Source organism: Patescibacteria group bacterium (assembly GCA_035529375.1).
Taxonomy (GTDB): domain Bacteria; phylum Patescibacteriota; class Microgenomatia; order PFEM01; family JAHIFH01; genus DATKWU01.
Window position 1 is genome coordinate 1 of sequence record DATKWU010000017.1, and the last position, 55,889, is coordinate 55,889.

Annotated in this window: 62 protein-coding genes, 2 tRNA genes and 1 pseudogene (1 of these 65 running past the window's edge); 41 read left to right on the forward strand and 24 right to left on the reverse strand. The window is 40.4% G+C overall.

The window, feature by feature from the left end; all coding sequences use genetic code 11:
• Positions 1 to 17: 17 nt before the first annotated feature.
• The 19 genes and pseudogenes from gatA to VMY36_03655 all read left to right on the forward strand — a co-directional run bounded on the left by gatA (position 18) and on the right by VMY36_03655 (position 19,862).
• A complete protein-coding gene (gene gatA, locus VMY36_03565; protein HUV42948.1) occupies positions 18 to 1,400 on the forward strand; it encodes an Asp-tRNA(Asn)/Glu-tRNA(Gln) amidotransferase subunit GatA in 1,383 nt (460 codons plus the stop codon).
• Positions 1,397 to 2,656: an MFS transporter gene (locus VMY36_03570; GenBank protein HUV42949.1), complete on the forward strand. Its 1,260-nt coding sequence runs from the start codon at positions 1,397 to 1,399 to the stop codon at positions 2,654 to 2,656. Before gatA ends, VMY36_03570 begins: the two co-directional genes overlap by 4 nt.
• Entirely contained in the window at positions 2,640 to 3,944 is a 1,305-nt protein-coding gene (gene gatB / locus VMY36_03575) for an Asp-tRNA(Asn)/Glu-tRNA(Gln) amidotransferase subunit GatB (protein ID HUV42950.1), read from the forward strand. Before VMY36_03570 ends, gatB begins: the two co-directional genes overlap by 17 nt.
• Positions 3,945 to 3,961: 17 nt before the next feature.
• Positions 3,962 to 4,609, forward strand: coding sequence for a diguanylate cyclase (locus VMY36_03580; GenBank protein HUV42951.1), 648 nt, complete (start codon positions 3,962 to 3,964; stop codon positions 4,607 to 4,609).
• On the forward strand, positions 4,602 to 8,078 hold the full coding sequence (locus tag VMY36_03585; protein ID HUV42952.1) for a DNA polymerase III subunit alpha: 3,477 nt from the start codon (positions 4,602 to 4,604) through the stop codon (positions 8,076 to 8,078). Before VMY36_03580 ends, VMY36_03585 begins: the two co-directional genes overlap by 8 nt.
• A 228-nt stretch (positions 8,079 to 8,306) precedes the next feature.
• On the forward strand, positions 8,307 to 9,977 hold the full coding sequence (locus tag VMY36_03590) for a CTP synthase (protein HUV42953.1): 1,671 nt from the start codon (positions 8,307 to 8,309) through the stop codon (positions 9,975 to 9,977).
• Complete coding sequence (locus tag VMY36_03595) at positions 9,958 to 10,587, forward strand: phosphoribosyltransferase family protein (protein ID HUV42954.1); 630 nt, start codon at positions 9,958 to 9,960, stop codon at positions 10,585 to 10,587. The genes VMY36_03590 and VMY36_03595 overlap by 20 nt, the downstream gene beginning before the upstream one ends.
• A 23-nt stretch (positions 10,588 to 10,610) precedes the next feature.
• Positions 10,611 to 11,141 carry a phosphoribosyltransferase family protein gene (locus VMY36_03600; GenBank protein ID HUV42955.1) on the forward strand — a complete coding sequence of 177 codons (531 nt, stop codon included), beginning with the start codon at positions 10,611 to 10,613 and terminating at the stop codon, positions 11,139 to 11,141.
• Between the two features lie 271 nt (positions 11,142 to 11,412).
• Positions 11,413 to 12,156, forward strand: coding sequence for a 5-formyltetrahydrofolate cyclo-ligase (locus tag VMY36_03605; GenBank protein ID HUV42956.1), 744 nt, complete (start codon positions 11,413 to 11,415; stop codon positions 12,154 to 12,156).
• 152 nt (positions 12,157 to 12,308) lie between these two features.
• Entirely contained in the window at positions 12,309 to 13,103 is a 795-nt protein-coding gene (locus VMY36_03610) for a hypothetical protein (protein ID HUV42957.1), read from the forward strand.
• Between the two features lie 70 nt (positions 13,104 to 13,173).
• Positions 13,174 to 15,531 carry an ATP-binding cassette domain-containing protein gene (locus VMY36_03615; protein HUV42958.1) on the forward strand — a complete coding sequence of 786 codons (2,358 nt, stop codon included), beginning with the start codon at positions 13,174 to 13,176 and terminating at the stop codon, positions 15,529 to 15,531.
• A gap of 64 nt (positions 15,532 to 15,595) precedes the next feature.
• Positions 15,596 to 15,916 (forward strand): annotated as a pseudogene (rplS, locus tag VMY36_03620) (50S ribosomal protein L19).
• 132 nt (positions 15,917 to 16,048) lie between these two features.
• Positions 16,049 to 17,218 carry a polymer-forming cytoskeletal protein gene (locus VMY36_03625; protein ID HUV42959.1) on the forward strand — a complete coding sequence of 390 codons (1,170 nt, stop codon included), beginning with the start codon at positions 16,049 to 16,051 and terminating at the stop codon, positions 17,216 to 17,218.
• Positions 17,219 to 17,263: 45 nt separating this feature from the next.
• Positions 17,264 to 17,431: a hypothetical protein gene (locus VMY36_03630; protein ID HUV42960.1), complete on the forward strand. Its 168-nt coding sequence runs from the start codon at positions 17,264 to 17,266 to the stop codon at positions 17,429 to 17,431.
• Between the two features lie 60 nt (positions 17,432 to 17,491).
• Positions 17,492 to 18,118, forward strand: coding sequence for a hypothetical protein (locus VMY36_03635; GenBank protein ID HUV42961.1), 627 nt, complete (start codon positions 17,492 to 17,494; stop codon positions 18,116 to 18,118).
• A gap of 1 nt (position 18,119) precedes the next feature.
• Positions 18,120 to 18,494, forward strand: a complete 375-nt coding sequence (locus VMY36_03640) for a hypothetical protein (protein HUV42962.1) — start codon at positions 18,120 to 18,122, stop codon at positions 18,492 to 18,494.
• 28 nt (positions 18,495 to 18,522) lie between these two features.
• Entirely contained in the window at positions 18,523 to 18,891 is a 369-nt protein-coding gene (locus VMY36_03645; GenBank protein ID HUV42963.1) for a diacylglycerol kinase family protein, read from the forward strand.
• The gene (locus VMY36_03650; protein HUV42964.1) at positions 18,888 to 19,523 is read left to right on the forward strand and encodes an MBL fold metallo-hydrolase; all 636 of its coding nucleotides are present in this window, start codon (positions 18,888 to 18,890) and stop codon (positions 19,521 to 19,523) included. The genes VMY36_03645 and VMY36_03650 overlap by 4 nt, the downstream gene beginning before the upstream one ends.
• A 57-nt stretch (positions 19,524 to 19,580) precedes the next feature.
• On the forward strand, positions 19,581 to 19,862 hold the full coding sequence (locus VMY36_03655) for a CxxC-x17-CxxC domain-containing protein (GenBank protein HUV42965.1): 282 nt from the start codon (positions 19,581 to 19,583) through the stop codon (positions 19,860 to 19,862).
• 211 nt (positions 19,863 to 20,073) lie between these two features.
• On the opposite strand, the gene VMY36_03660 is transcribed toward VMY36_03655, so the two are convergent.
• Positions 20,074 to 20,451, reverse strand: a complete 378-nt coding sequence (locus VMY36_03660) for a Rid family detoxifying hydrolase (GenBank protein ID HUV42966.1) — start codon at positions 20,449 to 20,451, stop codon at positions 20,074 to 20,076.
• 186 nt (positions 20,452 to 20,637) lie between these two features.
• Between VMY36_03660 and VMY36_03665 the strand changes: the two genes are divergently transcribed.
• Positions 20,638 to 20,970: a MazG nucleotide pyrophosphohydrolase domain-containing protein gene (locus VMY36_03665; protein ID HUV42967.1), complete on the forward strand. Its 333-nt coding sequence runs from the start codon at positions 20,638 to 20,640 to the stop codon at positions 20,968 to 20,970.
• Positions 20,971 to 21,178: 208 nt separating this feature from the next.
• Positions 21,179 to 21,565 (forward strand): HIT domain-containing protein, encoded by a 387-nt coding sequence (locus VMY36_03670; GenBank protein ID HUV42968.1) that lies wholly within the window; start codon positions 21,179 to 21,181, stop codon positions 21,563 to 21,565.
• A 145-nt stretch (positions 21,566 to 21,710) separates the two neighbouring features.
• Here the strand turns inward: VMY36_03670 and VMY36_03675 are convergent, their stop codons facing one another.
• Both VMY36_03675 and VMY36_03680 read right to left on the reverse strand, forming a co-directional pair.
• A complete protein-coding gene (locus VMY36_03675; GenBank protein ID HUV42969.1) occupies positions 21,711 to 22,247 on the reverse strand; it encodes a hypothetical protein in 537 nt (178 codons plus the stop codon).
• Positions 22,240 to 22,476 (reverse strand): hypothetical protein, encoded by a 237-nt coding sequence (locus VMY36_03680; GenBank protein ID HUV42970.1) that lies wholly within the window; start codon positions 22,474 to 22,476, stop codon positions 22,240 to 22,242. Before VMY36_03680 ends, VMY36_03675 begins: the two co-directional genes overlap by 8 nt.
• Positions 22,477 to 22,511: 35 nt before the next feature.
• Here VMY36_03680 and VMY36_03685 point away from each other — a divergent pair, with 35 nt between their 5' ends.
• Complete coding sequence (locus tag VMY36_03685) at positions 22,512 to 22,658, forward strand: terminase small subunit (protein HUV42971.1); 147 nt, start codon at positions 22,512 to 22,514, stop codon at positions 22,656 to 22,658.
• Here the strand turns inward: VMY36_03685 and VMY36_03690 are convergent.
• The 5 genes from VMY36_03690 to VMY36_03710 all read right to left on the reverse strand — a co-directional run bounded on the left by VMY36_03690 (position 22,648) and on the right by VMY36_03710 (position 26,104).
• On the reverse strand, positions 22,648 to 22,920 hold the full coding sequence (locus VMY36_03690) for a hypothetical protein (GenBank protein HUV42972.1): 273 nt from the start codon (positions 22,918 to 22,920) through the stop codon (positions 22,648 to 22,650). The genes VMY36_03685 and VMY36_03690 overlap by 11 nt on opposite strands.
• A 361-nt stretch (positions 22,921 to 23,281) precedes the next feature.
• Positions 23,282 to 23,704, reverse strand: a complete 423-nt coding sequence (locus tag VMY36_03695; GenBank protein ID HUV42973.1) for a hypothetical protein — start codon at positions 23,702 to 23,704, stop codon at positions 23,282 to 23,284.
• A gap of 102 nt (positions 23,705 to 23,806) precedes the next feature.
• Positions 23,807 to 24,313: a hypothetical protein gene (locus tag VMY36_03700; protein HUV42974.1), complete on the reverse strand. Its 507-nt coding sequence runs from the start codon at positions 24,311 to 24,313 to the stop codon at positions 23,807 to 23,809.
• Positions 24,314 to 24,442: 129 nt separating this feature from the next.
• Complete coding sequence (locus VMY36_03705) at positions 24,443 to 25,336, reverse strand: hypothetical protein (protein HUV42975.1); 894 nt, start codon at positions 25,334 to 25,336, stop codon at positions 24,443 to 24,445.
• 246 nt (positions 25,337 to 25,582) lie between these two features.
• Positions 25,583 to 26,104: a hypothetical protein gene (locus VMY36_03710; protein HUV42976.1), complete on the reverse strand. Its 522-nt coding sequence runs from the start codon at positions 26,102 to 26,104 to the stop codon at positions 25,583 to 25,585.
• A 641-nt stretch (positions 26,105 to 26,745) separates the two neighbouring features.
• On the opposite strand from VMY36_03710, the gene VMY36_03715 reads away from it, so the two are divergent.
• Both VMY36_03715 and VMY36_03720 read left to right on the forward strand, forming a co-directional pair.
• On the forward strand, positions 26,746 to 27,690 hold the full coding sequence (locus VMY36_03715; protein ID HUV42977.1) for a 2-hydroxyacid dehydrogenase: 945 nt from the start codon (positions 26,746 to 26,748) through the stop codon (positions 27,688 to 27,690).
• 196 nt (positions 27,691 to 27,886) lie between these two features.
• On the forward strand, positions 27,887 to 28,690 hold the full coding sequence (locus VMY36_03720; protein ID HUV42978.1) for an MBL fold metallo-hydrolase: 804 nt from the start codon (positions 27,887 to 27,889) through the stop codon (positions 28,688 to 28,690).
• Positions 28,691 to 28,723: 33 nt separating this feature from the next.
• Here the strand turns inward: VMY36_03720 and VMY36_03725 are convergent.
• A tRNA-Glu gene (locus VMY36_03725) sits at positions 28,724 to 28,796 on the reverse strand.
• Positions 28,797 to 29,063: 267 nt separating this feature from the next.
• On the opposite strand from VMY36_03725, the gene VMY36_03730 reads away from it, so the two are divergent.
• A complete protein-coding gene (locus VMY36_03730; protein HUV42979.1) occupies positions 29,064 to 29,699 on the forward strand; it encodes an NYN domain-containing protein in 636 nt (211 codons plus the stop codon).
• Between the two features lie 186 nt (positions 29,700 to 29,885).
• A complete protein-coding gene (locus tag VMY36_03735; GenBank protein ID HUV42980.1) occupies positions 29,886 to 30,434 on the forward strand; it encodes a tyrosine-type recombinase/integrase in 549 nt (182 codons plus the stop codon).
• A 237-nt stretch (positions 30,435 to 30,671) separates the two neighbouring features.
• On the opposite strand, the gene VMY36_03740 is transcribed toward VMY36_03735, so the two are convergent.
• Positions 30,672 to 30,902 carry a hypothetical protein gene (locus VMY36_03740; protein ID HUV42981.1) on the reverse strand — a complete coding sequence of 77 codons (231 nt, stop codon included), beginning with the start codon at positions 30,900 to 30,902 and terminating at the stop codon, positions 30,672 to 30,674.
• A gap of 178 nt (positions 30,903 to 31,080) precedes the next feature.
• Here VMY36_03740 and VMY36_03745 point away from each other — a divergent pair, with 178 nt between their 5' ends.
• Together VMY36_03745 and VMY36_03750 are read left to right on the forward strand one after the other, a co-directional pair.
• A complete protein-coding gene (locus VMY36_03745) occupies positions 31,081 to 31,533 on the forward strand; it encodes a phospholipase D-like domain-containing protein (protein HUV42982.1) in 453 nt (150 codons plus the stop codon).
• Between the two features lie 10 nt (positions 31,534 to 31,543).
• The gene (locus VMY36_03750) at positions 31,544 to 31,750 is read left to right on the forward strand and encodes a hypothetical protein (GenBank protein HUV42983.1); all 207 of its coding nucleotides are present in this window, start codon (positions 31,544 to 31,546) and stop codon (positions 31,748 to 31,750) included.
• Between the two features lie 3 nt (positions 31,751 to 31,753).
• Here the strand turns inward: VMY36_03750 and VMY36_03755 are convergent, their stop codons facing one another.
• The 8 genes from VMY36_03755 to VMY36_03790 all read right to left on the reverse strand — a co-directional run bounded on the left by VMY36_03755 (position 31,754) and on the right by VMY36_03790 (position 37,509).
• Positions 31,754 to 31,966 carry a helix-turn-helix transcriptional regulator gene (locus VMY36_03755; protein ID HUV42984.1) on the reverse strand — a complete coding sequence of 71 codons (213 nt, stop codon included), beginning with the start codon at positions 31,964 to 31,966 and terminating at the stop codon, positions 31,754 to 31,756.
• 79 nt (positions 31,967 to 32,045) lie between these two features.
• A complete protein-coding gene (locus VMY36_03760; GenBank protein ID HUV42985.1) occupies positions 32,046 to 32,318 on the reverse strand; it encodes a hypothetical protein in 273 nt (90 codons plus the stop codon).
• A gap of 103 nt (positions 32,319 to 32,421) precedes the next feature.
• Positions 32,422 to 33,033: a M23 family metallopeptidase gene (locus VMY36_03765; GenBank protein ID HUV42986.1), complete on the reverse strand. Its 612-nt coding sequence runs from the start codon at positions 33,031 to 33,033 to the stop codon at positions 32,422 to 32,424.
• A complete protein-coding gene (locus VMY36_03770) occupies positions 33,030 to 34,790 on the reverse strand; it encodes an ATP-binding protein (GenBank protein ID HUV42987.1) in 1,761 nt (586 codons plus the stop codon). Before VMY36_03770 ends, VMY36_03765 begins: the two co-directional genes overlap by 4 nt.
• Complete coding sequence (locus tag VMY36_03775; GenBank protein ID HUV42988.1) at positions 34,765 to 35,325, reverse strand: TraC family protein; 561 nt, start codon at positions 35,323 to 35,325, stop codon at positions 34,765 to 34,767. The genes VMY36_03770 and VMY36_03775 overlap by 26 nt, the downstream gene beginning before the upstream one ends.
• A gap of 56 nt (positions 35,326 to 35,381) precedes the next feature.
• The gene (locus tag VMY36_03780) at positions 35,382 to 35,882 is read right to left on the reverse strand and encodes a hypothetical protein (protein HUV42989.1); all 501 of its coding nucleotides are present in this window, start codon (positions 35,880 to 35,882) and stop codon (positions 35,382 to 35,384) included.
• Positions 35,879 to 37,144, reverse strand: a complete 1,266-nt coding sequence (locus VMY36_03785) for a hypothetical protein (protein ID HUV42990.1) — start codon at positions 37,142 to 37,144, stop codon at positions 35,879 to 35,881. Before VMY36_03785 ends, VMY36_03780 begins: the two co-directional genes overlap by 4 nt.
• Before the next feature lie 38 nt (positions 37,145 to 37,182).
• A complete protein-coding gene (locus tag VMY36_03790) occupies positions 37,183 to 37,509 on the reverse strand; it encodes a pilin (protein ID HUV42991.1) in 327 nt (108 codons plus the stop codon).
• A gap of 174 nt (positions 37,510 to 37,683) precedes the next feature.
• On the opposite strand from VMY36_03790, the gene VMY36_03795 reads away from it, so the two are divergent.
• On the forward strand, positions 37,684 to 38,514 hold the full coding sequence (locus VMY36_03795; protein HUV42992.1) for a hypothetical protein: 831 nt from the start codon (positions 37,684 to 37,686) through the stop codon (positions 38,512 to 38,514).
• On the opposite strand, the gene lexA is transcribed toward VMY36_03795, so the two are convergent.
• Positions 38,511 to 40,328, reverse strand: a complete 1,818-nt coding sequence (gene lexA, locus VMY36_03800; GenBank protein HUV42993.1) for a transcriptional repressor LexA — start codon at positions 40,326 to 40,328, stop codon at positions 38,511 to 38,513. The genes VMY36_03795 and lexA overlap by 4 nt on opposite strands.
• Positions 40,329 to 40,376: 48 nt before the next feature.
• On the opposite strand from lexA, the gene VMY36_03805 reads away from it, so the two are divergent.
• The 6 genes from VMY36_03805 to VMY36_03830 all read left to right on the forward strand — a co-directional run bounded on the left by VMY36_03805 (position 40,377) and on the right by VMY36_03830 (position 46,355).
• Positions 40,377 to 42,182, forward strand: coding sequence for a DUF4209 domain-containing protein (locus VMY36_03805; protein ID HUV42994.1), 1,806 nt, complete (start codon positions 40,377 to 40,379; stop codon positions 42,180 to 42,182).
• On the forward strand, positions 42,172 to 42,951 hold the full coding sequence (locus VMY36_03810) for a HEPN domain-containing protein (protein ID HUV42995.1): 780 nt from the start codon (positions 42,172 to 42,174) through the stop codon (positions 42,949 to 42,951). The genes VMY36_03805 and VMY36_03810 overlap by 11 nt, the downstream gene beginning before the upstream one ends.
• Before the next feature lie 150 nt (positions 42,952 to 43,101).
• The gene (locus VMY36_03815) at positions 43,102 to 43,929 is read left to right on the forward strand and encodes a thermonuclease family protein (protein ID HUV42996.1); all 828 of its coding nucleotides are present in this window, start codon (positions 43,102 to 43,104) and stop codon (positions 43,927 to 43,929) included.
• Between the two features lie 199 nt (positions 43,930 to 44,128).
• Positions 44,129 to 45,250 carry an ATP-binding protein gene (locus VMY36_03820; GenBank protein HUV42997.1) on the forward strand — a complete coding sequence of 374 codons (1,122 nt, stop codon included), beginning with the start codon at positions 44,129 to 44,131 and terminating at the stop codon, positions 45,248 to 45,250.
• Between the two features lie 28 nt (positions 45,251 to 45,278).
• Positions 45,279 to 45,848 (forward strand): hypothetical protein, encoded by a 570-nt coding sequence (locus tag VMY36_03825; GenBank protein ID HUV42998.1) that lies wholly within the window; start codon positions 45,279 to 45,281, stop codon positions 45,846 to 45,848.
• Between the two features lie 24 nt (positions 45,849 to 45,872).
• Positions 45,873 to 46,355 carry a hypothetical protein gene (locus tag VMY36_03830; protein HUV42999.1) on the forward strand — a complete coding sequence of 161 codons (483 nt, stop codon included), beginning with the start codon at positions 45,873 to 45,875 and terminating at the stop codon, positions 46,353 to 46,355.
• Between the two features lie 76 nt (positions 46,356 to 46,431).
• Here VMY36_03830 and VMY36_03835 read toward each other — a convergent pair whose 3' ends face one another.
• Complete coding sequence (locus VMY36_03835; GenBank protein ID HUV43000.1) at positions 46,432 to 47,031, reverse strand: hypothetical protein; 600 nt, start codon at positions 47,029 to 47,031, stop codon at positions 46,432 to 46,434.
• A gap of 271 nt (positions 47,032 to 47,302) precedes the next feature.
• On the opposite strand from VMY36_03835, the gene VMY36_03840 reads away from it, so the two are divergent.
• The 3 genes from VMY36_03840 to VMY36_03850 all read left to right on the forward strand — a co-directional run bounded on the left by VMY36_03840 (position 47,303) and on the right by VMY36_03850 (position 48,499).
• Positions 47,303 to 47,509 (forward strand): hypothetical protein, encoded by a 207-nt coding sequence (locus VMY36_03840; protein HUV43001.1) that lies wholly within the window; start codon positions 47,303 to 47,305, stop codon positions 47,507 to 47,509.
• 6 nt (positions 47,510 to 47,515) lie between these two features.
• Entirely contained in the window at positions 47,516 to 47,848 is a 333-nt protein-coding gene (locus tag VMY36_03845) for a DUF2958 domain-containing protein (protein ID HUV43002.1), read from the forward strand.
• Between the two features lie 162 nt (positions 47,849 to 48,010).
• Complete coding sequence (locus VMY36_03850) at positions 48,011 to 48,499, forward strand: hypothetical protein (protein HUV43003.1); 489 nt, start codon at positions 48,011 to 48,013, stop codon at positions 48,497 to 48,499.
• 138 nt (positions 48,500 to 48,637) lie between these two features.
• Here VMY36_03850 and VMY36_03855 read toward each other — a convergent pair whose 3' ends face one another.
• The 3 genes from VMY36_03855 to VMY36_03865 all read right to left on the reverse strand — a co-directional run bounded on the left by VMY36_03855 (position 48,638) and on the right by VMY36_03865 (position 53,021).
• Entirely contained in the window at positions 48,638 to 49,384 is a 747-nt protein-coding gene (locus tag VMY36_03855; GenBank protein ID HUV43004.1) for a hypothetical protein, read from the reverse strand.
• A 61-nt stretch (positions 49,385 to 49,445) separates the two neighbouring features.
• On the reverse strand, positions 49,446 to 50,225 hold the full coding sequence (locus tag VMY36_03860; protein ID HUV43005.1) for a replication-relaxation family protein: 780 nt from the start codon (positions 50,223 to 50,225) through the stop codon (positions 49,446 to 49,448).
• A 144-nt stretch (positions 50,226 to 50,369) separates the two neighbouring features.
• Complete coding sequence (locus VMY36_03865; protein ID HUV43006.1) at positions 50,370 to 53,021, reverse strand: DUF87 domain-containing protein; 2,652 nt, start codon at positions 53,019 to 53,021, stop codon at positions 50,370 to 50,372.
• Positions 53,022 to 53,207: 186 nt separating this feature from the next.
• Between VMY36_03865 and VMY36_03870 the strand changes: the two genes are divergently transcribed.
• Positions 53,208 to 53,342 (forward strand): hypothetical protein, encoded by a 135-nt coding sequence (locus tag VMY36_03870; protein HUV43007.1) that lies wholly within the window; start codon positions 53,208 to 53,210, stop codon positions 53,340 to 53,342.
• Positions 53,343 to 55,010: 1,668 nt separating this feature from the next.
• Here the strand turns inward: VMY36_03870 and VMY36_03875 are convergent.
• Positions 55,011 to 55,082, reverse strand: a tRNA-Lys gene (locus VMY36_03875).
• A 56-nt stretch (positions 55,083 to 55,138) separates the two neighbouring features.
• Between VMY36_03875 and ruvC the strand changes: the two genes are divergently transcribed.
• Positions 55,139 to 55,615 carry a crossover junction endodeoxyribonuclease RuvC gene (ruvC, locus tag VMY36_03880; protein ID HUV43008.1) on the forward strand — a complete coding sequence of 159 codons (477 nt, stop codon included), beginning with the start codon at positions 55,139 to 55,141 and terminating at the stop codon, positions 55,613 to 55,615.
• Positions 55,616 to 55,654: 39 nt separating this feature from the next.
• Positions 55,655 to 55,889: the 5' portion of a translation elongation factor-like protein gene (locus VMY36_03885; protein ID HUV43009.1), read on the forward strand. The gene runs 14 nt beyond the window's last position; 235 of the gene's 249 nt are visible here — the first part of the coding sequence; it begins with the start codon at positions 55,655 to 55,657; the stop codon falls past the right edge of the window.

Consider the following 55,889-nt stretch of genomic DNA (forward strand, 5'->3'; position numbering starts at 1 on the left):
AGTTAAACCAGCTAACTATCCAGGAAGCCCGAGAAGGTTTAAAAAAGAAAAAATTTTCTTCAGAAGAATTGACTAAAGCTTGTTTAAAACAAATAAAAAGACTAGATAAAAAAATTAACGCTTTTATTACTGTTTGTGAAAAAGAAGTTTTAGAACAGGCAAGAGAAGCAGATAGGCTTAAGAGCGATAAACCTCTTTGGGGTATTCCGGTTGGCATTAAAGATATTTATTCTACTAGGGGAATCAGAACCACCGCGGGAGCTAAAGTCTTAGATGATTATATTCCTGTTTACGATGCCACGGCCGTCAAAAGATTAAAAGAGGCTGGTGCCATTATCTTAGGCAAGACTAATATGGATGCCTGGGCCCATGGTGCTTCAGGAGAAAATTCAGATTATGGACCAACCAAGAACCCTTGGAATCTAAAATATGTTCCCGGCGGTTCGAGTAGCGGTTCGGGTGCCGCTCTGGCGGCTGCCATGTGTTTGGCAGCCACTGGGACGGATACCGGCGGTTCAATTAGACAGCCGGCCTCCTTTTGTAATTTGGTTGGTCTCAAGCCGACCTATGGCCGGGTTTCGCGTTATGGGATTATTGCCATGGCTTCCTCGCTTGATTCGATTGGTCACTTCACCCGGAGTGTGATTGATTCCGCTTTAATGCTAGATATTACCGCGGGCAAAGATTCTTTTGATGCAACAACACCCGATATTCCCGTGCCCAACTATCTTAAGAATATTAAAAAAGGCATTAAAGGCCTAAAGGTAGGCGTCCCCAAAGAATATTTTCTAGGTAGCTTGGATAAAGAAGTCAAAAAAATAGCCGAAAAAGCTCTTAAAGAATTTGAAAGTTTAGGGGCCAAATTGATTTCCGTTTCTTTACCTCATACCTCACATGCTCTCGCTGTTTATTACATTATTCAGCCAGCCGAGGTTTCTTCGAATCTAGCCCGCTATGACGGGATTCGCTATGGCTTTCCGAGAGATAGGTTTAGTGACGAAGCTAAACGAAGAATTATGTTGGGTACATTTACTCTTTCAACTGGTTATTATAAGGCCTATTATCTTAAAGCCATGCAGGTGAGGACCTTGATTAAAGAAGATTTTGAGAAAGCCTTTGAAAAAGCAGATGTTCTTGTCGCTCCAGTTTCACCGACACCTCCTTTTAAACTAGGCGAAAAAGTAAATGATCCTTTAAAGATGTATCTCTCTGATGTTTTGACGGTCACGGCTAATTTAGCTGGTTTACCGGGTTTGGCGATTCCGGCTGGTTTTGTTAAGGGATTGCCAGTGGGCATCCAAATTTTAGGCCCTCAATTTAGAGAAGAATTACTTTTTCAAGCTGGTTATGTCTATGAACAGGCAACTAACTGGCATCAAAGAAAACCAAAAGTAGAATGAAAAAAACGACTTTCTTGGCGGTTTTAAAGAATAAGGACTTTTTGAAACTTTGGCTTTCCCAGAGTCTTTCTCAGCTGACCGCCAATATGTTGAACTTCATCTTGATTGTCAAAATCTATGAAGCCACTGGTTCCACGGTGGCGGTTGGTTTGCTTTTCGCTCTTTATGTCGCCCCTTCACTCTTTCTCGGTCTTTTTACCGGCGCTTTTATTGACCTTTGGAGTAAAAGAAAAATTTTAATTTTAACCAATCTTTCTCAGGCTTTGATTGTTCTTCTCTATCTTGGCGTTGGTTCTAAAGCCTGGCCCATCTATTCGATTGTTTTGCTTTATTCTCTTTGCGACGAATTTTTTAACCCCTCTCAAGCTGCGATCTTACCAGCCTTAGTAAAAAAAGAACATTTCCCGGCAGCCAATAGTTTTTTCTTTTTCACCATGCACGGCGCTTTTTTGATTGGTTATTCGATGGGAGGGCCAGTCATCAAGATTCTGGGTCAACGCAGTCCTTTTGTTTTAGCTTCGATTTTCCTTTTCATTGCTACTCTGGCCACCTATCTTTTACCCAAAGATAAGCCAAGACGAAAATGGGACTTAGAAAAGGGCTTTGGTGAAATCGCTGAAGATATTAAAGAAGGCTATAACTTTATTAAGAACGAGCACCGCGTCCTGATTCCCATTGGTCTCTACGTTCTTACTCAAATTCTTTTAGCGACAGTGGTGATTCTCTTTCCTTCCTATTCTCAAAACGTTCTTGGCATTGACATTCGTGATGCGGGTTTGATTTTGATTTTACCCGCCGGGTTCGGGGCGATTCTAGGAAGCGTTTTTATAGAACGGTCAATCAGAAAATTAGGCAAAAGAGTTCTCATTTCTCTGGGGATTTTTGGCTCTTCACTTGGCTTGATGTCGTTAGCTTTAGTTGTTCCTAGAATTCCCTTAGCGACTTTAGCCGCTTTTATTACTATGGCTGTTTTGGGTTTTGCGGCGATCATGGTCAACATTCCTGCCCAGACTTTGATTCAGGAAAATACGCCCTTTGATGTTCGCGGCCGGGTTTTTGGGGTGATTGGTTCTTTGGTCACCGTGGCCGCAGCCATTCCTGTTTTTGTGACCGCGGCTTTGGTTGATCTCATCGGCGTTACCTGGATAGTCTTTATTATCAGTTCTGTTGTCTTTGCGCTTGGTTTACTTAGTTTGAGGAAGAAATATGTTTTACAAATTTATAATCGCAGAAAAGAAAATGAAACAAAACAATAACCAGGCGGTCATTGGTCTTGAAATCCATGTTGAGCTAAAAACAAAATCAAAGATGTTTTGTCATTGTTCGGCTGACTATTTTGGTCATCAGCCCAACACTCATGCTTGTCCAGTCTGTCTTGGTTTACCTGGAGCTTTACCAGTAGCTAATAAACAAGCGATTGAATGGACGATAATGGCTGGTTTAGCTTTTGGTTGTCAAATTTCTTTGTTTTCTAAGTTTGACCGAAAGAATTACTTTTACCCTGATTTGCCTAAAGGTTACCAAATTAGTCAGTATGATCTGCCTTTTTGTCTTGACGGCAAAATGGGGCGGATAGGGATCAAGAGAGTTCACCTTGAAGAAGATACGGCCAAACTTATCCACACTAAGGATTCGACCTTAATTGACTTTAATCGCTCTGGCGTGCCTTTAATGGAGATTGTGACTGAACCAGACATAGAGAGTGCCCAAGAAGCTAAAGAGTTTCTTAAACGAGTCCAACAAATTCTTCGCTATTTGGATATTTCTGACTGTGATATGGAAAAGGGCTCAATGAGATTAGAAGTTAATATCAGCGTCAGAAAAAAAGGAGATAAATTACCAGATTATAAAGTAGAGATTAAAAATTTGAATTCTTTTCGTTTTGTTGAAAAAGCCATTAATTACGAGATCAAAAGACAACTTCAATTAATTAAAAAAGGTGAAAAACCGATTCAGGAGACCCGAGGGTGGAACGAAGCCAAACAAAAAACCTATACTCAGCGTTGGAAAGAAGAAGCCCAAGATTATCGCTACTTTCCCGAGCCAGATTTACCACCAATTCGCTGGAAAAAATCAGAGATTGAAAGAATTAAAAAACTTCTTCCTGAATTACCTGAGGCAAGAAAAAGACGATTTATGGAACAATACGGATTGTCTGATTATCAGGCAACTATCTCGACAGCGTCGATAGCACAATCTGATTATTTCGAAGAAGCAGTTAATCTCGGCAAAGAAATGGGGCTTGATCCTATTGGAACAGCAAACATAATTATTAATAAAAGAGTTGATGTTGATAAAACCCCTCCGGCTAAATTGGTCCGGATTTTAGTCGAGAAGAAAGCTATTTCTAAAATTTCTGATAAACAATTAGGAAAGATTGTTAAAGACGTCATCAAGAAAAACAAACAAGTGGTGGCTGACTTCAAAAAAGGCAAAACTCAGGCAGTTGAAGCCTTGCTTGGTCAGGTGATGCGAGAAACAAAGGGAGCAGCTAACCCTAACCAAACCCGAAAAATCCTTCTTGAAAAGTTGAAGCGGTTGTAATATCGTATTGATTAATAATGGAAGAACCAAGAAAAGAATTTTCTCCTGAAGAAATTGCCTCGATTGTTAGAGAAAACGAGGCTCTTCGTGAAGAAAATGCTGGTTTAAAAGAACGATTAACTTATGATTCAAATACGGGTCTTTTGCGAACTGAAGATGAGGGGCGACAAACAATCTTAAGAAAAATTGAAACGATTCATGGTCAAGGAAAGAAAGTTTGTCTTTTAAGGCTAGATGTTAATGGCCTTAAAGATTTGAATGAGGCTTCTAGTCATGAAGAAGTCGATGAAATTTTTTTTCCTGACTTAGGTAAAAGACTTTTAGAATTGACTGGGGAGCAAGACGGAGTTGCCATGAGGTACCATGGAGATGAATTGGGTATTTTGGTACCTCTTGATGACGTTAGTGATATGACTAAAGCTGATTCTTTGGTCCATCGACTTGATAATTTTTATGTTAAAACACCAGGAGGTGAAAAGAGATTTACTTTTACGATTGGTATTGCTCATGAAGACGAGCCGGAAGTCAAGGAAAAGATAGGAAAATTAGACAATAAAGAAGGTGAGCTCTCTGAAGAGGGAAATCTTTTTACAGCTCTCTGTAAAGTAGCTGATCAAAGAGAAAGACAAGCCGAGAGAAAGAAAAAGAAAGAAAGAAATGGCTAAGTTTACCCATCTCCATGTTCACACTGAATATTCCTTGCTTGATGGTCTTTGCAAGATAGACGAACTGCTTCTCAAGGCGATTGAGTTGGGGATGGATTCAATTGCCCTAACTGACCATGGGGTGATGTATGGCGCGATCAAGTTTTATCTGAAAGCCAGGGATTTTGGGATCAAGCCGATTATTGGCATGGAGGCTTATGTGGCCAATCGATCTCGCTTTGATAAACAAGCTAAACTAGGTTCTGATCAATTCCATCTCCTCCTTTTAGCCAAAAACGAGAAGGGTTATAAGAATTTAATTGAGTTAACCACCAAAGCTCATCTAGAAGGTTTTTATTATCGACCCAGGATTGATTTGGAACTGCTGAAGAAACATGCCGAAGGTTTAGTTGTCAGTACTGCCTGTCTCCAAGGTCAGATTCCCCAGTTACTAATGGAAGATAATGAAGAAGAAGCCAAGAAAAAAGCCAAAGATTTTTTAGAGATTTTTGATAAGAATTTTTATCTTGAACTAATGAGCAACAAGGAAAAAGTTCAGGATAAGGTTAATAAGGGTCTGGTCAAATTATCTCGGAAATTAGGTATTCCCCTAATTGCCACCAATGACGTTCATTATGTTGAGAAGGATGATGCTGAGGCCCAAGACGCTCTCTTGGCGGTTCAGACTCAGAGGATGATTAACGATAAGAATCGATTAACGATGATTAACTCGCCAACTTTCTATCTGCGGTCTCAGGAAGAAATGATGCGTCTTTTTAAAGAAGTTCCGGATGCCATTGAGAACACGAGAAAGATTTCCCGGGTTTGTAACTTAGAAATTCCGATTGGCAACTGGATTTTGCCTAATTATCCTCTACCGGCCGGGGAAAGCGCCGAAGAGCATTTAAGAAGTTTGGTTAAAGAAAGAATGGCTAATCGCTATCCTAAAGAAATAAAGGAAGTTAAGGAGAGAGTTGAGTACGAGCTCGACATTATTTGTAAAAAAGGTTTTGCCACCTATTTTCTGATCGTCCAAGACTTTGTTAACTGGTCAAAGCAGCAAGGTATTAGAGTTGGCCCAGGCCGAGGTTCAGTCGCTGGTTCAATTATTTCCTATATTTTAAGAATCACTTCAATTGATCCTTTGAGACATAACATACCCTTTGAACGTTTTATGAATCCTCAAAGGCCAACACCACCGGATATTGATATGGATTTTGCTGATGATCGGAGAGACGAAGTTTTGGATTACGTTATCAATAAATACGGCAAAGATCGAGTGGCCCAGATTATTACCTTCAACGTTATGAAGGCTAAAGAATCGGTTCGAGATATTGGTCGGGTTTTAGGCATGCCTTATTCTGAACCCGATAAGGTTGCCAAATTAATCCCTGTTGGAATGAAAATTGATGAAGCGATTAAAACCATTCCCGAATTGGCGAGCTTGTATCGTCAGGAGAAATATAAAAAATTGCTTAATCTAGCCAAAAAAGTTGAAGGTGTTTCCCGACACGCCTCGACCCATGCCGCTGGCGTTGTCATTAGTGATAAGGAACTAATCGAATATGTACCTCTCCAAAAAGAAACTAAAGGTGAAAACATTATCACTCAATATGATATGTATGACTTGGATTTGAATGCGGCCGTTAATGAAGGTGAAGCTTTAGGCCTTCTGAAAATAGACTTCTTAGGTTTAAGAAATCTTACCACTTTAGAGAAAACCCTGGAGTATTTGAAGCAGACCAGGGGTGAAGAAGTTGATTTATCAGAAATAAATATTGAAGATAGCGAAGCTTTGAAAATGATTGCCTCAGGCGAAACGACCGGTATTTTCCAGTTAGAAAGTGCCGGCATGCGCCGTTTGGCCAAAAAATTAAAACCAAATAAATTTTCTGATATTGCCGCGATGGTGGCTCTTTATCGACCTGGGCCGATGCAGTGGATTGACGAATTTATTGAATCTAAAAAAGATCCCCAGAAAATTCGCTATCCCCACCCTGATTTAAAAACAATTCTAGCTGAGACTTATGGAATTGCTGTTTATCAGGAGCAGTGTATGCAGATTGCCAATATTATGGCCGGTTACACCATGGCCGAAGCCGATCGGTTGCGTTTAGCCATTGGCAAAAAGAAAAAAGCGGTGATGACTAGAGAGAAGAACAAATTTATTCAGGGGGCAATTAAAAACGGCTATAAAAAAGAAACGGCCGAGAAGATTTTTGCCCTGATTGAAAAATTTGCCGGTTATGGTTTCAACAAAGCCCATTCTACTTCCTACGCCATGATTGCCTATCAAACTGCTTATTTAAAGGCTCATTATCCGGTGGAGTTTATGGCGGCGTTGCTGACGGCTGAATCCGGTCGTTCTTCTGGTCCAGATAAGGATGAAAAAGTGACCCAAGCCGTTGAAGAAACCCGGCGAATGGGTATTAGAGTCCTTCGGCCAGACATTAACAAATCTAAAGTTGGTTTTACGATCGAGGATGATCCTCAATCGCCAGGCGGCAAAGCGATTAGGTTTGGTTTATCAGCTATCAAGAACGTTGGCGAAGCGGCCGTCGAGGTGATTATTCCGTCTCGGGAAGTTGGCGGATCATTCAATTCCTTAGTTGATTTTTGTCAGCGAGTTGATACCCAAAAGGTCAACCGGAAAGTTTTAGAGAGCTTGATTAAAGCTGGAGCGATGGACAGTTTTGGTAAAAGAGCGGCGATGCTCTCTGGTTTAGATAAGGTAAGGGTTCAAGGAGCCAAAATCCAAAAAGAAAAGATTAATGGTCAGACAAATCTTTTTGACGGTCAGGAGGTTGAGGGAAAAGTAAGTTTGAATCCAACCGATCAGCTGCCAGAGATGGAAGAGTTTACTCGCCAAGAGCTTTTATCTTTAGAAAGAGAATTGCTTGGATTTTATCTAACTGAACATCCTTTAGCGCCTATTCTCAACCAATTACGTCAGCAAAGAACCCATCAGCTTCAACAAATTAATCAGGAAATTGGGGCCGGCCAGCGAGTCAAAATTGGCGGGATTATTACTGATTTAAGGATTGTTTTAACTAAGGCGACTTCAAGAGAGATGGCTTTTGTTAAAATCGAGGACGAGAGCGGCAAATTAGAAGTCGTCGTTTTTCCTAAAATATATGGTCAAACTAAAGGGATTTGGGCCAAAGACAGAATTGTTTCGATTCGAGGTAGGACCGATCTTCGTGAAGGCAGTCAGAGCCTTATTGTCGAATCAGCTTCTTTATTGGAAGAAGAAAGTCAAGAAAAGGACGAAGAAAAACCTTTTGATTTTGAGATTGAAATCCCCAACAGAATTTCCTCTAGGAAATTAGTTGAGTTAAACAAAGTTTTTAAACAGAACCAAGGCAAGAGCAAGATCGCTCTTTACTTTGTTGACAACCTAGGTAGAAGTCGAAGAATGATTTTGCCTTATGGTGTTGATTATACTGAAAAAGTTAAGGAGAAGGTTAAAGAAATTGTTAGCCAAGATTAAAAGTTTTAAGACTTGACAAAATTTTTCACAGTTGTTAAGCTGAAAACCCAGAGGCACCTCTGGTTTTTTGTTGTCAGAGAACTTTACAGAACAATAGGGTGAGTGGAAAAGAATTAGATAATTGTTGCGAAGATAAAAAGGAAGAAAACGGAGTTCATTGAAGTGTCTTAATTGCGGCGAATTTATTCTATTTTAAAAGAGCAGGAAATTATTTTTTCAAATTAAAAGATGAAATTTATTTTTGTTTCAGGTGGCGTTATCTCTGGTTTAGGTAAAGGGATTACCACCTCTTCAATCGCTCTTCTGCTTAAATCGCGTGGTTTTAGAGTGGCGCCGATTAAGTGTGATGCCTATGTCAATATTGACGCTGGCACGATTCGGCCTCAAGAACATGGCGAGGTTTTTGTTTGTAATGATGGAATTGAATGCGACCAAGATCTGGGTAATTATGAGCGTTTTCTCGGTGAAACTCTTTCTCGGGCCAATTATGTAACCACTGGCCAAGTCTATCAGGAAGTAATTCGGAAAGAACGAGCTTTTGAGTATGAGGGTGAAGATGTAGAAGTCGTTCCCCATATCCCTGAAGAAATGATCAGGCGTTTTAAAGAAGCCGGTAAGAAAATGAAGGCTGATTTTGTTTTGATTGAAATTGGCGGCACGGTAGGTGAATACCAGAATATTCTGTTTATTGAAGCTAATAGAATCATGAAAGTTAGAGATGGGGAAGAAGTTATCCATGTTCATGTCGGTTATCTTCCCACACCACCGAGTATTGGCGAGATGAAATCCAAACCAGTCCAAAATTCAGTCCGAACTTTAAACGAAACTGGTATCCAGCCAGATCTTTTAGTTGGTCGCGCTGGTAAGGATTTGGATAAGTGGCGAAAAGAACGACTGGCTTTGTTCTGCAACATTCCGGTTGAGAATATTATTTCCAATCCAGATGTAGAGTCAATTTATGAAGTACCTCTAATCTTGGATAGACAAAAAGTCGCTGAAAAAATTCTTAGGAAATTCAAGATGAAACCCAGAAAGAATAAAGATTTAAAAGAATGGCGGCAAATAGTTAAGAAGATAAAAAAGATAAGTAGGAATAATAAAAGAAAGGTGAGAATTGGGATGGTAAGCAAGTATCAACAAGTCGGTGCTTTTGAATTGGACGATGCTTATGTCAGCGTGGTTGAAGCGATTAAGCACGCTGCCTGGGCTAGTGATGTTAAACCAGAGATAATTTGGATTAACAGTGAAAAAATAGAAAAATTAGGTAAAAGTTATCTAGAGAATAAGATGAGTTTAGTGGACGGAGTGATTGTCCCCCAAGGGTGGGGCAGTCGGGGAGTCGAAGGCAAAATCAAGGCGATTCAATATGCTCGGGAAAAGAAAACCCCCTATCTTGGTCTTTGTTTTGGGATGCAAATGGCGGTGATTGAGTTTGGCCGAAACGTTGTTAATCTAAAAAAAGCCAATACCATGGAGGCCGATCCCAAAACCCCCTATCCGGTCATTCATATTATGCCGGACCAAAAAGAATATTTAGCCAAAAGACAGTATGGAGGAACAATTAGATTAGGCGGTTGGAAGTGTCGAGTTTTGGCCGGTACGAGACTAGCCAAAATCTATGGCAATTCAGGGATTATCTCTGAAAGACACCGTCATCGCTATGAATTTAATAACAAATATAGAGATAGATATGAAAAGGCGGGTATGAGGATTTCCGGGGTTTCACCAGACGGCAAATTAGTTGAGGCTATCGAAATCCCTGACCATCCTTTTTTCATTGGCACCCAATTTCATCCCGAATATCAATCAAGCCTGCTCAAACCTCACCCTCTTTTTGTTGAGCTTGTTAAAACTTCTTTAAAGGAGCAGGTAAAAAATAATGATATCAGAGAAACCTAATTGGCAGACGCCAGAAGCAGAAGCAATCATTAATAGTCTAAAAGAGACTTTTCTTCAAGAAGCTTGGGTGGCTGACCAAAATTTGATTATTGCTCCCTCTTTAGATCGAAAGATAGATCCTAGAATTTTAGAAGCGGCTGCCCAAGTGGTTGATTTGAGGTTTAAGGGAATGGGAGTTAATAAGGTTTTAGGCATTCCTAATTTAGGTCTTCCTTTTGCCACGGCCGTAGCTCTTACAATGCCTGGTGTAAGATTAGTTCCTGCTTGTAAAGAAACGGAAAAACCGCGGGCTTGGCTAGATAATCTTTCGGCAGAAAGAAGGACTTTGGCTCTTAATGTTGTTTCCTCAATCAGATTTTCTCTGGTTGAAACAGACGATAGGATTTTGCTAGTTGATAATGTTTGTGCTTATGGTCAAACGGCCAGTGAGGTGATTCAAACTTTAAATCAGCAAACTGAAGCGGAAGTAGTGGGCTTAGCTGTTTTGATGAGTAAAGACTTTCAGGGAGGTTTAAGAAGAATTGAGGAAAGATTTAAGATTCCTACTTTAGGTGTCATTAGAATCCAAGAAATTGGTCCCAATCAGGAAATAATTCTAGGACAGACATAGCTTCTTTGTGTTAGAATGTTTCAATGAACTACTATACCCTTAAGATTTGTGGTTTGACCAGAAAACTACCAATTGTTTCCCTCGGACCAAAATTAAAGATTGCTTCCTTTAATCTTTTAGGTGATGGTGAATTGGTTGAGGCGGTGGCAAAGGATTTGTCTAAAGAAGTTAAAAAATTTGATTTTGATTATTTAGTCGGACCTGAGGTTAAAGTTGTTCCTTTACTCCAAGTTCTTTCTCAAAAACTTAAAAAACCCCGCTATATTATTCTTAGAAAAAATATCATGGGCTATATGACTAAACCAATCACTAATAAATTTAAACCTAATCTTGTTCTTAATGGTCCGGATGCTGAGCTTTTAAAAGGTAAGAAAGTGATTATTGTTGATGACGTTGTTTCCACGGGTAGAACAATCAGAGTGGTTAGAGATTTAATGAGAATGGCTGAAGCCGAAGTGGTCGCTGCAGTAGCAGTTCTTAAACAAGGCGAAAAAGAAGAAGAAATAGAAATCCCCTTTTTTCATCTTGGCAGTCTGCCCCTTTTTGGTACTTGACACGATTTTCACAGATTGATACTCTGAATTCGTCAGAACAATATTCACCTTAGCCGGGTGAAGAAAGGACAGATGAATAAAGCGGCTTTAGTTTTTTTATTTTACTTAGAGAAACAATCCTATTTTAGTTTCAAGTTTTCCCTACATCAGAAAGCACCAAGATAAGCGGTGCTTTTTTTAGTGCTCGAAAAAGATGGTGTGGAGAAACCTGCACCTTAACATATTGTGAATAGATTTTGTCATCACTAAATCTTGAGAAAGGAGAGTGAGGATGTCATACGACGATATTAGACGGGATGTGTGGGAGGCATTGCGGAAGGTAGCTGTCCCAGACTCGAGATTCCATTTCAACTTCGGGGAATTTATCCCCGATTTTCAAGGAAGTGAACGAGCTCTGGGAAGATTGCTATCTGAACATTCGTATCTGGAGGCAAAGTTTATCTTTATTGCTCCAGACAACTGCCTTGAGAGACTAAGAGCAATAGCTCTTAGTGAGGGAAAGGCTCTTATCGTTCCAACTTACTCGATAAAGCGGGGCTTTGTCTATCTGGATCCAAAGACAATACCATCGGGTAAAGAAGAATATGCAGCCCTTCTCGATGCAATGGAGGGGGTAGGGCAGCATGTCTCCTTGAAGGAGATCCAGGATCTAGGTCCGGTCGACCTCATGGTGAGCGGCGCTAGTGTTGTTAATCGAGAGGGTGTACGTCTCGGGAAGGGACATGGCTTCTTTGATTTGGAATGGGCTATGTTCTACGCTATTGGTGCGGCGAACCTTGAGACACCAGTGGTTGCCTTTGTTCATAGCTGCCAAGTGGTAGATATGCCAATCAACAGTTCTCCCTATGATACTGTCTGTGACATCATCGTGACCAATAAGGAGACAATTCGCGTTTCTTCTCCTCAAAAACCTACCTGCGGTGTCATTTGGGAAAGACTTAATCCTGAACTCTTTCAGACGATTCCGCCACTTCAAGAGTTGAAGTCAATGCAAGAGAAAGGAGGTGAAGCATAAGGTCTGTTTGGCTTCCCTTGTTAGCCGTAAAAGGAAACAAGGGTTCACCTTTTAGCAAGGTGAAAAGGAGTGATCTTCGGTAAAGATGAAAGGAGAGGATGATGGCGGTAAGCGCTGAAGTGTATACGAGACCAAGATCGCAGACTCGATTGATGGTTGCCTCTGCTGTTTGGGGGGCGATCATCATCCCCCTGGCAATACTCAGCAGTTCGTTTCTGAGCATTCCAGGTGCATTTGGGGCAGGTTACTTCTGGTTGCCCCAGATCATGATGGTCTCGGGGGTCGTTTTCTTCGGCCCCTGGGGCATGTTGGCCGCGGCAGTCGGGACGTTCTTGGGTGGCATGTTCGCTGGGTCACCACTGGCCATCAACATAGGCCAGAACCCGATACCGGCTTTCCTAGGGAACACCTTTCTCTTCTACATTCTCTGGTTCGGCTACAAGTACAAGGTTCATATATGGGAGGGCTATTCCAATGGCCTTGCTATCAAAGTAGTCGGAGGAGAGAGGAGACCAACGGCTGAAGTCAACTGGTCAAGGGTGGCTGTCACAGGTATCGTTTTCGCTCTCACCATCGTCTTCGCGGTGGTGGTGGGTTTCAAGCTGGGGCCATACCTGGACGCAATGGGCCTGAAGGCGTGGGGCTATCCCCTCATCTTCTTGCTTACTCTACCGTGGTGGTGGGTTATCAAGCAGCTTGGTGGCCTTCGAGTTGATGGCTATATCGTCCTGGCCCTCATCGCCGTGATTGTCTCCAGCATAGCGAGTGCTGCCTTGGGCGCTTTCGCCTGGCAGACAGTTGGAGGAATGGGAGCCAGTGCTTGGGTTGTCGTTTTCCCCGGCTGGGCTCTCGGCGATATAGTAGCTGGCAGCTTAGGCATTCCTTTGATCTGGAGCTTTGCGGATGTTTTGGAGCGAAAGGGAATGCTCTGGCGGCCGCTTCGGTAGTCGAAGGTACAGCATGGAGGCTGGATAGTCTCGGGATTGTTCAGCCTCCATCAATCAAATCGAAAAGGAAATGAAGATGATTAGGAAACATGGTTTAGGCAGGTTGAATCCTACGGCTCGGCTGGTCTTTTTCGTTGTAGTCAGCCTGGCAGCAACAATCGTCCATTCGTGGCCAGGGGTAATCTTTTTCCTGCTTCTTGGAATCGTTCTTCTCGCTGCAGGAAGAAAGTGCCCTAAGTCATCGATCATCACCCTTGTCAACGTTTTCATCCTTACGGTGGCAGGTAATGCCCTTTTTGCTAAAGAAGGCAAGATTCTCTTTTCTTTTTTCGCCTTTCGTCTGTCACCTGAGAGTCTCGAAAAAGGCCTTTTGTTGGGTTGTCGAATTGTGGCGATGATTCTAAGTGCGGTCGCCTTTGCAGTGGCTACCCCAATGTATGAGTTTCTTCCTGCCGTTCGTGGCCTGCGGATTCGTAATTGGAGGATTCCCTTAGTAGCTGAACTCTATCTAATGGTCTTGCTTAGGTACGTCGAGGTCACTTGGTATGAGATCAAGCAGACCATGAAAGCGATGCTTATCAGGGGTGTCCAATTTGAGGGTTCGCCAATCAAAAAAATAATGGCTTTCAGGCAATTGATGATTCCGATGTTCTACAGAATTATCAATCATATCAGTGGTCAGGCGCTGGCAATCGACAGCCGTGGTAGTGTGAGGGCGGTTTCCGCTAAAGGGAAAATCGAAAAACAAGATCCGGCAGTTTCTATGGAGCAGGTTTCAGTGACCTATGATCTTAGCGATATAGAGGGAGAGAAGCTTCTAGCCCTAAGAGGGATAAACCTGACCATTCGGTCAGGCGAGACTTGTGCCCTCATGGGAGAAACAGGATCAGGTAGATCAACGGCCTCACTTCTTTGCTGTGGTCTGATTCCAATGAGTATCGGTCGAATGGCCGGAGAAGTGAAAATCTTTGGCTACGATACTAAGCGGGCAGATCCATCGCTTTTGTCTAACCTGAGTCGGATTGTCTTTCCTTCGGCAATCCAAGGATTGGTCGGTTTGACTGTGGAGGATGAGCTTCTCCTTAGCCTACGACCAACATCAATTCCAAAAGAAGAATATGGTCGGGTAATGATTGAAGCGCTTGAGAGAGTTGGCTTGGATTCAGTTTTCTTGAATCGCTTGACGTTGAGTTTATCAGGTGGCGAGATGCAACGGGTTGCTTTAGCATCCGCTATCATTGCCCAACCACCAATCTTGGTGCTTGATGACGTTTCGGCTCAACTTGATCCCAGAGCAAGACGAGAGGTAGCAACAACTCTTCTAGCTCTTAGGGAAACAATTGAAACGATTATTCTGACAGATCCATCGATCACCGTCTTACCGATAAACAAGTATGTTTTCCTTGAAGGTGGTCGAGTCAACCAGATCGTTTCTAAAGCAGGATCTGAATTGCTAGAAAGGGCACATGTGAGAATTCCCCAATTACAAAAACTTGGGGATGTCCTAGGAGAGTCATTCGGGAGTATGGAAGAGGCAGTTGAGATGTTGAAAGGAGGAAAATCAGAAATCTGTTTCCGTAAAGAAGCGGGTAACTCTCCGAAAAACAGAGTGGTTCTAGAAGCAAAAGACATAACCTTCTCGTACGAGGCTAGTCTCGAACCGGCCATTCGGGGTTTGAGCACAGAGTTTCGAGGTGGCGAATTAACAGCCATTCTCGGCGCAAATGGTTCGGGTAAAACCACATTGGGGTTGATTCTAGCTCAAGCATACAAGCCCGAAATTGGCCAGATCCTAATCAACGGTGAACAAGTGAATTCGAAGATGCGGGGAGAGATTGGTTACGTTTTCCAGGAGCCAATGAGCCAGATGCTCACATTGACTGTTTTAGACGAACTAGCTTTCGGACCACATCAACTTGGATGGAGGAAAGAGGAGATTAAGGAATCTGTTGATGACGTAGCTCAAATCTTCAGTCTTCCTCTGAAAGAGAATCTGATGGATCTTAGTCCGGCCCAGTCGCGGCAGTTGGCCATAGGCTCAATCCTGACCATGAAACCTAAGGTGCTCATCTTAGATGAGCCGACTAACAGTCTTGACGAGATGGAAGCTGTTAGATTAATGAGGATTTTGGAGGATCTACGAGCGAATGGGATGACGATCATCCTCATCACCCACGATGTTGAATTAGCAGTTCAGTACGCTGATCGCATTATGGTCATGAAAGAGGGATCAATTCTCATTGATGGTTCGACTCGTCAGGTGATGTCAAAACCAGAGATTCTTATTAGAAGCGAGGTAACAGTACCTGATATCACTGACCTTTCTTTAAGGCTTTGGCCTCAAGAATTGCCAGCCCTCACTGTTGAGGAGATGGTCCAGATGTTATCTATTCACAATCATGTGTTTAGCCCCAGTAATTCTCGATGACGAGACTCTTACTGGGGCTTTTTGTTTCTTCCTTTTTGTCTCTATTTCTGTTAGAATTCGCTATATGGCCAATCAAATTAAAATTGATAAGACAACTTTAAATGTTGGTGATACGATTGTTGTCTATCAGAAAATTCAAGAAGAAAAAAAGATGCGAACCCAGCCGTTTGAAGGGATTGTCATTCGCATCAAAGGGCAGGGAGATAACAAAACTTTTACGGTCAGAAAGATAGCCGCCGCCAATATCGGTGTGGAAAGAATTTGGCCAGTTAACTCTCCTTGGATTGAGAAGATTGAAATTAAGCGAAGAGGCAAAGTCAGACGAGCCAAGCTTTACTACTTAAGAGACAGGATCGGGAAAAAAGCCGTTAAGGTGAAAGAGAGAAAAGAAAAGAAAACTGGCGCTGAACAGAAGAAAGTTCGAAAAACAGCAAGAAAAACTAACAAACAAACTCTTAAAAAGAAATAAATTTTAAAACTGGTTGCAAAGTTAGTTAGAATTGTTATGATTAATCTTGTGAAAAAACTAAAATTTCTTATTGCCTTTTTTATAATTATCTCTACTTTTTTCTTTTTTGCTAATCCTGTTTTGGCTCAAGAGACTCAAGAATTCAGTAATATCGTGGTTAAAAAAGGGGAGGTAATTGATCACGATTTTTTTGCTGCCGGTAGCACTGTCACTATTTCTGGTGTTGTTAATGGTGATGTTTTTGCGGCTGGAGGTATTCTTGTTGTTGACGGCATTATTAATGGTGATCTTTTAGCTGGTGCCGGGACAATAAATCTCTTAGGCAGGGTTAGTGATGATGTCAGGGTCGGTGGTGGAACACTTTTTGTTAATGGCGAGATTGGTAAAAATTTAACTGTTGGTGGTGGCAATATTAATATTGCTGAAGGAGCCAGAATCGGCGGAAGCTTACTAGGTTTTGGTGGTGCTTTTGATATTCGAGGACCAATCGGAAAAGATGTCAATCTTTTCGCTGGACAAGCGACGGTTACCAGTCAGATTAACGGTAATCTCAAAGGATCAATAGAAAAACTGGTTTTGAGTTCTGAAGCTCAAATTTTAGGGGATTTAGAATATGAAAGTCCTCAAAAAGCCGACATTGATGAGAGGGCCTTGATTATTGGCAAAACAACTTTCAAACCTTCTGAAACAAGAAAGCCAGAGAGTTTTAAGTCCTGGACATTCAAAGGTTGGAAGATTTTTAATCTTTTTTGGTTGGGTTTTTATATTAAGTTATCGGCTTTCATTATTGCTTTTCTTTTTGGTCTAGTCTTTCTTTATTTGTTTCCTAAAAGGATTGAGGCGATTACTAAAATTCTTAAAAATCGGCCTTGGCCAAGCCTTGGTGCTGGTTTTTTAGCCTTAATTTTGTTTGTTCCTTCAGTCATTCTCCTAGCCATAAGTTTGATTGGTATTCCCTTAATTCTTATATTTATTCCGGTTTTTCTCTTTTTAATTTATTTCAGCAAGATTTTTACGGCTCTTTGTTTGGGTAGAGAAGTTCTTTTTCGCTTTAATTCAAAGAAAAGTCAAGTTTGGGCGCTCTTAATTGGTTTATTGATTTACTATTTTCTGAGATTAATTCCTATTGTTAGTCCAATAATTGCTTTTGGCTTTATCAGTGCTGGTTTAGGCGCCTTTCTCCTTGATCAAAAATCACTCCGAACTTCAAAAAAATAAGACTTTCTGTCTTTTGTTTTTTTATTTCTGTTATAATGAATCAAGATGCTGCCTATTTTAATCAAAGTCGTTATTCTAGTTATCATTCTTCTGGTTGCTTTAAAGGCGCTGAAGATTGTCTTTATTCCTGTTAAAATTCTTAAATTAATTATCTTGGCGATTGTTGTCATTGTCTTATTACTTCTTACTCAGGATTTTTTTGGTATTTTTTAGAGAAGAAAGAATAGAGCTTGACAAGGAATAGTTTTTCCTTTTATAAATATAAATAGAGTAATGAAGAAAATTGGTTTCCTTTTAATTGCTTTCCTTTTGTTTTTCTTTTTAAGCCCCCGGGTTCTGGCTGAATGTACTACTTGCGCTCCTGCTCAAGTTCAACAAGAAACCCAGGAAGAAGTAGGGAATCAAGAGATAGAAAACAATCCGTCTTTGGGTGAGTTAAGAAGGAATGTTATTGAGAAAAGAGAAACGATTAGGGAACGGATTGAGGAGCGTCGGGCAACCATGGCAGCTCGGTTAGCTGAGCAGAAAAGAGAAAGAGTGAGAACCTTTTTTGGTCGTTTAACCCAGAGATTTCAAACTGCTATTAACCGTTTGGAAAGGCTGATTGCCCGAATGGAATCAAGGTTAGCCAAGATAGAAGAGAATGACGAAGAAATTGAGACAGTCGAGATAAGGGAAAGTCTGGATAAGGCTAAAGATAAACTAGCTGAAGCCAGTGCTGCTTTATCAGAAGCCAAAACAAGCGTTGAAGACATTCTTAATGGTGGTAATCCTCAAGAAATGTTTCAAGAAGTAAGAGATTTGCTTAAGGGGATTAAGGATGAGTTAATCGAAGTCCACCGTATTTTAGTTCAGGTTATTGGCGATATGAGAGGCCTGCGGGTTGGCCAAGGAGAATAAAATGGAACCAGAAGAAATCACTCAACCAGTTCAAGAACCAACAGTACCACCAGAGCCAGTGGAGGTCCAGGAAAAGCCAGGCTTAATCAAAAGATTTTGGTTTATTCCCTTAACTTTTATTCTTCTTTTTATTCTCCTAATGGTTGGTTACCTCTTTACTAATCAGAACTTAGATATTTTTAATTTAGATTTTTTCAAGAAAACACCTCAAGTTAGTCCTACTCCTTCACCGGCAACCGAAAGTGAAACCGCTTCTTTAGAAAAGCAGGGGACGTCAGATGAGATTTCCGAGATAGAGGCAGATTTAAGTAAAACTGACTTAAGTGATTTAGACAAAGAATTGACTGATATTGAAGAAGAGCTAACTTCTCCCTAGTCTTTTAAAATCTGCTACAATACTATTAATGGAGAAAACAACCAAGGATTTTTTCAAAGCCTTTCCTTTTGCCTTCAATGGCATTCTTAGTGTCATTAGAAAAGAAAGAAATATTAAGTTTCACCTTTTAGCTACCTTTTTAGTTGTTCTCCTAGGCTTGTTTTTAGGAATTAGCAAAACCGAATGGCTGATTATCGTTCTGATTATTGCTGCCGTTCTAGCCGCAGAGGTTTTTAATTCATCTCTAGAGGGTATTTGCGATCTCTTAAAAGAAGAAAATCATCTTGATTACCAGAGAACTAAATTTATGAGGGATGCTTCGGCCGGAGCGGTTTTAATCTTAGCCATGGCTTCAGTTGTTATTGGTTTAATTATCTTCCTACCCTATTTTTTATGAGAATTGAGTGTTTAGTTGTTGGTCAACTCCAAACTAACTGTTATCTTATTTGGGACGAAGAAAGTAATAAAGCGATTATCATTGACCCGGCTGATGACGGCGACTACATTATTCAAAAAATTCGAGATTTTCAACTTAACCCAATTCTGATAGCCAATACCCATGGTCATGTTGACCATGTCTTGGCGATTACTGAACTTAAATTAGCTTTTAAAATTCCTTTTTTTATGCACCAAAAAGATTTGTTTCTTTTAAAAAATATGAAATCATCAGCCATGTATTGGTTCGAGATGAATGAGGTTGATCCGCCACCAGAAGTTGACAAGTTTATTAGAGAAGGTGATGAGATTAAATTTGGCAAAGAAAAATTAGAAGTGATTGAAACCCCAGGTCACTCCCCTGGCGGGGTATCATTTTACAGTAGGGAAGAGGGCGTGCTTTTTTCAGGCGACACTCTTTTCAAACAAGGTATTGGCCGCTATGATTTCTCCTATGCCTCGAGAGAAGATTTGTTCAAATCAATTAAAAAACTCTTAAAACTCCCGAGTAAAACAATTGTTTATTCAGGCCATGGACCAGAAACAGTAATTAACAAAGAAAAAAAAGTTTTAGATTTTTTTAAAGTGTTTTAAAAATAAAGAATATTTGTTACACTTAAAAGGATTATTTAGGAAAGGAGGTGAAGATTAATGGCTGATAATGACAAACCAGTCGATGACGTTAAACCAGTAAAAGAACTAAAAAAAGACGAAGAAGTAAAAGATGAAGAACCAGAAGTAACTGAAGAGCCTGCCAGTAGTCCTGCTGCCCCGGCAGACAAAGGAGCTACACCAGCTGGAACAGACCAATCTGGTCGCCAGCTTTACAGCGTAACTTGTGCTACTTGTGGTAAGCAAACAGAAGTTCCTTTTAAACCATCTGGAGATAGACCTGTTTATTGTCGAGACTGCTATATGAAGCAAAAAGGATAGAGACAGGACAGAGAACTAAAAAAGTCCCTCAATCAAACCTTAAAAGGCAAAGGATTAAAGTAAATTAACCTCGCTGCGCGGGCGAGTTTGTTGCATCCAAAGTAAATAAGAATAAAAGAGTTTGGAATACGGTCTTTTCTTTGTTGTGCTCGTCGCTTTCCTTGAAGAGTTTTCCACCTTTTGACTAAAGCCTCCCTAGGACAGACAGGAGCTATTTAATAGCAATCATGCTTATTTCGACTTTAGCTCCAAGCGGAAGTTCTTTTACGCAAACCACTTCTCTTGCAGGATAGGGAGTGGAGAAATAGCTCCCATATATCTCGTTTATCTTCCCATAAACTGACATGTCAGTAACATAAACTGTTGACTTGACGACATTCGAAAAGGAAACATCTGCTTCTTCAAGAACGGCTTGAAGGTTTTTCATTATTTGACGCACTTGTTCCTCTAGGGTACCTTCAAGCAGCTTTCCCTCAGGGGTAAGGTAAATTTGTCCTGAAGTAAAAACTAAATTCCCATCAATAACAGCTTGAGAAAATGGACCTGTTCCTGGAGAGGCAGCCTTAGAAGTTTCAACCTTTACTTTCATATGTCTATTGTATCACATTAAATAAGCCCTCTATTTCGGGCTTTTTAGAATGTGTGACCCTAAGGGGAGTTCAATTAAACACTTTGGAGTATGTGGTGAAGCTAAGAGAGGTGTTTCAAACTGATTACGATTACAGTTTTCGGTATGATAAAATAAAGGCTAAAGGTTGTTTGTTATAATAAACCAATGAAGAAAACTAGCCATACTTTAAAAGATTTGACTAAATTGATAATGCATCAAGCTAAAGAAAAAGGGTTCGGAACAAAACCTGAGGAAATAAATGTCCCTGAAAAAATTGCTTTGATTCACAGTGAAATTTCCGAAGCCTACGAAGCATATAGGAACAAAAAAATTGAAGGCAGGAACGGTTTTAAAGAAGAAATGGGCGATGCAATTCAGAGAATTCTTCATTTAGCAGGAACATTGGGGATAGATATTGAAGAGGTAATTATTAAGAAGATTAAGAAAAATAAAGGAAGAAAATGGAATTGGGAAAAACTAAATGAAAAGCATGTATAAGTAACTTCAAAGTTGTTCTAAGTCGTTTTATAAGTTCTATAAACAAAAAGCCCTCTATTTCGGGCTTTTATTTGTTTGGTGACCCCGAGGGGAGTTCAATTAAACACTTTGGAGTATGTTATGAGATTCAAGAAAATTTTTCAGTCTCGTTCAAATGATGTTGCTGCTTTTTATTCTGTTTGTTGAAGTGCTAGTGTAAAATATTACTGTGTCTAAAGAAACCTGCTTGTTCTGCGATAGGAATAACCCAGAAAAACATACCATAATAAGTGAAAATGATTTGTTCTATGGAAGATGGGATAACTTCCCCGTCTCAGATGGGCATGCAGAAATTGTTCCCAAAAGACACGTTGAATCACTTTTCGAACTAACAGATAATGAGTTAGTTCAATTGTTTGATTTACTTAAAAAAGTAAAAGATATTATTCAAGATAAATACAGTCCTGATGCTTTTAATATTGGAATAAATGAAGGAGAAGAAGCGGGGAGAACTATTCACCATCTTCATGTGCATATTATTCCAAGATATAAAGGTGACGTAGAAAACCCAAGAGGCGGTATAAGACACGTGATTTCAGGGAAAGGAAACTACTAAAAAGCCCTTTATTTCGGAATATTTTGATAGTGTGACCCCGAGGGGAGTTCAATTAAACACCTTGGAGTATGTAGTGAGGTTGAGGGAGGTGTTTCAAGTGAGTTCTGGAGCCGAAGCCTTCTTTTTAGGTTAACAATAAAAACCACTACTTTTTCGTGTTAAACCTACTTAGGATAGTATTTAATTCGGGTCTTAATAGGGCTATTGTATAAGCTCCCGTATGACCAGGAGACTTTACAAAGTAAATAGTTCTAACCTCTGCCTCACTGAAAAAAGGCCAAGGGAAGTCTCTTCTATTCCTTGTTAATATTAAAGAATTCGTTAATATTGATGTTGTGGCAATAATTATATCTCCCATATCAATATTACTCTTAAGCATTTTATCATTTCTGAACAAAGTGTATAGTTGAGCTGATCCAATCAAAACTTGTTCGCTAATGAAATATCTGTTGAAATTTTTAAGGAATTTAAATATCTCGTTTTCTTGTTTTTTGGTGGTATTCCTAAGTATTTCATGAACAGAAACATCTGAAATTGCCATCCCAAAGCCTCTCCTCATCAATTCAGTAATATATGCAATAAAACTAGTAGCGGTTGGCATTCTTCCGGTGTATTGGAGGATGTTTGTATCTAAAATGACGAACTGATCTGGAAGTTTTGGTTGAGATGGCTTTTCATTCATTTTGTTCTTGGTCAGGATGCTTGGGCTCTTGGGGTAAAGGAATTATTTCGTCTTCTACCGCTTTTTCCATTTCGCTAATAATTTCTTTAGATGGTGTTACCGTTCCACTACTCGGAATAGAAGTGCTATTTATGTCTGTTTTCCCTTTTGGCGGAATAGAAATTGATGCCTCAGGGGGCTTTTCTGGAAATACTTTTTCGCCTTTTGGTTTTGGTTGTGTGTCGTCCATAAGTTAATTCTATCATAAATTAGTATAATTAGCCTGTGAAGTTGACCTTTAAGCAAAGACTGTTTATTGCGAATTATCTGAAGACTGGCAATGCTACTAAGGCAGCAGCCAGGGCCTACAATGTTAAAAGCAGGAACGTAGCTGGCGAGTATAGACGCTATTCGAACCTATTTAGTCAGTAATATTAGTTATTAATTTATCTACTTTCCTTTTTATCAGAATAAAAATATTTTCTGAGAGTTTTAGGTATTCTATCTCCCTTTTTATGTCTAAGGGCTTCCCATTAAGATTAGCGTCATCAAAGTCAGGTAAATCCCAGATTTTATACTTCTTAGGGGTGGAAAGTTTGCTTCGGCAATACTCATAATTCTTTTTACCAATAAAAACAACAAGGTCAGCTTTTAAAAGTTGGTTATTGCTTGTTTCTTTCCATTCATTACTCATATAGGGAATTAATTTATTTCTGTTTGTCAATCGTTGGGCGTACCATGTTATCGGTCCCTTATGTTGGGCCGATGCTTGTGTACCACTGGAGGATACAAAGATACTAGGGATTTTTTTTAGAACGCAAATATGCTTCGGCAAGCCTACTTCGGAATATATTTCCCGTACAAACGAAGTGAATATGAAATGCTTTATTTTTCATAGGTTAAGTTTATAAGCTGAGCTCCTCGGTCTGGACCCGTTTTATCCCGTAGCTATTTCTTCTTTTTCTGGCTAGCTTTCGTACCATCAGAAAAGGTTGCTTCTAGCTTGGTAAAAACATTCGTAGGGTGCAAATCTCTTTGATCAAAAGCTAGTCTCTTTATGCCTGGCTCAACGAATATTTGTGTTTTTTTCTTTTCCCTTTTTCTCCGGCATATACGACGAGTCGTAAACCTACTTTTGATTTAGTCAGTAAAGAGGTAACAAAATATTTATTGTCTTTTGAGGATATTTTTTCCTCTGCTATTGGCAAAGCTTCATCGTCGAGATTGATAAATTTCATATTTTTATAAATTCTGGAGTTTAATTTTCTCTTTACATATTTTTTCTCATCATGATATTCCCTTGGAAGAGAGTAAATTTTTTTACACTCCTCGCACTTGAGTTTGTGTGTATATATTTCTCCTTCTTCATAATAGGGTTCGAGTTGAAGAAAATCTTTTGGGCACAACGGCACGGGGTTTCGCGAAACCTTTCCGATAACCCATTTTATTTTGTCAATTATTATTCCTTGATCTGCCATTTATTAGTAAATAATAATTAATCTACCCGATTTTGCTGAACAGACTGGTCTGGACCCGCTTGGTTCCATAAGTTACTTTTATTTTAGATTAGAATTGCTTTTCTACCCAAATCTAATAGCACCTTTATAGATATACCCTGGTTCGTGTATTTCTATTGTATTTTTCAATCTACCTTGAACTGCTAAGTTAGCTGACATAGAGTCTAGCCAAACTTCTACAGCTTTGCACACGTCCTTGCAAAAAACTTGAACATTCAGCTGCAAAAATGATTTTTTCTCACCGTTAAAAATGCAGTCCTTAATAAGATTACGGTGTGCACCTTTAGTCAAAAATACAAAATGCTCTAGAACCTCCTGTTTTTTTTGGTCGGAAATATCATCCTTCCCTTGATGTAGAAGTGCACACCTCAAAGCATAGCAATCCTTGCCCGACAGAAAACCATTATATTGGGGTAAATTTTTTTCAACCCAATCAGAATATTTTTCACCTGAAGTTTTTTCGTGTTCAAGTGCAGCACAGATGTCTGGAAGGGTCAAAGAGACAAACAAAGCAACGTACCAGTTTTGGTTATCTAATGCTTTATAAACTGAATCAATAATTTTTTGCATATTTTTTTCTGAATTATGAGGGTAGGGTTGCAAGCCTACCCAATTTGGCTGGCGAGTGTGGACACTATTCGAACCTATTTTATCACAACAAGAGAACCTGTTTTTGTTCCTAATTTTAATTCTTAATTATTATTGCTTAATTTTCGCGGCTACTTCGTTTTTATATTGGAACTCTGGACAAAATGGAGGTATCAGATTTCTGTTTCGCATTAAATCTCTCATTCTCTTCATTACTTCAAAATCCGTATCAGAAGAAATCCAACGCTTCATTACTTCTTCATCCACCCAGAGTGTTTTTAGTTGATAAATGGAAGAATAATATTTTCTAAAAAAGTCTATGCCATTTTGGGGACTATCGAAAAAGACAGTACAATATGAAGCAAAATACTCTTTGAAACCGTCAATTGTAAAGATGTTTCTTGCATAATAATATAGTTTGACTGTGTCAATATCGCTAAAATCTCCTTCAATCGGCTCACCATATTCATTCAACATGTCTGGGCTAATTAAAGGAACATCTGCAATATCCAGAGGAACAGCATGACCATCATTCGAAGCTATTTGATATACTGCGCAGTTTTTTTCAACACTATCTAACAAGGCAAAACTTCGCGAAGGTAAAGCGGAACAGTTTGCAAAAACATAATTTAGATTTCCAATTTCTAAATCTAACTGACCAGACTGTTGTTTAAGTTCCTCTACAGGCTTACCCTGAATTGAGGCAAGGCAGATTGGACTATCAGGAACTACCTCTTCCCCCAATGGCTGTCTGGTTTTATGAACAATGTCATCAAATAAAGCAGAGTCGTAGTAATCACGGAATTCTCGTGCTTTTTTCTGAAAGTCTTCCTCAGTCTGACCTTGACCTCGTTGAATATAAGCTTCACGAAGAACATCTACAGCCCTAGTTAAATTTTCCTGTAGTAGTCTTTGGGGCCTCTCAGCAACTTGCCGGACACTATCACTTCGGATAAGTCTAGCTTGTTCTAGAATAGCATTTGTTTTTATCTCTTTATCATCCATTTCTCATATTTTACTCAAGTTGAAGAATTTTTTAAAGATTTTGTGAGGTTTAAAAGCTTCGAACCGTCCTACTTCGGTGGTAATTTTCAAGGCTAAAATTTTGGGCTGGCGAGTGTGGACACTATTCGAACCTATTGGTTAGGCAAGAAAGAGCCTTGTTTTATTCCCATCTATGCCTAATCCGAAAGGACTACTTGGTTTTACTGACAAATCGGTCTAGAATGTTTTAATCCTTATAACTAACGTCTATTTTAATTCTTTAAAGAAATCAAAATCCGAAGCTTTAATATATTTCTTGTTTCTGTTAAGGATACTTGTCTTGTTTAGTGGAGTAGATTGTTGAGAAATCGCCTTAGCAAATTGTTCTTTATAAGATTCTGTCAACACTTCATAGAGCTTATCTATTGAATCAAGCACGTCTTGGCAAAAGAGATTCATATCTAATTGAAGTGTGCTGTCCACAAAATACAAGTGAAACTTCCTTTGTATATCTAGCGGATTATTTGTATGGGAAATGTTAAATATCCATCCAATATCTTTTTTCTTATACTTAAAGTTCTTAGGGAAGTGCTGATGTAGTAGTCCGTGTCGATAAACAAGCGTTATAAATACAGCATATTTAGCGTAACGAGGGTCGATTTTTGACAGAACTAATTTTAAATAGGTTGTAATATTTTCTGTAGTTGCGCGAGATTCGCCAGTTATAAAAGAACCAAGTCCATCAATTTCTGGGAATAGTAGTCTTGGAATCGCAAAAAATCCTGTCATGTTAGCAGAATACACTGGCAATACAATTCCAACATCTTTCTCTATAGATTTTTTAATATTATCGAGATGCTCTATCCTCGTCCGCTCTCCACGGCCATCCTGGAAGTTGGGTTACCTTGGGTTTTCAGAGCGATATATGAAGGGAAAATGTCGGGATTAGTCATTGGTGTAATTTTCACCTTGGCGTCTGGCATCCCGGCACTTGTTTTTCTCTTCATGCTCCATGAGATGCAGGCAGGGCTATCTATGGCTTTCTTGTCCATAGGTATGGCTATTTCCTGCATTGTGGGGACCTTAATAGACAGATGGGAAATCAAACAAGTCCTTGGACATCTGTAGCGGTTTCAGCTATCTGGCTATCTCTACGATGGCATAATAGACTCGCCACTATTGAGCCATCAGAACGAAGGTCCTAGATTAAGGAGGGACAAAACTATGCCTATTGGGTAGCGTTTTGTTCCTCCTAAACTCACTTTTTCCTTTCCACAAACCATCTCTGGGAATTTTACACAGAAAAAGCTCTCTATCTCTGGCTTTTTAGAATGTGTGACCCAGATGGGAGTTGAAACAAACACTTTGGAGTATATAGTGAGGCTTCAGGAGATATTTCAGCCTGTGGACTCTGTGGTATACTATGGTCAATGAAAATTGTGATTTTCAAACCTAAGTCGGGTTTTTCTCCAAAACAGCAAAAACAAATTGCCTCACTCGGCAAAGTTGTTTACACCAAAACAAACCAAGAACTTCCAATGAAAAAACTCCTAAAAATTGCTAAGGGTGCAGAAATCATTGGCGTTGACCCTGATCCCCTTGGTGGTTTTGAAAAGGCTAAAGAGAAGCTAACCAAAATAATGGAGTCTTTGCCCAAACTTAAGGGTGTCTGTCTTTCCACAACTTCTTTTGGCTGGATCGATTTAGATTATTGTAGTAAGCGGGGCATTACGGTTAGTAACGTTCCAGGCTATTCAAGAGAGTCTGTTGCTGAACACGCCTTAGCCCTATTGCTTTGTTTGGCTAAAGGAATTATTACCAGCGATCGGAAAACCCAAAGGGGAAAATACAAGCTAGAAATGGGTTTTGAACTAAAAGGAAAAACGCTTGGCATTATTGGTCTGGGTAATATTGGTAGCAGAATGGCCGAACTTGGCCAGGGAATAGGCATGAAAGTCATTGCTTATAATCGAAGTCCAAAGAAAATGAAGGGAGTCCAGATGAAATCTTTAAATGAATTATTAAAAAGATCAGATACAATTTCTCTGCACACCACACATGAGGAAAGTAATGATGAAATGGTTAATGAAAAAATGTTATCTAAAATGAAAGACTGTGTAATTATTGTGAATACAGTTGATAGAGAGATAGTTGATGAAAGCGCTATGGCAGAAGCCTTAAAGTCTGGAAAAGTCCGTGCCTATGCCTATGAGGGCGAAGATTTGACTCGTACACCTTTAGCTAAAATAGAAAACGCTATAGGGGTAAAGGCGTTTGCTTACTACACTAAAGAAGCGCTAGATAATTTATATGAAATTTGGGTTGGTAATCTTGTAGCCTTGCGTAAAAGTAAGCCTCGAAACCTCGTAAGTTAATTGGATCAATATCAATTGAAAAAAGTCCTCTATTTCGGTTTTTTTAGAATGTGTGACCCCAAGGGGAGTTCAATTAAACACTTTGAAATATGTAATAATGGTTCAGGAGATATTTGAACCTCTAACTATTTATCAGTCGGTTTGTGCTTTTAAATGAGCATCATAGTTCTTTTGTAGTTATGTTAATATAAAGTCAATGGAGATAACGTTTTTAGGCACTGGTGGTGGTACAAACGAAGAAAGATTTAAAACTTGTATTTTTTTACCTCTTAATGAGAAGAACAATTTAATTTTGGACGTAGGTGGCGGAACCGAAATAATTAACCAATTCGCCAAGGCCAAGATTAATCCTGCTTGTGTAAATCACATTTTTATTAGTCATACTCATTTTGACCACTGTTTAGGTTTGCCCGCCTTTTTGTTTTATCTTGTGACCGAAAAGAAAGAAGAAATGCCAGGAAAAATGGGGATTTACTCTAACAAAAGAATAATCAGTGATTTAAAAGAAGTTTTGAGAATTACTGGGGCTGGCGCACTTAAGCGTTGGGGAGATAGATTAATCTGGATTGATACAGGATTAGAAAAACCAGTTAGAATAACAAGAGATTGCAGTTTGCTTGCCTTCCCTGCCAAAGGAGGGCAAGAATTGAAAGAACAAGATTTAAGCTGTTTAATTAAACTTTCTCGCCTCCAAAAATCCATTCTTTTTACAGGTGATACTACCCCAAATGAGTATTTAGAAAAATATGCTCGAGGTGTTGATACATTGATTCACGAAGCAATTCTTACCCATAAAAATGTCGAGCTTGCTCATAGGCATGGTCATTCTACATCTCAAGATGCAGGTAAACTTGCTCAACAAGCAGGAGTAAAACAGTTAGTGTTAACCCATATCTATCGGGAAAGTATTGTTAAAGAAAAATCTCTTCTTGAGGAGACTATGAAATATTATTCAGGACCTGTTCAACTAGCTCATGACTTTGAAACAATTAATATTTAAAAAAGCCCTTTATTTCGGGCTTTTTGGAATGTGTGACCCCGAGGGGAATCGAACCCCTGTTTTCAGGATGAAAACCTGACGTCCTAGACCGCTAGACGACGGGGCCTGGTGAGCCCAAGAGGGACTCCTACGAACACTTTTACCCTTATCTTCTAACTCTTTATCGTGGCTTTAATTATATCACAAAGGTTTATTCTTATCATATTGTCTAAGAAACCAAAAAATAAGAGATAGTATGAATGGAATCATTACTACTAAAACTTTATTCAATTGATTCAGAAAAATTGCCATCATTGAACAATGATAGTAACTTTTTTTAGTTTAAGGCAAATTAAATTTTTGCTAGTTCGTGATAAAATAAGGACAAAGTAAGATGCCAAATAAGAAAGCGCCTGATCTCACTAAACGAACTAAACCACTTTTTGCCTTCTTTGATGTAGAAAACGTTCGAAACAGTGTAGAGGAATATGGATATATTGACCTTAACTATCCTAAAATTATTGGCTGGTTGAAAAATAAAAGAAGTGTTAGTCGGATTTATCTCTATGCATCTGCAGAACCAGGAGATACAATTAAAAAGAAAAAGTATTTAGATTTGCAGAAGATTCCTGGTTGTTATGTGTCCATTAAAAGGATTATGGCCTACAAGCAAAAACCATGGCCCCTCGAGACAATTTGCCCAAGTTGTCAACATTCATTTGTAAGAAAAATTTACATAAAAGATCACAAAAAGGGAAACTGCGATGCGGAGATGACTTTAGATATTGTTAGGTTTGGAGTTAGGAAAAAATATAGTGGAATTATTGTCTTTTCTGGTGACGGTGATTTTGCAAGAGTTTACGAATATGTTGCGGAAGAATTAAAAAAGCCCGTTATTCTTTTTGCACCAGATAAGGTGCCAGGTAAAAAAAGAACATCGTCGAGACTAAAGAAACTAGCGAATAACGGGACAATCAAACTAGAAAGCTTAAAGGGGTTGATGTTTCATTATGGACAGAAAGAAGAATAAAAAAAGCCCCCCGAAGGCGACTTTTTTGATTGAGTGGATATACTTTATCACATTAAACTATCTTTGTCAACCTTATACCACCTTATATTATCTTATCATATTTTGTGTTAGTTTAAATTGTATTAATGTCGTAAAAGTGCTAGAATTGGTTTCAAACATATGCCTCGAGAAATCATTTTCAGGTTAATGCCAGCCAATCTGAAGAGAAAACTAGAAAACTACCTTAATAAACCCTCAACTTCACGTCTCGAAGCCAGAAATAAACTTATTGTCAGTCTTTTTTATTATTGCGGTTTTAGAACATGGATGCTAACAGATCTAAAAAAGAAAAACTACGACCCAAAAAATAAAATGCTTTATTTTCGTCTTCGAACAAATTCTCTCAAAGAGAATAGTATACTTCTAGACGAATCTGTTTTTAAACTGATAGATTTTTTAACTAGATCATTTTCGAATCCAGAGTGGCCATTAATTATGAGTTTTAAAATTGATAGCCCGATAAATAAGCCACTATCTCCTCGCCAGATCCAAAGGGTTACCAAAAATATTTTGTTATCACTTGGTTTTAAAAAAAATATTCCACCAAGAATGTTGAGGCATAATGTTGGTATTAACTTAACCAAGGAAAAACTAAGACATAAATCGTTAAATAAATTAATTGGCAGAGTTTCTCCTTGGGTTTTTACAGAATACAAAAAAAGAGCGGGTAACTTTAAGAAAGTTGGGAAAATTTAAAATTTAGAATTATTGGCTTATTGCCAATATTATTCAAAAAAAAGAGTAACTGTGTTCGATATTTGACGAAAAATTACATTGGGTAGGTTTTCATTATCGAACACTTAAATTAAATGAAATTTTTGAAGCGTTTAGGGCTGTAGATAGGACTATTCAGAAGAAACCTTTTTCACAATTATCCACAGAAATAGTAAGATGTAAACCTGTCAGTAATCAGTTCGCACCAATTATTAAGCTTTATTGCTTTATACCACTGTCTATTACAACATCGCCTGTGTCTTCGTCAATATGACCCATAACTATTTCATATTCGCTATGCTCTACTATCCATTTAGCTCCTGGTGCTAATTCAGATAATTCAGGTGGAATACCCATTTCTTCTAGTTCTCTAGCATTTTGTTCAGCGCTAATTCTAGCAATTTCTCCTGTTGATTCCTCCGATGACGTTGGTTTTATTGTTTCTGACAATTTTATTCACCCCCTGTCAATTTTTCTTAATTCGCTTTTAGGCCTGGTGAGCCCAACGTCCCGTGGGTGGAACACCTCTTCTCCAGTATTTTCAACACCTACGAGAAACTAAAAGAATTGGGCTTTACTTATTATAACGGAAAAGTCTCCGTAATTGAAGTCGGTAATGAGGAGGAGAATGATTAAGTCTTCCTTGTACGACGAAAAAACCTTTTATCAAAAATTCATTGAAGATCTTTCCACCTGTCAAAAAGAGGTCATCATTGAGAGCCCCTTCATTTCAACGGAGAGAGCGAAAAGACTCTACCCGACTTTTGAAAAGTTAGTAAAACAAGGAGTCAGGGTTTACGTTTTGACCAGAGACCCGAGAGAACATAGCCAGAGTTTCGAAGTCCAATCCGAGTTTGAAATTCGCAGATTTGAGGTTTTGGGGGTTCAGGTTTTCATCTGTACCGGCAACCATCACCGCAAGTTGGCTATTTTGGACCGGAAAATACTTTGGGAAGGAAGCTTGAACATTTTATCTCAAATTAAAAGCCGGGAAATAATGAGACGAATAGAGGGTAAAAAGTCAGCGTTAGAGATGTTTCGCTTCTTGAAATTAGGCAGGTTTATCAAAGAAGGGGTATAATATGGAGGCAATGGCTAAAAAGAAAAGTCAGTTCGAAAAAGATATCGAGAGCGTAATTAGGTTTTTAAAACAAACCGACCCCGAAAAGGCTACCCGGGCCAATGCCATCGAAATGCTGGGAAGCATGCAGACTTTGGCCCACCTGATTGCCCATAAGGTAGTTGATAAGGAAAGGGGCGAAAAGCTTCGGAAAGAAATTAAGAAAAGGAAAAAGTAATTCTTAATAAGGCAGGATTTTTGAAGATTTTACTTTCAGAGCTTTAGTTACTCCAAAAAGTTTCTCTTGGGAAGGGTTGGCTTCGCCGCGCTCAATTCGGGCATAGTAATTGGGATGAATACCGGCTTTGTCGGCTACCTCCACCTGAGTCATTCCCGCTTTTAGCCTAGCCTCTTTAAGATTTTTTCCTAATTGTTTACGGATGATTTTAGTCATTCCTGTCCATATATTAACAATATCCTATTGGGTTGTACAAGGTTTTTCTGGGTGACCAGTAAGGGAAAATAATTTTTGGCTAATCTATTCCCGCTCGTTGCTTTGCCTCTTCATGGGACATTCCTTTGTCTCGCCAAAAATCGTACAACTGATCCAATAGCTCCGCTTCTCCTCGCTCGTATGCCTCAAGGCTTTCACCAGACAACTCCATTGACCCTGGAGGGCCGCCAGCTTCACCGGCAAATTTAACTATTCCTTCGTCGTCGATACCAATGCCACGCAAGGGAATTCGACGGACTCTTTGAGGCCGAGGGCCATGCCCTAGAGCTTGCTCAAAGTCTGGATTACTCATAAAATCTCACCCCCAATCAAAACTGTAACTCTTAATTGTTTTAGAGAATGTTTACGCGATTATTTTATCTTAACGTTAGTAAATAAGCAAAAGTCAATGTTCATTAACTTCCTCCCAAAAACACCCTCGGATTGACTGGTATGCCAAAGACGTTGATTTGAAAGTGCAAATGCGGTCCGGTTGCCCAACCGGTGCTGTCCTCGGTGCCGATGACATCGCCTGGTTTGACTTCCTGGCCCACTTCGACCCAGATGGTCTCCAAATGGGCGTAGATGGAAGCGAGATTATCGCCGTGATCGATGATGATGTGCTTGCCAAAACCCCAAGAGATTTGACCCGCGTAAACAACGGTTCCGGGCATGAACGGGGTGATGAGGTCGCCTTTTTTGCCTTCGGGATTGGCAATGTCAATGCCGGTATGGAAAAGCTGCCAGCGGCTCGATTCGCCGAACTCGAGGGTAATGATTCCCGTCACCGGCCAGACGAAGGGGCCTTTGATGGTTTTGTAGACGCTGCCGTCAAACGGGTTTAAGATTTGAACCTCATTGGTGACTTCATTAATCGCCACCAATCGTTCGGAAACAAAATCCAAACCCGTCCGGGTGAGAATGATCACCCCGATAAGGGGCATCAAGATGACCAGAAGAAAAGCCAGGAGGACATAGAAGAACTCCTTTTTAAAAGAAAAAAAGGTCATTATTAAAAAGGGATTCATCGCAGGGAGTATCTTTCGGCCGGATCGGTCGTAATCAGGGGATGTTCTTTTTCCGAGGCAACCACTTTCAGGGCCACATGGTTTTGGTCGGCAATGACAATCGCCTCGCCCTTATCGCAGGTGAGCAGGAATTTCTGCTCGTATTCGCTTAGCTTGAACTCTTCGACCACTTTTTTAATGGTGGTCGTGTCCTGGCGCATTAGAATCCGCAGCGAGGCCTGGGAGGCAATCGCCTGACCGTATTCGTTGCCCAGGAAGTCGTTGGCCGCCTGGGAGATGATGTTGACACCCAGGTAGTATTTGCGCGCCCTTCTGGTCAAGCCGGCAATAAAGCGGGCGCTTTCCTCATGCTCCAAAAGAATCCAGGCCTCATCAATCACCAAGAGCCGTTTCTGGGGATTGGATTTGACCTGGTTGTAGACATAATTGGAAATGATCAGAATCATGATTTGGCGCAGGGATTCGGGCAGGTCTTTGATATCAAAGACGATCAAGCGGTTGTCGAGCTTGATATTGGTTTGCTGGTTGAAGACATGAGCCAGCGATCCCTTGACGTATTTCTCCAGCCGGACGCAGAGTTTTCTCTGCCGGTCTTTTTTCAAGGTTTGGTATAGGTCTTTCATCAACGGGTATCTTTGACCTTTTTTCCGGCCGTGGATTGCCCAGCCAAGGTTTTTGTAAGTTTTGACAATCGCTTTGTCAACAATCGCTTTTTCTTCCGAAGTCAAGCCTTCCACCATTAAGGAAACGATTTCCGTCAAATCCTGGATGTGCTCGACCAGGTTGTTGCCCTGGCCAAAGGAGCTGACTGAGAAGTCGAAAGGGTTGATTTTTTCCTTGGATTTGGCCGAGAGTTTGATGTAGGTGCCCTCTAAAGAGCGGGCAAGCTGCTGGTATTCCCGCTCCGGGTCAATGACGATCACTTTCGTCTTTTGAATCAGCTGGCGCAGGATTTCCACTTTGGCCGCGTAGCTTTTGCCGCAGCCGGATTGGGCAAAGACGATACTGTTGGCGTTATTGAGGCTGAAGCGGTCAATCATCACCAAGGAATTGTTGGAAAGATTGACCCCATACAAAATGCCGGTTTCCTGGACCAGTTCGGAGGAAGTAAAAGGAAAGGTTAAGGCCGTTGAGGAGCTGTCCAAATTCCTTTTTTGGTCAAGGAGATTTTCCGCCCGGGGCAGGATGGATTGGAGGCCTTCAAGCTGCTGGAAAACCGCTGTTTTGGTGTAGAACAATCTCGTCGCCAGAACCGTCTCCGCCAGGGTGGTCAGCTTTTCCAATTCAACCAAAGAGTCGGCCGTCAGGTGGATATAGATGGAGACTTGGAAGAGCTTTTCCTGGCCCCGCAGGATTCTGTTTTTTAAATCAACCGCCGATTTTAAGGGGTCAAGCACTTCCGGGCCGATGATTTTTCCCTGCTGTTGGAGGACCCTTCGGGTTGACTCCAATTCGGTAATCTTTCGATTAAGCTTGGGCAGGGAGATTTTCGAATCGATCTGTTCCAGGTGGTAAGCAATGTCGATGTCGTGGTTGAAATTAACCAGATTGTTCAGCCAGCCGGTAGTCGCCACGTAAGGATAACCGGAGACGAAGAGGGTCCGCAGGTATTTGCCGCCCAGATTGAGATAGTTTTGGTATTCCTTGAGGCCGTCATACGAGATTAAATCCACCTGGTCCTGTTCGCCGAACGAGAGCTCGATCGTTTTGAGACCTCGCTTTTTGTTTTTCTTAAAGTTTGGGAGTTTGAATAACATCTTTGTTTTTAGATAAAAGCTGATAGGTTTTTTCTTTGATGGGCTGGGTTTTACAGACCCCGGGATTGTAAAAACTGTAAAAAAGCTCGAGAATTTCCAGGGTGTTGAGGCTTCTGGTTTTCATCCCCAGCCGCTCCAAGCCTTTGCTGATAATGTCCAGGCTGAGATTGATTTGTTCTTTAACCAAATTGAAGTCGTTTTTTTCCGGTTCCGGCTCGTAGGGAATCACCAGGTAGAAGCGCCGGGAAAGGATTTTACTGCCCTTGACTAATTGCTTGACAAACTGGCCATAGTGCTTGATCTGCTGGCGGTAAAGCTTGTTGGTTTCGTGATTGTTTTTGTTGTTGAAAACCTCAAGATAGTTGTCAATCTCCACTTCGCGGACCCGAATCAAAATCTGGATGGGGCAAGGCAGGGCGTTGATGAAATTTTGGAAATTGTCAATCAAGGCGTCTTGCTCGGCCTCGCTTTTGAGCTCAAAGTTAATCGCCGAGGTTTCGACCACCACCCGATATTTATTTTCCGGCAGAACCAAAATCCCGTCTCGGACTTCCTTGATTTTAATCTGTCTCCGGGAAGAGACTTTATTGTTTAAAAGCGGTTTAATCTGAGCCTCCTTTTTTGACCGAACTTAATTAACATTTCGGTATTCCTGGCGTTAATCAGGTTTTCCAATTGAATCAAATTCAAAACTGATAAATGATTCTTTTTTTCTTTTTTGGCTGGGATTTGTTTATTGTTGACGGCGTTTTTGACTTCATTGTCCGGCTGGGGTTCTTCCTCCCGCAGATAATCATCGTTCTTGTCGAAGACAAAGAGATGGGGTCTCAAATAGTAAGCGACCAGTAAAATCAGCCAGTTTAAGACAATTCGTTCCTTGACCCTGATGGCCAGGGTGAGGAAGATAACCAGGGAAAGAGCGATAAGAATAATCTTGTAAGGATTAAAGTACATCCTCTCCGGCAGAACGGCAAAAACAAAGACGCTGATAAAAAGTGGGGCCAAAAGCAGGATTAGCTGGGTCAGGCTCAGGTTGGCGGCGATTTTATCCTCAACCGTGGTCACTTGAGCCGGGATGGGGGTCGTTTTCATGCGTTGACCACCTTTCTGGGCGTTTTAACTTGGGCTTCGCCGAGGACGGTCTCTTCGGTTTGTTTGGCCTGGAGAACATTGACAATCTGGCCGCCGACTTTTTTAAGGACCGCCCGGCCGGTGTTGTAAAAAACCAGCTGGTAAACGACGGATTGGGTTTTGATTAAGGTAAACATCAGGCCAATACCGATTAAGACCGCCATCAGGCCCGAGCCTTCCGATTCGCCTGGCAGGGTCAAAAAAGAGGCTGCCAGTTGGATGATCACCACATGGATAAAAACGGAAAAGATGGTGGTGAGATAGCTTTTAATGGCGATTTCGGAAAAATCAGCCAGTCTGGGAATCGCCCAGAGCATAAAGATTAAAGGCGAAAGGACCGCCCCCAGGGCAATGATAATTAGTCGACTGATGTAAAAAAGGAGCAAAACAACGGTGGTGATAATGAAAAGAACGCCGAAAACCAGGGTGATTACCAAGACGCTTTCTAGGGTCATTACCGGTGGGTTAAAGGCGTTTTCAATCCAGGCCTGGTTCAAGCCGCCGGTGGCATTGAGAACGGCCGAGACCAGGGCGTTGTTGCAGCGCAGCACCCAGTCCACCATGAAGATGGAGACATTGGCCAAGAGGAAAGCTAGAAGAATTCGAGGGAGCAGTTTTTTCAGTTCCACCTCTTCAAAACCGAAAGTGGTGGCGCTCATGAGCTGAAAGCCGAGCAGGATAATTACCAGGACAAAGAGCGAATCGGTGATCCCCAAAATTATCAGCCAAAAGTTAAAAATGGAATGATTGGTCGCCACTAAAGGAGTGGTGGTTAAAAAAGAAATGACGCTGTCGGTCAAGGGCTTGGTGGCGCTCTGGATGATATTCTTCAAAAAGCCGGCAATCGCCTCGGTCAAAACCTGGGTCAGGCCGTCTTCGGGCTCGACCGTTTCCAGAGGCGCCAGTTCGATTTGACTGGTCTCGGTGCCCGGTGAAGGCGTGGTGAAGGAAGTCGTCAGGATTGAAGAAAAAGTACTGGCCGAGAGAATTAAAACCAAACCAATGAGGGCATTCCTAATGGTTATTTTAGCGTCTTCTAAGGCTTCCGGATTGCCGCTGGAGGTGAGATACAGATAAGCGCCGCGGATTAAGAAAAAAAGGACAAAAACCGAAGCCAGGATGGAAAGGTTGGCGATCAGGTCGCTGGTAAAAGACTGGATTTCAGGATACTGGTCAAGAGCCAAGGCCAAAGGAGGATTGAGAAGGAAGATTAAGGCAGTCAATAAAACTGCTAGGACAACCATTGTTTTTAACTGTTAATTTATTGACCAAAGGCGCTTTGCGCCGTCTGGGTGACAATATTAACCAGAACATAAGCTCCCAAGGTAACGGCCAAGCCGATCGCCGAATAAAAAATCGTCTTTTTTGATTTTTCCAAATTCTCAGGGTTACCGGTGCTGGTAATGTAACCGACCCCGCCCCAGACAAAGAAAAGAGCGGCCAGGATCCCGGCCAGAGTGACCAAGATTTCGATAATGTTGGTCATGAAATTTTGGACTTTGGAAACGTCGTCAGCTTGGGCCTGAACTTGGGAAGCAAAAATTAAAGCAGTTAAAACGAAAGATTGCAGCGTCAACAAGATTCTCATCACTCACCTCCTTTACTAATAGGCAGGCGATAAATAAAAAAACTGCCCTCTCGGGCAGCCAAACGCTGAACTCTAACTATTTAGCTTATAGCAAATTGTAAAGTAAAAGTCAAATTTCACTCCAATTGAGTAAAAAACTCTTTTGGGGTAAAATACGAAGTATGAGGGGCTTTTATGCCAGCAAGTACTGATCTCGTTAGCCGGGCTTTTGACCTGAAAGTTCGCTATTTGGTTAAACCTCTTCCCGAATATTTGGCCGATTTAGAGTCGGTTTTAACTAAAATTAAGTCGATCTATCCGGCCACTTATCAACTACATTTTAAAAGAATCAATATTGGCGCCCAACAGACCGCTGACTACCTCAATGAGAAAATTATTCGAGAGAAAAAAGTAAAAACCGTAGATTATGTTGGCGAAATTAATAAAGGCGTTAATGATATTGACTTGGTTATCAATTTTATTAGCGGTAAGAGATTTGATGTTTCCTTAAAATTCTATAAAAAGAAAGGGCGTGTTAATTACTGGAATCCCACCCTGGATAGTTTATTAAAACATTTAACAGATAAAAAATTTAGGGAATATTTGGACGATCGAAAATTAAAAAAGTACCTTCAGGAAATGGCTAATCTTAAGGATATTAGTTTAGCCTCAAAAAAAATTACCCCTTATTGGGTAGCGGAAGCGGTTAATATTTTAACTGCTTTTTCCCAAAAAAACCAGAAAGTTTTTAGAAATAGATTGGCGGAAAAATTAGGCTATATCAATTTAAGCCTTACTTGTATCGTTGATGAGAACGGAGTTTTTAAAGAACTAATTGATGTGCATCCTCTACTAATTGAGAAGCTGATTAAAGGAAAGGGAAAGTTGAAAATCAAAGCTCACGGAATCGCAATAAGAATTTTCCTGGATGACCAACTCCTGACCGATTTGGCTGTTTACGCGCAATCTGCCTCTGGTGGGAGAACTGGAGGCCTGAGGATCGCCGCTTGGACGCCCCACTCCTAACGAAGATCAATTGGAAATAAATTCTCAAGTTCAGTTTTGGAAATTTGAGTGTTACCTGTGATATATTGAATGACTTTTAATTTGTCTTTCGATCTTAGCTGCTTGACGAGATTTTCAGTGGAGATTTTAGTTTTGTTCGGGAGAAAGATTACGTTGACGTGATTTTCACCAATAAATTTCATATTTGGAGGAACAACTGCCACTTTTAGCTTAGCTGAATTAACTGCGCCAGTGATTCTGTTAACGACAATCGCAGGCCCGGTATCATAATTCTTTGTTTTGATGTATTGGGGTTTTTTAGGATTGTTTGTTAACCTTAAGCCCTTTGAAGTAATGTTATGAGCCCAGATTAGGGGAATTCCCTTTTTAGAATCTTTAGTTAGTAAATTTTTATTTTGATTCCAAACCAATCTTCCTGTTTTAACTTGAAAACCTAAGTTAGACAATGTTGTTTTTCCTTGAAAAGATTTCTTAAGATAAGCCGGATTTTCTGTAAAAATTGTAATGCCGTTTTTTTTGAAAATGTAATTGCCTTTGTTTTCCCCCTTTTTTAACACAAGCAACATTGTTGTTTGAAGAGCTTGATGAAATAGTTTTGGGCTATTTAAGATTGAGAGATACTCTATGTTTGAATGTTTAATAATATATTTTCTTAGGTCAGCAAAATAAGCCCCATTATTCATTGAAGGTGGAAGCACGAAAGCTAAATAACCTCCAGGCCTTAATAAATCTAGGCTAAGTTTGATAAAAAAGGCAAATATATTGGGTCGGCCACTGACGACTTCCTGGTATTTCTTTTTAATCATATTTTCAGGTTTGAATTCAAAATAAGGAGGATTACCGATTATAAAGTCAAACTTTTCTTTTGTTGTGTGCTTTAAGCTATCAACAGTCTCAAGATTTGCCCGGGGAACAACGACGCGAGCTCTTTTAATTAATTCTTCTTCGATATCCCAACCAAATAAAGAAGGGTTTTTAAAATATTTACTGGCTGTTAATAAAAATTCTCCAGTACCGCAGGCTGGGTCCAAAATTTTAAGACCCTTTTTATTTTTGGGCAATTTTTTAAATAGTTTTTCCCTTATTGAGCGGGGAGTAAAATATTGTCCCTTAGTTTTCCTATATTCACGATTTGTATTTTGAATATACTGGATTGTCAGTTCATGGAATTCTTCTCTTAACCTGGAAAGAGAAAAGCCATTTGTTACTGATAAGTCAGTGGATTTTCTTATTAGACCACAGAATTTTCCTCTAATCTCTAGCTTTTTAGGAGAATATTTTTTGAATTTTTTGCTCCGAGGCTCCAAGAAAATTTTACCACCGCTTTTTCTAAAAATTTTCAGCGTGGCGCCTTTTTCCGTAATAGCAACTACAGTATCCCCGGATTCAGCGGTTATTTGATGCCTAATAAGCACGATGTCGTTATCAATTATACCCATGTCAAACATGCTGTCTCCAACGACCTTTAAGGCGTAGTGAGGAAAGCGAGTATCAAGTTTGATATTTTGAGGAATTTCTATGTCTTCTGGATTTTCGATAGGTTCTATTGGTTTACCAGCGGCGATATTTCCCAACAAAGGAATTGTTTTGGTTTTATTAGTGGGTATGATGCCGCGGTTTTTATAAGGAGCTCTTTTCAAGTAATCTTTTTTCTCTAGTTCCTCGACAAAATACTGGGCAGTGCTGAGGTTAGTAGCGCCGAGGAATTTGGCGATTTCCTTTAGCGAGGGAGAATATCCGTTTTTAGCGATAAACGAGGTGATGAAGTCGAGCGTTTTCTTTTGCTTTTTGGTTAAAGGTTTTAGCTCTTGCATCTACAGTAAGTTTATGATAGATTTACAGTATTGTCAAGTAGGACATAATTGAAGATAAAAATTAAAATGAAAGAGGCAGAATACGACAAACTAATTTCCCAGTTGGAAGCGGAAGCATCATCCGTTAAATACGATTTTCAGATTGCTGACGCGATCAATAAGATTATTGAGGAGCAAAAAGGCAAGCTAACCCCCAGGCAGGAACAGCAACTAAAATGGGAATACTTGCTATTTAGGCTTATGACCAAGAATAGTTTTGCGTCCGATGGACTGAAAACTGAGCGGTTCAAGCCAATGGCAACATTTACAGATGGCTCGATCTTTCCTGACCCAGACGGGTTTCCTGATACAGCACTTGGTTATTTTGAATCAAGAACGGTTTCTTCTACTAACCCCATCCTCAAAGCTAGATATTTGGACTTTCTGTGGGAAAAATCCAAATCAAAAAATAAACACCTTTTTGCCCGCGAGTCTATCGATCAATATCTGTTAACTGTTGATGAGTATGACAACGAAGATGCCATTATGGAAAGGCTGGACGGACTTCAGAGAGCAACTGAACTCTGTCTAATTTTTGAGTCTAAACTTCCCAAGAGGCCCCTCACTAAGAAGGTAGTAGCCAAACTTGTTGAGCAAATTGATAAAACTGCTCAGACAGGTAATTATCGCTGGTTGATAGAGATGTTTGAGTTAGTGCTAGCGTTGCCGTCTTTCTTTTCCCAGAAGCAAATAAAAGATTACATTGCTTTATGCAAGGCTGCTGCCGCTCACTACCATTCTGACCAAAACTTTCATCTTCAGCGTAGCTTCCTCGATCTTAAAGCAGAGATGACCAAATTGCTTAAAATCTCAGTAGTTAAACAAAAAGCGATTCAAGAGGAAATTGGGCAGTCCTTTATCGACGAAGCAGAGGCAAAGTCTGCGAGCGGTTTGGTTAAAATACACTTCCTCCAGGAGGCAATCCAGCATTACTCTAAACTTGGAAACAAACAAAAAGTCAATGAACTAATTGCTGAAGTAAAGGCTGCTACTAAACAGGCAATCGATAATAAGGAATTTAAGGAACTTTCTTCTACCATCAAAATTGACTCAAAGGTTATCGAAAAAATGAAAGCTAGTCTTGGTACGGGCGAAGAAGTGCCAGAAAGAATGGGAACACTTCCTACTTTTTTTCCCAACTGGGATCACGCAGTTAAGCTAACAGCAAAGCTCAGTAAAAAATATGTTTTTCAGCATTTGGTTGGAACGGTTCATTATGGCAGCCGATATCCTATTAGCCGTCCGCAGACTCCAGAGGAGGTACAAGAAGACCATGTTATGCAGAATTTCAAAATAGAAGCAGAACTTGCTTTAAAATGGCTTACTGGATTTCTTGCGGAATTGATAAAAGAAGGCAAAGTCTCGTTAACAGACTTCCAGAAATTTTTTTCTAAACTTCAAGTCGTTGATAAAGATACCTACGAGACGGTGTTGGTGGGTCTCGATTCTTATTTTAAGGGCGACCACTTCCATGCTGCCTATGTTCTTACATTGCAACTAGAGGATTTTTTAAGATACTTATTGGCTGTTTTTGGAGGTCAAACAACAGTTCCCGAAGCGGGTGCATTTAGAGAGAAAACTCTCGGCTCTGTGCTTGTGGAGCTAAAGCCTTATTTTTCAGATCTAGTTTATCATTACATCTCTTGGGTGACGGAAGATTATCGGGGATTTAATTTGCGCAATAACATTGCCCACGGGTTCTTTAAGAAAAAACATGCTAATCCGATTTACTCAACGGCTATATTACACATTTTCTGTCTCCTGATAGCCAATACCAAAATCTCAGTTAAGGAGCAAAAAAAAGATGAAAAATGATGCTCTGATTGCCAAAAGGCTCATTGAACAAACTTTGACCAACTGGGTCAATCCTGAGATTGAAAAAAGGAAGAGCGAAGATAAACTTCCATCGGATTTTAGGATTAAGGCTGCTCAGGTAATTTTTTCAGTAGGCGGGCCACCTTTAGTCAGAATCAATAGCGAAGTTAAAGTTATTATAGAAGCCAAGTTTAATCGTCCTATTGAGAAAGGCGAGGCGGTTTTGAATAAGGATATTGAGGATATACGCTCTTTTCGCCTTATTGATGAAGAAAAAGATTTTGGACATATCACCATCGTAAAACTCACAAAAGGTTGGTTTGTGGGCTTTAGCTTTATTTATGATGTCTCGAAATCCAAAGAAATTTATGATATAGCCATTGAATTTATGAAGTCTGCTCACGCTGAACTTGAGGCCAAGAGATATCGTCCTTTTGTAGAAAGCGCTTTTGTTGCTGCCGAGAACCTTGCTAAGGCAAGAATTTATCTCCTTCCCGATCAAGAAATTAGGAAGACAAAGACCCACGGCCTCGTGCATGGAAAGGTAAATAGATATGCTCGGACGAGCAGTATCATAAAGACTGATCAAAAAGATGTCTTCAATGAACTGAAAAAATTAAGAGAGAGGGCTCGTTATGACCCAAGGTTTAGTATGGAACACAAAACTGCAGAGGAAATGTTCGAAGCGCTCAGGGAATTAAGCAAGGAGGTTTTTCGCTATCTTGTTAGATTTGGTGAATTATCTGATAAAGCAAGCAGCGTTAGTTAACAAATACCAGAAGTTGTTGAGTTTGTTTGGCCGTGAACTCTGGGTATTCTCGGTAGTTTGCCCAATCTATTCTTCCGAAATCATACCATCGTTCGAGTTAACAACAAAACAACTTTCTTTCTAATGGTATAATTGGGACAGAGCAAGTTCATGGAATTAGGGCAGGTAATCAAAAGAGTCCCGGGCTTCAGAAGTGGAAGCAAAATAAAGGCGGGAATAGCCTCAGTCTTCTACTTGCTCGCAATTTTTTTCATCTTGCTGATTGTTGTCCCTCCTCCTGAAACTGAAAAATCCCAGATTGAAGAACAAGCGGCTACGCCCACTGAAGGTATTCTGGAATCTGAGACTGAAGAAGAGAGAGAAGAAGTTTTAGTTGCCAGGGTTATTGACGGCGACACCATTGAGATAGAAGGGGGACAAAAGGTCCGCTACATTGGGATAGACGCACCGGAATCGGTTGACCCGAATGAGCCGGTCGGTTGTTATGCCCAGGAAGCTTCTGAGAAGAACAAAGAGCTGGTTTTGAATAAAAAAGTCAGGCTTGAAAAAGATGTTTCTGAAATGGACCGATACGGAAGACTGCTCCGTTATGTCTGGGTTGGAGATTTGCTGGTCAATGAATATTTGGTCAGGGAAGGTTACGCTCAGTCGAGCACCTATCCGCCTGACGTCAAATATCAAGACAAATTCATTGAGGCTCAGAAAAAAGCGAGGGAGGAAGAAAAGGGCCTTTGGAGCATTGACTGTGATACTTGGGGTCAATTCACACCTACTCCAAGGCCAACTCTTAAGGCTACCCCGACACCGACTCCAATTTCCAAAAGCACAATTTATACATGTGATTGTTCAAAAACTTGCACACAAATATCATCCTGCGAGGAGGCCCAATACCAACTTAATGTTTGTGGATGTTCAGCTAGAGATGGGGATAAAGATGGGATAGCTTGTGATGGCCCCCCTCTTAATTGCCAGAAATGAAAACTGTATTTTATTTCAAGAGACCTTGCTAATTGTGTCACGATTATCAATAAAGCGAAACAAGGTTCCTCGCAAAGCGAGGGTTCTTATCAAAAATTGAAGTTGTTCGTAGCGCAGGGCATTAAGCGCTGAAATCTTGGTGGCTCGTTTAGCGGGATAAATACCAGTGACGATTCCCACCAGAAGCGAAAGGAAAACAATGGCTAATCGTGCTTCAAAAAAGAAGATAAAAAAACCTCGGAATTACAAGAGAAGACGCGATATGAATAAAATAATTGCCTTTAGTGAAGAAAACCTAAAATCGATATTTTATGTAAGAAGAGGAGAAACAAAATATATCGGGTCGAGAGAGTCAACGATCCTAGAGTTTAAAGAAAATTTTAACTTTGGAAGTTTAGGAAAATATGCAAAGATAATGGCATCTTTTGCCAATACGAAGGGCGGGTACATTGTTTTTGGGATCAAAAATAGTCCCAGAGAAATTATCGGAATAAATTTAACAAAATTTGAAAACATTGATATAGCAAAATTGACAGGAAGCCTTAATGACATCTTCTCACCCGCGATTGAGTGGGATATAAGGTCGCACAGATGGAAAAGTAAAGATTTTGGGATCATATACACACACGAAAGCGATGAGAAGCCGATTATTGCTACAAAAAATTATAAAGACATTATTAAGGAAGCAGAAATCTATTTTAGATACTATGGGAGAACGGAAACAATTAAATTTTCTGAGTTAAAGCAGATTATACTTGAAAGGTCAGATCAGGAAAAAAGGGCATGGATGGAAGTTTTCAAGGAAGCCCTAGAAATTGGCCCTAAAAATGTGGCCCTACTAGACACTTTTAAAGGAAAGATTCAGGGTTTGGGTAAAACAGTTTTAATTGATGAAAAACTACTCCCAAAGCTTAAATTTATTAAGAAGGGAGAGTTTACTGAAAAGAAAGGCGAGCTTACCCTAAAGCTTGTAGGAGACTTAAAAACTGTTCCAGTTGGATTACTAAAAGAACGAAAGGTTATTTTGGGAGAAGATATTTACAGATATCGTGCAAGTAATGTTTGTAAGGTAGTTGAAAAAGAGATTAAAAAACAATTCAGAGTCGGGTCAGAGCATTTAAAAGCCTGGAGAGTCCATAAAATAAGAGAATCTGGAAAACCATCAAAATTACCCTTTAGAAATGAATATTGTGAATATAAAGAGGCAGAAAGAGATTATCGCTACTCGAAGGCCTGGATAGATTTTCTAGTTGAAAAGTATTCTGACCAAAAAAAGTACAATGAACTAAAGAGACTACCGCAAAATCCACGTGTCAAATGAGTATACCAAACCATTTTTATAGCGAAATATGATTGATAATAAAGTCGGAAGTGATTGGCAGAAAAAATTTAGAAATCTATTTGAAAGTAAAGACTTGATTGTCGTTCCGCTCGATAAAAAGAGCAAGAACAGAAGATGTGTGGATTTTTGGGTACACAAAAAGATAGACTATCAGGAAGGTTTTCTATGTGAAGTCAAATCTGTTAACGTCGTTGGATTTGATGAAGAAATAAAAGCGCAAATAAGTTCTCGGGATAATAAGTTTTGGGGTTCAGTTGGGAAAAATGTGCGCGAACATAACTATGATCATTATGGTGTTGAGAGTAAAGTCAGAGAACGGCTGATTGATGCTTTAAGCCAATATGAAGATTCATACTTAAGTCGCTTTAAAATAGTAAAAGAAGGAAAGCCTTTTGTAGTGGCTATCGGATTTGACTTTACCGCATTTCCCAATCAAGTAAATTTTTCTCAACTTCTTCAAGAGTTCCCGCTTGTTAGTGCCGTGTTGACACTTGAAGGGAATGATATGGAAACCTTCAAGGTTTACACAAACAAAATTTCGAAAATCTCTTTTAGATCAGCCTGTTTTTTAAACTAATAATATCTATTATAATCCAGACAGATGTTTCCAAGAAGAAAAATCCTTACTGTTTTCTCAATTATTGCCGTTTTTTTCTTGATAGCCTTGGGTTTAAACGAAAGAGCAAGAAATCACCGAAGATTCGTTTCCACTTTTTCTGAAATGGTTATTAGCACCGATGAGGCCCTTTTAGACTTCTCTGAGGTAGATGTTAAATACTTGAAGGGTGAAGAAACTGAAGAGAACTATAAAACAGCCTGGCTTGACCTTAATTACAAACTAGAACAGGTTAAGCAACAGGATGATAGGCTTCAAAGCCCACCAAAGGAGCTAGAAGAGCTTGTTTCCACCTATCGGGCGGGATTATATCGGGTGCTTTCGGTAACTAATGACGTGGTGGACTACCTTAGTGGAGAGACAGAAGACCCAGTTATCATCATCAAAAACAGAGAAACATTTGAAGAGGGACTGAAACTATTAAGGGAAGTGAAGGATAAACTACAGCCCCCAGGGAAGATAGTTTAATTTCTTTAAACAAAACACCCCCTTCGCATAAATATTTCATTATGCTCCCAAGCTACCTGAAAAATTCCATCATTGCCTATGGTATGTAGTAACCAAATCCAGGACTAGCCGGACTCTTGTATATCAGGCCATGTTCATCAAGTGCTGGGTCGTTGGATACCTGCTGGATGATAGCGAATGCGCCCCAAATTGCTGGTCCGATTTCGACTCCATCGGCCGTATACCAAGTTCCACCTATGTTTTCTGCGTCGGCAGGAGCGGCTACAATCTTAACAAAGTATTCCCAGTGTGAACCGTCTTCGTTAACTCCCGTTTGATGGTTAGTAAGCCATGCCCCAGAGCCAATGTAGGATGTGTAACCATAGTAGCGATCCAACAAATAGTCATCATTACAGTCTGTATTTGACAGCCAAGCATCATTCCACTTCATCACTAGATCGACGTCACAGTAGTCACCTCCAATAACTCGGTCGTAGTCACAGTAGCGGCCATTGAACATGTGGGCCTGATAGTTGTAACCATATTCATCGTATCCTGTTGTTAATAGTTCTCCCGTCGAGGCATATAGTTCTCCACTTTGAATGGTTTTGCAAGCTGGATCTGGCTTAGCTCCAAACACTGGGACTGCGGCTAAAAGCAGGGCGGCGCCAGCGGCTAAAATTGCCCATTTCTTCATTCTTTTTCACCTCCTTTCTTTATAAAAAAACCAGCCCTAAAGCTGGTTGTTATTAATAATTGGGCAGGAAATAGAGAAGAATTTCCTTTTCACTTCCTCTACCATAACAAACGCTATAAGTCTTGTCAATAACTCAAAATACATGGCACATCTGTCTTCGCTCGTCAAGGGTTTTCAATAAACTGCGCTTCGCTTGCCCTTGACTTCACTTCGCCAGCTGTGCGGTTGGACATCTATCGGAGGCAAGGCCTCCACAAAAAAAATTATTAAAATGACCATCACTCAAATCCAAACCGCTATTTTAGGCTCACCGGAGTTTGAAATAAAACCAGAAGCGAATTACAAGCCCAGGGTTTCCGCTGAGCACCTCTGCCTGCTTTGGCTTCTGAAGAGAAAGACCGGCAAGCCGATTACCAAGCTGGTGGCCGAGGCGATTGACCTTTATTTAGAAACGGTTGACTGGCCGGAAAGGAGGTGAGACTAGATGGAGCTATTGACCAGAGAGCTTGAAAAAAGATTTGCCAAAGTTGGCCGCCAGGAAAACAAAGAGGACCCGTTGGTGATTGCCAAGTTTTTTAATCCGGCCGGAGCCGGCAGCTGGTACGCCACCGAATACGACCCGAGAAAGAAAATGTTTTTCGGGTATGTGTCACTCTATGGCGACGGGAACGACGATTGGGGCTATTTTTCCTTAAAAGAACTGGAAGATTTCGAAAGCCCGTATGGAACCGGCATTGAAAGGGATCTTGAATTTGGGGAATGCCGGTCAAGTAAGATTGTCACCAAAGTTTGGCCAAATATTGAAATCGCAGAATAAGAAAGACTTCTCTCGTTAAATTACGGCATAAATGGTTTTTTCCAGGTTGAGGGTTCAAACATGAGGTCAACAATACGAGGATCAACGTCAAGGGTGTCAGCGAGTTGATTTCTGAACTTGGGATAATCCTCGTCAGTTGTCAGAATAACGTATAATTGTGTTATGAGAGAAAGGGTTAAACAGGCAATAGCAAAAAGGTTTTTGGATTTTTCCATGCGCGGCAGTCTCGATGAATACCTTAATCCTACCCAAGAACTTAGCAACTTTGGAAAATGTTTGGTTAAAAAAGTAGTCCCCATTGAGAATCTAGACCGAGAGCTAGTAATACTTGACTGGCCCTGGCTGGAGAAAGAGCATCAAGTCGACATGGCAATCTATTCAAAGAAAGGAAAATACCAAGAAGGCAGTCCTGTTCAAGTCATTGAGGCAAGAAGTGATTTTGATAAAGAAATAGAGGGATTCACCTCGACATTAAAAAATCCACTGACGGGAAACTACACTACTGTTACCCATATTTATTTAGCCCGGCCAATGGAAGGACAAAAGGATTTACTAACAGATATGCAATTAAAACCAGTAAATTCCCAACTAGTTTCTGGGTTAGACCCGGTAATAGTCGGAAGTCTTGAAGGCTTTCCTGGCTATACTTAATCCTCCGCAGAGACTGTGATTACCTCATTCAGGCCTTAAAATTATAATTCCCTCATCTCTCCTACCCTAGAATGTCGAAGTAAGACTAAGGCCTGTAACTTCATTCTCAGGTGTCAATAGGATCCCACCTAGAGGGTTTTAGCTAAAATTTGGATGCTGGAAAAGAAAATAGGTTGAGGGTTCAAACATGAGGTCGACAATACGTGGGTCAACATCAAGAGCGTTCGCTAGCTGATCCCTCTTTTTAGGGTAAATCTCATCAAGAGAAACGAGACCGTTTTCCAAAAAAGCGATGAAGCCGGGTTCAACATCAAGGTAGGCGGCGGCAACCTCTGGGGCTATCCCTTGACCCTGACGAAGAGCTTTAATAATCACACCTGCCTTACATACTAGTTCAGCTTCCTGCCGTTCCGCTTCGCTACCTTGCAACTTTTCGTACAGATTTCCAGAGCGTTCCACAAGCTCATCATTCCATTCGCGAGTGAAACCGTCTTCTTCACCGCCTGCTAAGAGAATTTCAAAAAGATCGGATCCTATGCCAAGTTCCAGAAGCTCCACTACTTCCTCTGGCTCATATACCCTTTCTGAAATAGCAATTTCGCTTAATTCTAAAAGTTTCGTTTGGTCTAAAAAACTCGCTTCCTTAATTGAGTCCAGAAGTTGAATGGCTGTTTCTTGATCGGAAGAAGCAATGATTCCTAAAAGGCTGGATTCTCCGCTAGACTGGGCTTCATCCATTTCACGCACCCTACTTTTTAGCTTCGATAATATTGGCTGCTTTTCGGCATTAATTTTTTGCTGCTCCAGGCGCCGCCCTTGCCAGACTTCGGCAATTTCTTTTGGCAGTTCGGCAGGAGGTCTCAATTCTTCGGGATTGATAGCCATGTAGCTTATTATATCAGATAGATCAATTTATCTTTATAAAAATTTAAATAATCCTCAATGGTTAAATAATTGCCTGCCAAACCTTCTTGCCTACTCCCTCTTTTTTTATTTTCCCTGCCGTGGTTAAAAAGAACTGAATTTCGTAATTTTCTTCATCTTCCTGGGTTTCCCTGATGAATTTGTTTAAATATGCTTGCATGTATCTGTCCGAGCAGACTAGGAGAATGGTCGGGAAGGGGTGGCGGGTGGTTTTCTCCCAAAAATTGGATTGATAATAATTAAAAAATCTAAAAAGACGATGCCGCAAGGCATAACGGGGCGTTTTCCTGACAAACATTTCCAAAAAATATCTTTTGGTTTCACCCTGCGGCTCTTTGATGACGAAATACAAATCCGGCAGGGGTTCGGGGAGATAATCGTGTTTAGCCAAATCGGTCCGGTGGAAAAATTGGAGTTCGGCCTTGTCTTCCAAGCATAACTTGACCAGATGAAAATAGATATCAGCTAGGAAAAGGCAGTGGTTGATGAATTTTCTTGAGCGTAAGTTTTCGCGATAGATTCGGTTAAGCAAGGCCTGGTTAATTTCTGGTTCTTTTCTCAAAACACCAGCCGCCTTTGACTTCAGGTAATAAATGGCTGGCTGGATGTTTTCTCCAAATTTTCGGGAGTAGATTCGACCAAGATACTTTTTCTCGGTTAATTCTTTCAGCCAGGCATTGATTCGCCCGGGGTTTTGGTGGTTGAGGAATTTTTGAAGATGATGACGATTGAGAAAGCGGAAGCGATATAAAAGAGTGAGGATTTCTATTTGCTTTGAGGTTGGTTTTTTTGTTTGATTCATAAGGTCGTTGGTGTTGGTTTATTTCCCCCAACTTTTGGCTGTTGACGTTTCTCCTCCTTATTTATAAGGGATAAGGGGTAGTGGTTATCGTCATTTTTAAGGCTAAATTCATTGATTTTTTGTGGTAGAGCGCTACGACAATTTTCAGGGCAGGATGTTCCCCGTTTGAGTCTCAGTGATTAATTTCGGTTGTAACTTTTTGTTTATCTCTTTGCTTTTCACTGCTTGTTTTTTATAAGGCAAGGTATAAAGTTTTCTTGACCGCTCGATGATTTGATTGGTTCTTTGATTGTCGAGGCTGGCAACCACGGGCGTGGTCACTCCAGAAAAAGGCTCTTCCGGATTAAGGGCGCTGATTTTGATATAGAAGTTAAACGAAGGCAGACTGGCAATTTCCCCTTTTTCGACGTAAGGCGAGAATTGGGGCAGAATCAATTTTTCGTCTTCTGGGTTGGCGGTTCGGAAGCAAATCACCGTCCCGGTGTTGGCCAGAGTAACGTTGACCAACGACCTGTCTTCAATCTGAGAAGTGGTCTGGTGAGCCATAATGGCATTCAGGCGGTATTTTCTGGCTTCTGACAGGATTTCCGCAAAAGCGGTGGTGGCAAAATTCTGAAACTCATCAACGTAAAGATAAAAGTCCTTTCTCTCCTTGTCGGTTACTCTGGCTCTTTTTAAAGCCGCCAGCTGGATTTTGGTCATGATGAGGATCCCGAAAACCTCGGAAGAGTCTTCACCAATCCTGCCCTTGGAAACGTTGCAGAGCAGGATTTTTCCGGAAGATAAAATCTCGTCAAAGTTGATGCTGGATTTTTCCTGCTCTAGAATTCTTTTGGCGGTCGGCGAAAAGAGGAAGCGGCCGATCTTATTGGTAATCGGCGAAATCATTTTCACCTTCTGGTAATCACCGGCTTTGGCAAACTCATAGCGCCAAAAATCTTTCAAGTTTTCATCATCCAAACTTCGGACAACCCTTTTGCGGTAAGGAGTGTTAATCAGCAGTTTGTAAACCGTAAACAGGGTTGGGTTTTCGGTGGCAAAAGCGGTGTGGATGGTGTTTCTTAGGATATATTCCATTCTCGGTCCGGAATACTTTTCCGAATAGATTTTGTGAAACAGGGAAATAATGCTTTCCGTCAAAAATTCTTTTTCCCGGAGGGCATCATCTTCGTTCAAATCGGGTGTTAGCTCCAACAGGTTGAGACCAATCGGGTGGCTGACGTCATCCGGGTTAAAATAAATAACGTCGTTGACCCTTTCCTGGGGAATGGCAGGTAAAATTTGGTCGATTAAATCTCCGTGAGGGTCAATCACGCATAATCCCTTTTTGTTTTTAATATCCTGCAAAATCATCGACAAAAGCAAAGTCGATTTGCCGGTGCCGGTGGCCCCGAGGATATAAATATGCCTTCTTCTTTCGTCTGCGGTTAAACCGATTTTAGTGTCCGTCCCGCCATAAGTGTTTTTGGCAAAGACAACATCAAAGCCATCTGCCTTTTTTAAGGAAAGCGGCGCGGGCAGTTGCTTGCTGTGCTGTTTGACCAAATCTTCGGTTTTAGTCTTGATTGTAAAGGGCAAATGGTAAATATCGGCTACTTCTGAGGCTGACAGAACCGAGTTGCCCAATAAACCAAGTAATCTGTTTCTAAACAAATAAGCTTTGGTTTGTTTAATTAAACCGTGTTTAAAGTTGAAAAAAGAGACCAACGACTGGTAATGGGAATTATTAAACGAAGAAAGGGCGGAAACAAAGCCCTTAATCCGTTTATTTTGCTTGGGGCGATTTTTACTGACAACCAGCAGACGCAAAGAAGTCTTAAAAAGCTGCTGGTCTAGCTTGTCTTTGATCATCTCTTCCAGTTCCTTTTGGTAAGCGTCGCCTGCTCTGCTGTCATGTTTTAATCCCTCAAGATGCAAAAGCGGCCCTTCCTTGCCGCCAGTGACTAAAAATATCAAAAACCCAAAAGGAATAAGGAATAAATAAAGAATAAATCTCAGCAATAATTTAAATGAGCTGATTGCTTGCTGGTTTAATTTCAAGTTTTTTAAACCGGTTAGCAAGTCGCTTCTGGTGGAAATCAGACCGGTGATTGTTCTTGCCTGTTTTAAATCGCGTCTGTTGGCCGGAGAAGCAACGATTTGAAAAGAAATTAGTTCGTCTCTGTCCAGCTTGGTCATACTGCCGGTAATATAAGCAATGGGGTCGTGTTCTTGAAGCAGTCTTTGATTTTTTAAGGGATAAGCAAAGTGGTTTGATTGTTTAAAGCTAGCAATCTTAAATTGGTTGTTTTTAAATTTTTTTGGCAAATAGTCGCCAACCCGATTGATACTAATTCCCGGAAGGTAGGAAAGAAGACTTTTTTTAACCAATTCTGCGTCTTCATCGTTAATTCTCAGCAGATACCTGATACCCTCTTTTTTGGTGGAAACAATTTCAAAGGCATAGTTTTTGTAGCTATCCATCAGTTTGTAAAATAGGGATCGCTGTCTGGCCAAACCATGAATAAGATTAAAAAGCTGCTGGGTGGAAAGCGGGCTTTGCAGGGTTTCGGTTAATGGTCTAATCTCGAACAAGACAGACTTTTGCTTTAGCTCTAGTCTAATCAGCAGGAATCTTAATAAGGCATAGATAGTCAGAAGGAGGATGAAGGTTGAGGCTAAGATAATAAGTAAGTTGCCAAGGAAGGAAACTGGTAGGAGTCTTAGGATTTTATTAAAGGAAAAGTCGATTTGAAGAAAAGAACTAAAAACAAGGCTGTTCTTAAAAAAATCTACTGATTCACCAAAAATCCTCATAATTTATCCCTCAGGCAGGATGATTATGAGGCAGGTTGCTTATTAGTATACTACATCTAACAAGGAATCTAAACCCCTTTTCTTTTTACTACTTGACAAGCTGTTTTACCCTTGTTATACTATCCATATATGGATAGTTAATAAACTAAAGATATAAGATTCGAGGCTAGGTTAAGAGTAAAATCCATGAGTAAAGAGCAATTTTCAAGAAATAACAAGAAGGAAAAGGGTAAAAAAGAGGACCGGATGAAGATATTTGCCAACTTCCTCGTCGACAGAATTATCGAAGAGCAGAATAAGGCTAAATTAATTGGGGAATAGTCAAATGGGTAACCTGCCAAAACCTGAAAATGCCGTTGCCGCGATCAGAATCTCTTCTTTAAAACAAGGGCTTCAGGGCGATTCACCGGAAGACCAAAAAGAGCAAATCGAAAGGTTTGCGGAAAACCACAATATCAAGATTAAAAAGTTCTTCATCTTCATGGAGAGCGCTTCTAAAGAAGAGCAGCCGGTCCAGGAAGCGATTGATTACTGTAAAAAGCCAAAAAACGACATCCAGCTATTCATTGTCAAATCGATTGACCGCTTTACCAGAGGCGGGTCTTATCTCTATGACCATCTTAAAATGCAGCTGGTTAAATATGAGGTCAAACTGGTTGATATTTACGGGGTTATCAGCAGTCAGGAAGTAAACACTTTAGAGCATTTAAACATCAAATACGATTGGAGCGTCTACAACCCCACTAAAAAAACGGAAATTTTGGAAGCAGAGCGGGCCAAAGACGAAATGAGAGATATCATGACCAGGATGATTGGCGCCGAGATTAGGTACGTGAGAATGGGCTACCGGGTGCGACAAGCCCCCTTTGGCTATGTCAATGAGAAAGTGGAAACCGCTCATGGCAAGAGAGTCATCTTAAAACCCCATCCTAAAGAGTCAAAATGGATTATCAGAATGTTTGAGCTTCGGGCCAACAGCAGCTTAAGCGATCAGGAAATTGTTGACAAGCTAAACAAGTTGGGCTTTAAAACCAGGAGGCGCTATCGCCGCGACCCTAAAGACAGAACCAAAATAATCGGCCAGACGGGAGAGTGCCCGCTGTCTTTAAAAGCTCTCTGGAAATATATTCGAAGTCCTATTTATGCCGGCGTCAACATTGAAAAATGGACTAAGGACAAACCAGTAAAAGCCAAATTTAAGGGTTTAGTATCGGTTGAGACTTTTAATAAAGCTAATAAAGGCAAGGTTATCATTTCCGAAGAAAACGGCCAGATAGAATTCTGGAAGAAAAAGCCCCCCGACCATTTGCTTTACAAATCGGTTAGAAATCCCAAATTTCCCTACAAAAGATATGTTTTGTGCCCGATTTGCGAAAAACCTTTATATGGCAGCGCTTCCCGGGGAAGGCTTGGCAAATATTATCCTGCCTATCATTGTAATAAGCGGGGCCATTATTTCCGGGTGCCAAAGCAGGAATTTGAAGAAACGATTGCTGGTTTTGTCAGCAATTTGGGCATCAAACCAAAGTGCGTCAAAGACTTGAAAAAGTATGTCATTGATTTATGGCAGAAAAAAATGGAAAACAGTCAAAAGGACAATAAGCAGATAGACCGGAAAATCAAAGAACTGAAATCTTTAGCCGAGATAACCGCTGATAAGATTAAATACCTTGAGTCTGCTACCGCCATTAAGTACATGGAAGAAGAGCTGGTTAAAACCGAAAAAGAGATTAGAAACCTCCAAGCAGGCAAAATAGAAAACAAAGAAAAAGACGTCAATATGGAACGAGTAATGGAGTTTGTCGGTTACTTTCTGGAACACTTGGAAGAACTGATTCTCGGAGGCTCAAATCCTCTGAAAAGAGCTGATTATTTTGGGCTTATCTTTGAGAAACCGCCTACCTACGAAGAATTGGTTTCTGGAACACCAAAATTGGCTCCATTTATCGAACTAAAAGACGATTTTGGCTCCTCTTTAGTCCCAATGTGTGAGCCCGGAAGGAATCGAACCTTCGACACCCTGCTTAAAAGGCAGGTGCTCTACCGCTGAGCTACGGGCCCTCGTTGCTTATTTTAGCAAATTTGTGGGTCTCCTACAAGCGTGCTATACTGACTCTATGCTCATTTTAGGAATTGATCCAGGTACAGCCGATACGGGTTTTGGGGTAATTAAATGTAGTCGAACCGAAATCAAATTGGTTGATTACGGTAAAATTCAAACTTCTAATAAAGATTCATCTTCTAAAAGACTTGATTTGATTTATGAACAAGCCACTACCATCATTCGAAAACATAAACCTCAAGTTTTAGCCATCGAAAGTCTTTTTTTTAATGCTAATGCTAAATCCGCTTCAGCTGTTGGCCAAGCTATCGGGGTGATTAAATTAGCGGCCGCCAAAAAGAAAATTGAAGTTTTTGAGTATGCCCCCTTAAAAGTAAAAATGTCTCTAACTAAAAATGGTCGGGCTGAAAAAAGACAGGTTCAGTCTGAAGTCAGAAAAGCCTTGCGAGTCAGAAAAATTCCTCGACCAACTCATGCGGCTGACGCTCTAGCCGTTGCTATTTGTCACTGGCAAGAAACTAGGAAAAAATGATAGAATATTATTTAGGAAGGGGGTGAATCATAAAACAGAATGGCTAATACTAAATTAGGTACCATTACCCACTATTACGATAAAATTGGCGTGGGCGTAGTTGATGTCCTAGCCTCAATTAAGGTGGGTGACAAAGTTAAAATCACTGGTAGTAATGAATTTGAACAGGAAATTACTTCAATGCAAATAGAACACGAGAATATTGATAGCGCCAAAAAGGGTGATCAGATTGGTCTTAAAATTGACCAGTCAGTCAAAGAGGGAGACGAACTTT

Coding starts and splice junctions, on each gene's coding strand:
- VMY36_03570 (HUV42949.1), top strand. CDS start 1,397: ATGAAAAAAACGACTTTCTTGGCGGTTTTAAAGAATAAGGACTTTTTG.
- gatB (HUV42950.1), top strand. CDS start 2,640: ATGAAACAAAACAATAACCAGGCGGTCATTGGTCTTGAAATCCATGTT.
- VMY36_03580 (HUV42951.1), top strand. CDS start 3,962: ATGGAAGAACCAAGAAAAGAATTTTCTCCTGAAGAAATTGCCTCGATT.
- VMY36_03585 (HUV42952.1), top strand. CDS start 4,602: ATGGCTAAGTTTACCCATCTCCATGTTCACACTGAATATTCCTTGCTT.
- VMY36_03590 (HUV42953.1), top strand. CDS start 8,307: ATGAAATTTATTTTTGTTTCAGGTGGCGTTATCTCTGGTTTAGGTAAA.
- VMY36_03595 (HUV42954.1), top strand. CDS start 9,958: ATGATATCAGAGAAACCTAATTGGCAGACGCCAGAAGCAGAAGCAATC.
- VMY36_03600 (HUV42955.1), top strand. CDS start 10,611: ATGAACTACTATACCCTTAAGATTTGTGGTTTGACCAGAAAACTACCA.
- VMY36_03605 (HUV42956.1), top strand. CDS start 11,413: ATGTCATACGACGATATTAGACGGGATGTGTGGGAGGCATTGCGGAAG.
- VMY36_03610 (HUV42957.1), top strand. CDS start 12,309: ATGGTTGCCTCTGCTGTTTGGGGGGCGATCATCATCCCCCTGGCAATA.
- VMY36_03615 (HUV42958.1), top strand. CDS start 13,174: ATGAAGATGATTAGGAAACATGGTTTAGGCAGGTTGAATCCTACGGCT.
- VMY36_03630 (HUV42960.1), top strand. CDS start 17,264: ATGCTGCCTATTTTAATCAAAGTCGTTATTCTAGTTATCATTCTTCTG.
- VMY36_03635 (HUV42961.1), top strand. CDS start 17,492: ATGAAGAAAATTGGTTTCCTTTTAATTGCTTTCCTTTTGTTTTTCTTT.
- VMY36_03640 (HUV42962.1), top strand. CDS start 18,120: ATGGAACCAGAAGAAATCACTCAACCAGTTCAAGAACCAACAGTACCA.
- VMY36_03645 (HUV42963.1), top strand. CDS start 18,523: ATGGAGAAAACAACCAAGGATTTTTTCAAAGCCTTTCCTTTTGCCTTC.
- VMY36_03650 (HUV42964.1), top strand. CDS start 18,888: ATGAGAATTGAGTGTTTAGTTGTTGGTCAACTCCAAACTAACTGTTAT.
- VMY36_03655 (HUV42965.1), top strand. CDS start 19,581: ATGGCTGATAATGACAAACCAGTCGATGACGTTAAACCAGTAAAAGAA.
- VMY36_03660 (HUV42966.1), bottom strand. CDS start 20,451: ATGAAAGTAAAGGTTGAAACTTCTAAGGCTGCCTCTCCAGGAACAGGT.
- VMY36_03665 (HUV42967.1), top strand. CDS start 20,638: ATGAAGAAAACTAGCCATACTTTAAAAGATTTGACTAAATTGATAATG.
- VMY36_03675 (HUV42969.1), bottom strand. CDS start 22,247: ATGAATGAAAAGCCATCTCAACCAAAACTTCCAGATCAGTTCGTCATT.
- VMY36_03680 (HUV42970.1), bottom strand. CDS start 22,476: ATGGACGACACACAACCAAAACCAAAAGGCGAAAAAGTATTTCCAGAA.
- VMY36_03690 (HUV42972.1), bottom strand. CDS start 22,920: ATGAGTAATGAATGGAAAGAAACAAGCAATAACCAACTTTTAAAAGCT.
- VMY36_03695 (HUV42973.1), bottom strand. CDS start 23,704: ATGGCAGATCAAGGAATAATAATTGACAAAATAAAATGGGTTATCGGA.
- VMY36_03700 (HUV42974.1), bottom strand. CDS start 24,313: ATGCAAAAAATTATTGATTCAGTTTATAAAGCATTAGATAACCAAAAC.
- VMY36_03705 (HUV42975.1), bottom strand. CDS start 25,336: ATGGATGATAAAGAGATAAAAACAAATGCTATTCTAGAACAAGCTAGA.
- VMY36_03710 (HUV42976.1), bottom strand. CDS start 26,104: ATGACAGGATTTTTTGCGATTCCAAGACTACTATTCCCAGAAATTGAT.
- VMY36_03715 (HUV42977.1), top strand. CDS start 26,746: ATGAAAATTGTGATTTTCAAACCTAAGTCGGGTTTTTCTCCAAAACAG.
- VMY36_03720 (HUV42978.1), top strand. CDS start 27,887: ATGGAGATAACGTTTTTAGGCACTGGTGGTGGTACAAACGAAGAAAGA.
- VMY36_03730 (HUV42979.1), top strand. CDS start 29,064: ATGCCAAATAAGAAAGCGCCTGATCTCACTAAACGAACTAAACCACTT.
- VMY36_03735 (HUV42980.1), top strand. CDS start 29,886: ATGCCAGCCAATCTGAAGAGAAAACTAGAAAACTACCTTAATAAACCC.
- VMY36_03745 (HUV42982.1), top strand. CDS start 31,081: ATGATTAAGTCTTCCTTGTACGACGAAAAAACCTTTTATCAAAAATTC.
- VMY36_03750 (HUV42983.1), top strand. CDS start 31,544: ATGGCTAAAAAGAAAAGTCAGTTCGAAAAAGATATCGAGAGCGTAATT.
- VMY36_03755 (HUV42984.1), bottom strand. CDS start 31,966: ATGACTAAAATCATCCGTAAACAATTAGGAAAAAATCTTAAAGAGGCT.
- VMY36_03760 (HUV42985.1), bottom strand. CDS start 32,318: ATGAGTAATCCAGACTTTGAGCAAGCTCTAGGGCATGGCCCTCGGCCT.
- VMY36_03765 (HUV42986.1), bottom strand. CDS start 33,033: ATGAATCCCTTTTTAATAATGACCTTTTTTTCTTTTAAAAAGGAGTTC.
- VMY36_03770 (HUV42987.1), bottom strand. CDS start 34,790: ATGTTATTCAAACTCCCAAACTTTAAGAAAAACAAAAAGCGAGGTCTC.
- VMY36_03780 (HUV42989.1), bottom strand. CDS start 35,882: ATGAAAACGACCCCCATCCCGGCTCAAGTGACCACGGTTGAGGATAAA.
- VMY36_03790 (HUV42991.1), bottom strand. CDS start 37,509: ATGAGAATCTTGTTGACGCTGCAATCTTTCGTTTTAACTGCTTTAATT.
- VMY36_03795 (HUV42992.1), top strand. CDS start 37,684: ATGCCAGCAAGTACTGATCTCGTTAGCCGGGCTTTTGACCTGAAAGTT.
- lexA (HUV42993.1), bottom strand. CDS start 40,328: ATGCAAGAGCTAAAACCTTTAACCAAAAAGCAAAAGAAAACGCTCGAC.
- VMY36_03810 (HUV42995.1), top strand. CDS start 42,172: ATGAAAAATGATGCTCTGATTGCCAAAAGGCTCATTGAACAAACTTTG.
- VMY36_03815 (HUV42996.1), top strand. CDS start 43,102: ATGGAATTAGGGCAGGTAATCAAAAGAGTCCCGGGCTTCAGAAGTGGA.
- VMY36_03820 (HUV42997.1), top strand. CDS start 44,129: ATGGCTAATCGTGCTTCAAAAAAGAAGATAAAAAAACCTCGGAATTAC.
- VMY36_03825 (HUV42998.1), top strand. CDS start 45,279: ATGATTGATAATAAAGTCGGAAGTGATTGGCAGAAAAAATTTAGAAAT.
- VMY36_03830 (HUV42999.1), top strand. CDS start 45,873: ATGTTTCCAAGAAGAAAAATCCTTACTGTTTTCTCAATTATTGCCGTT.
- VMY36_03835 (HUV43000.1), bottom strand. CDS start 47,031: ATGAAGAAATGGGCAATTTTAGCCGCTGGCGCCGCCCTGCTTTTAGCC.
- VMY36_03840 (HUV43001.1), top strand. CDS start 47,303: ATGACCATCACTCAAATCCAAACCGCTATTTTAGGCTCACCGGAGTTT.
- VMY36_03845 (HUV43002.1), top strand. CDS start 47,516: ATGGAGCTATTGACCAGAGAGCTTGAAAAAAGATTTGCCAAAGTTGGC.
- VMY36_03850 (HUV43003.1), top strand. CDS start 48,011: ATGAGAGAAAGGGTTAAACAGGCAATAGCAAAAAGGTTTTTGGATTTT.
- VMY36_03855 (HUV43004.1), bottom strand. CDS start 49,384: ATGGCTATCAATCCCGAAGAATTGAGACCTCCTGCCGAACTGCCAAAA.
- VMY36_03860 (HUV43005.1), bottom strand. CDS start 50,225: ATGAATCAAACAAAAAAACCAACCTCAAAGCAAATAGAAATCCTCACT.
- VMY36_03865 (HUV43006.1), bottom strand. CDS start 53,021: ATGAGGATTTTTGGTGAATCAGTAGATTTTTTTAAGAACAGCCTTGTT.
- VMY36_03870 (HUV43007.1), top strand. CDS start 53,208: ATGAGTAAAGAGCAATTTTCAAGAAATAACAAGAAGGAAAAGGGTAAA.
- ruvC (HUV43008.1), top strand. CDS start 55,139: ATGCTCATTTTAGGAATTGATCCAGGTACAGCCGATACGGGTTTTGGG.